This window comes from Oceaniradius stylonematis, from assembly GCF_003149475.2.
Taxonomy (GTDB): Bacteria; Pseudomonadota; Alphaproteobacteria; order Rhizobiales; family Rhizobiaceae; genus Roseitalea; species Roseitalea stylonematis.
Map to the genome: position 1 here is coordinate 169338 of NZ_QFWV02000004.1, position 56559 is coordinate 225896.

The window sequence follows — 56559 nt, forward strand, 5'->3', positions numbered from 1 at the left end:
TCCGTGCTCCGTCACCCGATATCGTCTTCTACAATGCCGGCGTCGACGTGCATGGCGAGGACCGGCTGGGCCGGCTGGCGCTGACGAACCATGGCATCGAGCGGCGCGAACGGATGGTGATCAGCCATTTCCGCATGCGCGGCATTCCCGTATGTGGCGTGATCGGCGGCGGCTATTCGCGCGATGTCGACGCGCTGGCACGCCGGCATGCGCTGCTGCACCATGTCGCCGACGAGTTTTCGTTCAGCGTTCCGACCGGTAGCTCAAAAGCCGCGCGAGGATAAAGAGCGGAATGACGATGCTGGCGCCGAGGATCAGCCAGTCGCCGAAACGGCCGAGCGCCGCCCAGCCGCTTTGCCACAGATTGACGGCGAAGTCGCGCAGGCCCCACCAGATGTCGAGCGGCGCGAGGCCGAAGACATTCATCACCGCGCCGACCAGAAACGACACCACCACCAGCTTGATGACCGTTCGACCGACCGTGTCGCCAAGGACCTGACGTGTGTTCATGCGCCCGTGCTCCGTTGTTCGAGAGCGGACCTAAGCGGCAAATGCGGCAACCGCAAGGGCGTCAGTCGAGCATCGCTTCAAGCGTTTCGAGCCGGTCGGCCTCGAAGGGCGGCTTGTCCCATCTGAGGCGCGAGATGCGCGGAAAACGCATGGCGACGCCGGATTTGTGGCGTGTCGAGCGGTTCAACCCCTCGAATGCGACTTCCAGCACCAGCCCGTGATCGGGCTCGGCGCGCACCGACCGCACCGGGCCGAAACGCTCAACCGTGTTGTCGCGCACGAACTTGTCGATCTGTTTGAGTTCCTCGTCGGTGAAGCCGAAATAGGCCTTGCCGACCGGCACGAGCGCGGGGTCGTCGGCTTCGCCGGTCCAGACGCCGAACGTATAGTCGGAATAAAAGCTCGACCGCTTGCCGTGGCCGCGCTGCGCATACATCAGCACCGCATCGATCAGGAAAGGATCGCGCTTGAACTTGAACCATGGCCCCTTGGGCCGGCCAGGGACGTAGATGCTGTCCCGGCGCTTGAGCATCAATCCCTCGATGATCGGGGCCGGCGGCGCGTTGCGCTTTGCCGCGACCTCCTCCCAGATCTTGAACGGCACGAGCGGCGACAGGTCGAACCGGTCGGCCGGCAACGTCGCGACAAAGGCTTCAAGCCGGGCGCGGCGGGTCTCGAACGGCAGCGGCCGCAAATCGTCCCCGCCCTCCTGCAGGAGATCGTAAGCGCGCACGAAGGCCGGGAATTTCGCCTGCTGTTTGGCCGAGACGGTCTTTCGGTTGAGGCGCTGCTGGAGATCGCCGAACGTGCCGGGGCGGATCGCGCCATCCTCGAAATGGCCGACCAGCAGTTCGCCGTCGATCGAGCCTTCGAAATCCATCGCGGCAAGAAGATCGGGAAAAGAGCGGGAAATGTCGTCGCCGGTGCGCGAATAGATGCGCGCGACGCCCTTTTCGGCGGTCGCCTGCACGCGGATGCCGTCCCATTTCCATTCGGCGCAATAGTCGGCCGGATCGTAGCGGGCGAGGTCTTCGGTATCGGCCGGGTTGGCCAACATGACGGGCCGGAACGGCGCGGCGGCGGCGCTTTCGGGCTTGGGTCCGGTGCCGTCGAGCCATGCGAACAGGTTCGTATAGGGGATGGCGAGCCCGTGCCAGAGTTCCTCGATCTCGGTGACGTCCTTACCGCCGAAATCGGCCAGCGCCTGCTTGACCAGCCTCGACGAAACGCCGATGCGCATGCCGCCGGTGATCAGCTTCAACAGCGCGTAACGGCCGGGCGGATCGAGCGCGTCGAGCCAGCGCTCGACCAGCCGCGGCCCGTCCGAGCGGGAGGAGATTTGGAGGGTTTCGACGATGGTGGCGAGGGGGAGGTCCGCATTCTTCACCTCCCCCTTGAGGGGAGGTCGGTGAGGATCGCGCAAGTGAGCCGAACCGGGTGGGGGTTCTTCACCATCGCTTACCCCCACCCCGACGCTGCGCATCGACCCTCCCCTCAAGGGGGAGGGTGACGGGCGCTCTTCCTCAGCCGGCCAGATCAGGGACACCGTCTCGGCCAGGTCGCCGACGAAATCGTAGGAATAGCCGAACAGGACCGGATCGACCCGCGCCTCGACCAGCGCGCGGATCATCGCCGGCTTGACCGAGGGAATGTCGAGATCGCGGGTGATGGCGGCGATCGCATAGCCGCGATCGGGATCGGGGGTCGCGGCTATGTAATCGACGATCAGCCGGAGCTTGGCGTTGCGCGATGGCGTGAGAACAAGGGCGTCGAGGAGGGCGGCGAAGGGTTTCATGGCAATAACCCCCACCCTTCATCCCTCCCCACAAGGGGGAGGGAAGACTTCGACATACCGCCACATTGGCTCACAATTCGAGCCTGGACCGAATATCGGTCCGACCGATGCGGTGCTCCTGTCTTCCCTCCCCCTTGTGGGGAGGGATGAAGGGTGGGGCAAAGCCGAACCATCACTCCGCCTCGTCCTCATAGCCGACCAGATTGAGCGGTTTGGCCCTGATCTGAGAAAGCTCGCACCAGCGTACCAGCGCCTCCTCGCGGCCATGGGTCACCCAGACCTCGGAGGCGCCGGTATCCCGGATGGTCTGGGTCAGTTCGTCCCAGTCCGAATGATCCGACAGGATCAGCGGCAGTTCGACGCCGCGCTGCTTGGCCCGCTGGCGCACGCGCATCCAGCCCGAGGCGAAACAGGCCACCGGATCGGGAAAGCGCCGCGCCCATTTGTCGGCGAAGGCCGAGGGCGGCCCGACAATGATCTTGCCGGCAAACTGGTCCCTGGCGCCCTTGTCGATGGTCGCCGGCGCCAACGGACCGAGATCGATGCCCTGCCTCCGATAGTAGGTGCAGAGCTTTTCCATCGCGCCGTGAATGAAGATGGTCTCGGCGTATCCGGCCTTGCGGATCAGCGCGATGACCCGCTGCGCCTTGCCGAGCGCGTAGGCGCCGACCAGATGCGCCCGCTCAGGGAAGCGCGCGACGCTGTCGAGCAGCCGCGCGATCTCGCCGCCATCGTCGGGATGGATGAAGACCGGCAGCCCGAAGGTCGCTTCGGTGATGAAGACATCGCAGGGCACCACTTCGAAGCCCGCGCAAGTGGGATCGGCGCGGCGCTTGTAGTCGCCCGAGGCGACGATGCGGGTGCCACCGGCCTCGACGGCGATCTGCGCCGAACCGAGCACATGACCGGCCGGGTGGAACGAGACGGTGACGCCGTTGATGGTGACCGCTTTGCCGAGCGTCGCCTCCTGCGTGGCGCCGGCGAAATTCTCCCCGTAGCGGATGCCCATAATGTCGAGTGTTTCACGTGTGGCCATCACGTGGGCGTGGCCGGCGCGGGCATGGTCGGCATGGCCATGGGTGATCAGCGCACGATCGACCGGCTTGACCGGGTCGATGAAAAAGTCGCCCGGCGGGCAATAGAGCCCCTTGTCGGTCGGGTGCAGCAGCTTGTCGGGTTTCATGCTCCGCAAGATAGATGCCGACCTTTTTCACGCAAGGCGCATTGCAGAACTTTTCGGGAACGCTAATCTCCCCGCCAATGAGCGTCATCGACACATCGCGGCCGGCGCAGGCCGACATGTTTGCCCTGCCCAGACCTTTCGTCGACTGGTTCGCGACCAAGGGCTGGCAGCCGCGCGCGCATCAATTGGAGCTTCTGGCCAAGGCCGAGGCGGGGCTGTCGACGCTTTTGATCGCGCCGACCGGCGCCGGCAAGACGCTGGCCGGGTTCCTGCCCGCGCTGACCGATCTGGCGCGGCGCGGCAAGCCGAAGCCGGGCTCGATCAGGCCGGGCGTCCACACGCTCTATATCTCGCCGCTGAAGGCGCTCGCCGTCGATATCGAACGCAATCTCGGCGTGCCCGTGGGCGAGATGGACCTGCCGGTCACCATCGAAACCCGCACCGGCGACACGCCCGCCTCCAAGCGCCAGCGCCAGAAGCTGGCGCCGCCCGACATCTTGCTGACAACGCCCGAACAGGTGGCGCTGCTGTTGTCGCACAAGGATGCCGACCGGTTCTTTGCCGATCTGCGCTATGTGATCTTCGACGAGTTGCATTCGCTGGTTACCTCCAAGCGCGGGCAGTTGCTTTCGCTCGGTCTGGCGCGATTGCGGATGCTGCAACCGGAACTCCAGACGATCGGCCTTTCGGCGACCGTGGCCGAACCGGACGAGTTGCGGCGGTGGCTGGTGCGGCGGGCCTCCGGCGCGGACGCCCTGTCCGAACTGATCACCGTCGATGGCGGGGCGACGCCCGAGATCACCATTTTGAAGTCCGACGACCGCATTCCCTGGTCCGGCCATTCGGCGCGCTATGCGCTGCCGGACGTCTATGAGGCGATCAAGGCGCACGGCACGACGCTGATCTTCGTCAATACGCGCAGCCAGGCCGAGCTGATCTTCCAGGCGTTGTGGACGCTGAACGAGGACAGCCTGCCGATCGCCTTGCATCACGGTTCCCTCGATGTCGGGCAAAGGCGGCGCGTCGAAGCGGCGATGGGCCAGAGCGCGCTGCGCGCGGTCGTCGCCACCTCGACGCTCGATCTGGGCATCGACTGGGGCGATGTCGATCTGGTCGTCCATGTCGGTTCGCCCAAGGGCGCCAGCCGGCTGGCGCAGCGGATCGGCCGCGCCAACCACCGGATGGACGAACCGTCCAAGGCAATCCTCGTGCCGGCCAACCGGTTCGAGGTGATGGAATGCCAGGCCGCGCTCGATGCCAACTATCTGGGCGCGCAGGACACGCCGCCGATCGAGCCGGGCGCGCTCGACGTTCTGTGCCAGCATATTCTGGGCATGGCATGTTCGGCGCCGTTCGATGCCGACGCTCTTTATGCCGAAGTGACGGGCGCTGCGCCTTATGCGGACCTCGACCGTCGGACCTTCGACCGTTGCGTCCATTTCGTCGCCCATGGCGGCTATGCGCTGCAATCCTATGAGCGCTATGCCAAGATCAAGCAGACGAAAGACGGCACTTGGCGCATCGCGCACCCGGCCGTCGCCCAGCAATACCGGCTGAACGCCGGCACCATCGTCGCCGCGCCGGAGCTGATCGTGCGGCTGGTGCGGCCGGGTGCCGGCGGCAAGGGGCGCGGCGGGCGCGTGCTCGGTAAGATCGAGGAGATCTTTCTCGAACAGCTTGTCTATGGCGACACGTTCCTGTTTGCCGGCAAAGTACTGCGCTTCGAGGGCATCCGCCAGAGCGAGGCGTTTGCCTCCAACGCGCCGACCCTTGAAGCAAAAGTGCCCGCCTATATGGGCGGCAAATTCCCGACCACGACCTATCTGTCGGCCCAGGTGCGCAAGATGCTGGCCGACCCGGCGCAATGGCATCGGCTGCCCCCGCAGGTCTCCGAATGGCTCGGCTACCAGAAGCAGAATTCGGTGGTGCCCGGCGCCGACGACATGCTGGTCGAGACCTTTCCCCGCGGCGAGCGCTTCTACATGGTCGCCTACCCGTTCGAGGGGCGGCTTGCGCACCAGACGCTGTGCATGCTGCTGACGCGGCGGCTGGAACGCGCCAAGGCGCGGCCGATCGGCTTCGTCGCCTCCGACTATGCCGTGGCGATCTGGGGCCTGAAAGACATGGGTGCGATGATAGGACGGGGCGACCTGTCGCTGACCGAATTGTTCGCGCAGGACATGCTGGGCGACGATCTGGAGGCCTGGCTCGACGAGAGTTTCGTCTTCAAGCGCTCGTTCCGCTATTGCGCGCTGATCGCCGGGCTGATCGACAAGCGCCATCCGGGCAAGGAGAAGACCGGCCGGCAGGTCACCGTCTCGACCGACCTGATCTACGACGTGCTGCGCACGCACGAGCCGGACCACATCCTGCTGCAGGCAACCCGCAACGATGCGCGGGCCGGCTATCTCGATGTCGGCCGGGTGAACGCGCTGCTGGCTCGCATCAAGGGGCGAATCGTGCATAAGGGGCTGGACCGGATTTCGCCGCTGGCGGTGCCGGTGATGCTGGAGATCGGCAAGGAGCCGGTGATCAGTTCGGAAACCGGCGACGCGCTGATGGCCGAAAAGGCGTTGGCAACCGAGGCGCTGGTGCGCGAGGCGATGGGCGAGGACATGCTGGACTGATGCGACCGGCCCTGAAAACACCGCAGATGATGCAGGCCGGCGAGGCGCTGACGATCGATTTCGGCGGCGAGCGCGTGCTGCTCGATCCGGCGGGCATCGCCTTTTTTCCGGACACGCGGATGCTTGTCGTGTCCGATCTGCATCTTGAAAAAGGAGCGTCGTTCGCGCGGCGGCGCATCTTCCTGCCGCCCTATGACACGCCGGCGACGCTGGCCCGGCTTGCCGCGCTGGTCGCCAAATACGAGCCGGCCATCATCGTCAGCCTGGGCGACAGCTTTCACGATGATGAGGCCAGCGAACGCCTGTCTGCCGACACGGCGAACGCGATCGAAGCGCTTTGCGCCGGGCGCACCATGATCTGGGTGACCGGCAATCACGACCCGTCGCCGCCGGCGAACATGCCGGGCGACAGCGTCGACAGTCTGGCCGCCGGCGCGGTCACCTTCCGCCACATCGCGCAACACGGCCATCCCGGCTGCGAAGTCTCGGGCCATTACCATCCGGCGGCGATCCTGCGCGGGCGCGGCAAGACGGTGCGCCGGTCCTGTTTCGCGTCGGACGGCGCGCGGCTGATCATGCCGGCCTTCGGCGTCTATACGGGCGGGCTGAACGTGCGCGACAGGGCGCTCAGCGGGCTGTTCGATCTCGGCGCCTTCCGCGCCTACATGCAGGGCACAGACCGCATCTATCCGATCGGATGGCGCGACCTGATCGGCTGATCGGCTTCAGATGATCCGCGACAGCGCCGCCAGCAGCATCGTCGGCGCGACGAGCAGCGTCAGCGTCGCCCGCAACAGGCCGAACCAGGCCGGCGCTTCGCCGCGCGCGACCAGCGCACGATCCCACCAGCCCATGGCCGCAAAGCCGATCGCATACATGACGAAGCCCCATGGGCCGGGCGCGAAAAACGCCGCCCAGGCCCAGAGCGATGGAACGACTGACAGAAGGAAGACGGGAATGACGGCCTGCTGATCGGGCGCATTGACCACCATGCCCCAGCGAATGCCGCCCAGAAACGACAATATGATCGCCGCATAGACGTTGAGCGCGGTCAGGCCGAGCGTCTGGGCCAGGGTCGCGCCTGGCACGAACTGCGCGCCGGTCAGGACGGCGAACGGCACAAAACCCAGAAGCGCCAGCATGAACGGGGCGCGGCTGGCGATCTGTTCGGCATCCTCGTCCTCGACCATGGTCAGTCCTTCCTGAAGACGATGCGGCCCAGCCAGCCGACGAACAGGGCCAGCAGCACCGAGGTCAGACCATAATAGAGCGATTGGGTTCGGGCAAAGTCGGACACGGCATACTCGAAACCGGCCTTGGCGATGCGCAGCGGCGCCTCGGTCTGGCCCACCAGCTCGCCGTTGCGGAACAGATAGGCGCGGGCGCGGTGCTGGCCGAGCGGAACGTTGGCCGGCAGGGCCAACTCGGCGCGAAACAGCGATTGCGAGATGAACCGCACGCCGCCGGGAAACTCTTGATAAAGACCGTCACCGCGTTTGAGGCGCCTCAAGGCAGAGGTGAACTGCTCGACTTCGCGGGCCTGTTTCTTGTCGGGGTGCGGCTGGACGCGGATCTGTCCGACGCCGAGCGAAAGACGTGCCAGCGTGTCCAGGCTCGTGATGTCGCGCGCCAGCCGGGTCGACGCGATCAGATAGGATTGCGGCGTGTTGTCGAAGGACTGGCTTTCGACATTCATCCAGATGCCGAACACGCGGTCCTTGCGGCGCGCGACCAGCTCCGATCGCGGTCCTTCCAGGATAACGAAGATGTCGTAGCGGCCCTGCCGGTGGACGAGCGGATCGACATTGTCGATCGCGCCGAAGATCGTCAGGGCCTGACCGGTGAAATCGGAGGTGATGGCGACGGTTTCGGTCGACAGGCCGATCTCGATGCGCTCGGGCACCCGCGCCTGCTCGGCGGCGTTGGCCGCGGCCGCCGCATCGGTGTCGCCGACCGGCGCCGCTTCCTGCGCCGCTGCCGGAGTGCCGGTCAGCCCTGCTGCGAGGGCGACGAGGATGACGGCGCGGCGCAGGCCCATCTCAAAGCACCCCGCCGACGGTCAGCGTGAACAGTTCGTCGGGGACGATGAAGAGCGTATAGGCCAGACGCAGCGCCACCAAGAGAACCAGAATGGCGAGCATGGCGCGCAGCTGCTCGCCGCGCAGGCGCTGGCCGGCACGGGCGCCATATTGCGCGCCGGCGACGCCGCCGATCATCAGCAGCAGCGCCAGCATCACGTCGACGGTCTGGTTGGTCACCGCCTGGACGACGGTCGTATAGGCGGCCACGAAGATGATCTGGAACAGCGAGGTGCCGATGACGACATTGGTCGGCACCTTGAGCAGGTAGATCATGGCCGGCACCATGATGAAGCCGCCGCCGACTCCCATGATGGCCGCCAGCATGCCGATCACCGCGCCAAGACCGAGTACCGGGATGACACTGACATAGAGCCGCGATGTCTTGAACCGCATCTTGAATGGCAGTTTGTGCACCCAGGTGTGCTGGCCCGGCCGGCGCAGCGACACCACCTCGCCCGAGCGCGCGCGGCGCAGCGCCCTGACGCTCTCGAACAGCATCAGGCCACCGACCGTGCCCAGGAAGACGACGTAGAGGATGGAGACGATCAGATCGAGCTGGCCAATGCCGCGCAGCAAGGAGTAGACGTAGACGCCCATCGTCGATCCGATCAGGCCGCCGGCGAGAAGCACCGCGCCCAGCTTGAAGTCGACGCCGCCGCGCTTGAGATGCGACAGGACGCCGGAGACCGAGGAGGCGACGATCTGGTTGGCGCCGGTGGCGACCGCCACGGCAGGAGGGATATTGTAGAAGATGAGGAGCGGCGTGATCAGAAAGCCGCCGCCGACGCCGAACATGCCCGACAGGAAGCCGACCGCCGCACCCATGCCCAAAAGAACAAGAATGTTCACGGACATTTCGGCGATCGGCAGATACAGCGCCACGGTTCACTCCAGAGCGGACGGGTTGGCCGCACCGCGCGACAAGGCGGGGGCTCGCTCCGTCATGCGCCGGGCATGGTGGCGAGTCAATCGGAAGGCCGGGTCATGGTAAGCGCCGGCGCGCTGACGGGCGGTCAGCTTTCGGTCTGCGCCAGCGCCAGGAGGTTCTCGACCAGGCTCTGGTCGACATTTCCGGTGGCCGGAAGGCCGTTGTCGCGCTGGAAGGCGATGATCGCATCACGCGTCTTCCGGCCCATCAGCCCGTCAACCGGGCCCGCATCATAGCCATTGTCGTTGAGGATCGCCTGGATGTTGGCCACGGCGCGGCGCATGTCCTCGTCGGAGATGGGGGCGGCGGCGGCCGTCACGGTGTCGCCGGTCTGCCAGGCCTCCGGCACATCGACCCTGTTGGCCCTTTCGTCGATGGGCTTTGCGCGCCAAAGGGCGGTTGCGCCGCGTGCGGTTTCAAGCTGGTCGGGACGCAGCACGTTGGCGATGTCGTCGCGTTTGGCCGCGGCGTCCTCGTCGCCGCTCTGCGCGGCCAGCGCGAACCATTTGTAGGATTCGCCGAGATCCTGCGGCATGCCCTGGCCCTTGGCCGCCAGGATGCCGAGATTGAACTGGCTGTCGCGGACGCCCAGTTCGGCGGCACGCAGGAACCAGCGCGCGGCGGAATCGAAGTCCGGCGGGCCGTCGGCGCCGCTGGCGAACAGGACGGCCAGATTGTGCATGGCGCTTGCGTTGCCCTGTTCGGCGGCAAGCTGGTACCAGGTCTTGGCCGTGGAGAAATCGCGCTCGGCGCCAAAGCCCTTCTCGTAGAAATTGCCGGTCCGGTATTGGGCGGGCGCAAAACCGAGTTCGGCGGCGCGTTCATACCATTTGAGCGCCTCCGAAAGGTCGCCGTCGCCGCCGCGCGCGGCATCGGCCAGCCGCTCGCCGACGACATAGAGCGCCATCGCATCGCCCTCGGCTACGGCTTCGCGCAGCGCCACGGACCCCACATTGCCCGGCAGATCGTCGAACGACGTGACCGTAGCCGTCTCGACATCTTCGACATCGGGGGTTTCGACCGGATCGGGCGCGGCGGCCGCAAGTTCGGGCGCCGCCATGCCGGCCGCGTCCGGTTCGGCGGCGGCATCGGCCTCGGCGAGCACGTCGCGCGAGGGCGTCGTTTCCGATGCGGCGATTTCGGACGCTTCGGCGGAGCCGTCTTCGTCCGGAAGGGTCTCGACGATGGCGGGCGGTTCAGGCGCCTGCGCGACGACCGCCTCGTTTCCCGGTGCGATGAAGCCGCGCACAAGCGGCACGGCCAGAATGGCCAACAGGATCGCGCCGGCCGCCATCAGGATCGGCTTGCGCCGCCGGGAAATCGCGCCGACGATCGATCCCGATCCGTCTTCGCCCGGCGCGGGAGACCCGCTCGTCATCGCGCCGGCATCGGCCGCGGCGGCTTGCGCGGCGCGGCGGGCGGCGGCGATGAAATCCGATTTGCCCGTGTCGGCGCCCGGCCCAGACACCTCGCCGGGCAATGCAGGCGCCGATCCGGCGCCCTTCCGCTCGGCCCTGACGCGGGCCATGATGTCGGCCAGCGCCAACTGATCCCCGCCCGGCTCGATCGGCTGGTCATCGACAACCGGCGGAAGCGCGTCGCCCTCGTCGGAAAAGGATTCGGCCATGTTCGCCGGTGTCTGCTCCTTGCGTCCGCGACCAAGCGGCAGGCGACCGGCAACGGATTTGAGGAAGGATGGGCGGTCGGCCGCCGGCGCCGGCTCCGGACGTTCGCCGAGCGCAAACAGGGCCGCATCGGCGGCGGCGCGGGCCGGAGACATTGGCGCGTCCTCGGCGTGGTCGCCGGGCTCGACGCTGTCGAAGACGGTTTCCAGCGGAGGCGCATCGTCGATGTGCATGGGTGCCGCCGCAGGCATGGGCGCAGCCTCCGGCATCGGCGCGGAAGGCGCTCCGGAGCCTGGCGTTGCCCTGATCTTGTCCTCCAGACTGGCGAGATGATCGACCACCTGAAGCAGCGTGTCATGGATGGCTTCGAACGTTTCGGCGTTGCGCGAATCGGTATCGCGCGCCAGCGACTCCAGCGTCCGCAGATCGCCGGTCAGCTTTTCAAGCGTCTCGGGCATGGCGTTTTCGCCGCCGGCCGCCACCATGCGGCTCGCTACCTCCTCGGCCGCCGTGCGGGCCGCGGTCCAGATGCGCTCCTCGTCGACGGAGGTCGATCCGCCCCGTGCAAGAGCGGCGGACAGATCGGCGATCTGGCTTTCAAGATGGGTGGTGTCGACCGGGGCGGCCGAGGCGCTGCCGCTGGCGAGCATGGCGGCGATCTGGTCGAGACGCTGATCGAGCTGGGCGATGGACGGAACCGACTGCTGGGCCTGCTCGTTCTGGTCGATCCGCCGGGCGATCTCGGTCATGCGGTCGTCGACGGACCGGACGACGTCCTCCGCAGACCGCTCGGCAAGCGCGTTGGCCGACCTGATCTGCGCGTCGATGGCCGCCAGGCGTTCATCGAGTTCGGAAACCGCGAACCGTGCCTGACCGTCGCCCAGTGTTTCAGCGCGAGCCAGGGCATCCAGGCTATCGGCGATCGAATCGATGCGCGCATTGAGCATGTCCATCGCTTCGCCGGACACGGTGCCGGGGGCGACACCGAGCCGCAAGCCGTCGATGCGTGCCGCCAGTTCCTCGAAGCGCTCGCCATAATCGACCGGCGGATGATCATGTGCATAGGCATCGATCTGGTTGGCGAGCGCGGCGATGCGCGCCTCGACCCGCTCGATCGCGCCGGTGTCGAGGCCGGCCGGTGCCACCGGCGCCATGGCGCCGATCGCACGGCTGATCTCGTCGAGCCGCGCGTCGAGATCGTCCAGTCCGGCGGGGACCGCGACCGCGCTGCGCAAGGCGACCTGCTCGACGGCTTCGGCCAGCGCGCGCAGATGTTCTTCCAGCATGTCGAGATGAAGGGTGCGCGGCAGGTCACCGATCCTGTCGTGCATGTCCTCGAGCCGGGCGGATACGGCGCTCAGATCGTCGCGCGAGGCAAGCGAATCGGGAAGCGCGGCAATCTCACGCTCGATGACCGTCCAGCGCTCGGTCAGATCGCGCAGCGTGTCCTCGCGGGCGAGCGCGGCGACGCCGTTTTTGAGCTGCTCGATCTCGGCGCGCAGATCGCCGGCCTCGACGGAAACGGCCGTGCCGGCACGGAGCGCCGTCGCGCGTGAGGCCGATCCTTGCGCGGCGCGCTTGCCGCGCATCTCGTCGCGCAGCGCCTCGAACCCACCGGCGGATGCGGTCATTTCACGGCTGACGTCTTTCCGCAAGCGGCCGATTTCGTTGCGCAACGCGTCCGCGCGCCTGTCGCGCGCCGGCCGTTCGGGCCGCCTGCCAAGCCCCGCTTCGACTTCGCTCCGTCGCGCCCTGATGGCGGCAATGTCGCGTTCGACGGCGGGGCGCGACGACCGGGCTGGCGCCTTGGGAGCAGGTCCGACGCGCTGTTCGAGCGCGATCAGCGCATCCTGCAGGCGCTCAAGCGTGCCAGTTGAATCAAATCGGCTTTCGGCCTGATCGTAGCGGTCGCGCATGGAGTGCCTGCTTCCTCAAAGAACGGGCCGCCGCCGAACGGCACCATAAAGAACACCGCCGGAAGACGCGCATAGACACGGAAAGGCGAACCGGCGTCACCGACTCTTTAACCAACGTGGTAAACAACGCGTTAACCCGGCCCGATTGGGCCCGATGCAACCTGTGGTCGATATCGCCGGACCGTGATGTAACCCTGACGTAACAGCGCGAAACCTTCACTGCGCGGTACCGCTTCTTCAAACAGGGGCTCAACCGGATGCCGCGAGCCTCACCCGCTGCGTCCGGCGTCGAAGAATCCGGGGTGCACATATGAACAATGCTGGGCACATATCCACGGCGGATGGCGTCGAAACGGTCTATCGCATCGGCGAACTGGCGGCCGAGTTCGATGTCACGCTGCGCGCATTGCGCTTTTATGAAGACAAGAACCTTCTGCAACCGCGCCGCATCGGCAATACGCGGTTGTACTCACGCCGCGACAGGGCGCGGCTGGCGCTGATCCTGAAGGGCAAGCGTCTGGGCTTTTCGCTGCAGGACATTGCGGAAATGTTGGCGCTCTACAACCCGTCGGACGGCAACCGCCGACAGTTGCGGTTCGCGGCCGAAAAGGGGCGAGAGCAGCTGGAGCGCCTGCACCGTGAGCGCGCAGGCATCGATACGGCGATCGGCGAACTCCAATCGGCCATGAGCGATATCGCGCAGCGATTGTCGGCCGCTGACACGCGCTGACGTTCGGCACGGATCAAGCCTCACAAAGACCGAGTCCCGACCGCTCTTGCGCCCGGCGCGGGCTTGTTGCGCGTGGCAGAACGGGCGATCGTCAATCGGCACAATCGGACATCAATTTTGACGTTTACGGAAACGTCAAAATTTGCTAGGCGTGACCGAACGCTGGCCGTGCCCTGCCGGTCGGCCGATCATATTTGCGATGCGGAGGAAATCCATGCCGAGCTACCGCGCCCCGGTCGAAGACACGCTGTTCGTTCTCAACGACGTTCTGAAATATGAGCGCTACAACAATCTGCCCGGCTTCGCCGACGCATCGCCCGACATCGTCGAGGCGGTTCTGCGCGAAGGGGCCCGGTTCGCCGAGGAAGTGTTCTTCCCGCTCAACCAGGTCGGCGACAGCCAAGGCTGCGTGCGTCACGAGGATGGCTCGGTCACCACGCCGGAAGGCTTCAAGGCCGCCTACGAGCAGTTCAAGGAAGGCGGCTGGATGGGCCTTGCCTTCGACGAGGAGTATGGCGGCCAGGGCCTGCCCTACACGCTGCACACCGCGGTCGGCGAATATTTCTCCTCGGCCAACATGGCGCTGATGATGTATCCCGGCCTGACCCAGGGTGCGATGGCCGCAATTCTGGTGCACGGATCGGACGAGCAGAAGCAGACCTATCTGCCCAAGATGGTCGAGGGCGTCTGGACAGGCACGATGAACCTGACCGAGCCCCATTGCGGCACCGATCTGGGTCTCCTGCGCACCAAGGCCGTGCCCCAGGACGATGGCAGCTACAAGATCTCGGGCCAGAAGATCTTCATCTCGGCCGGCGATCACGACATGAGCGAGAACATCATCCACCTGGTGCTCGCCCGCATCGAGGGCGCGCCGGAGGGCGTCAAAGGCATCTCGCTGTTCATCGTTCCCAAATACAAGGTCGGTGAAGACGGCTCGGTGGGCGATGCCAACGGCGTCACCTGCGGCTCGATCGAGGAAAAGATGGGCATTCACGGCAATGCCACCTGCGTGATGAACTATGACGATGCCACGGGCTATCTGGTCGGCGAGGCGCACAAGGGCCTCAAGGCGATGTTCGTGATGATGAACGAAGCGCGGCTCGGCGTCGGCCTGCAGGGTCTGGCCATCTCCGAGATCGCCTACCAGAACGCGGTCGACTACGCCAAGGAGCGCGTGCAGGGCCGGGCGCTGTCGGGCGCCAAATATCCCGACAAGAAGGCCGATCCGATCATCGTGCACCCGGACGTGCGGCGCAACCTGATGACGATCCGCGCCTTCAACGAGGCCGGTCGCGCGTTCATCTTGTGGGCGGCGCTCAAGTCCGATGTGGCGCACCGGTCCGAGGACGATGCGGACCGCGAACTGAACGAGGAGATGATGGGGCTGCTGACGCCGGTCATCAAGGGCGTTCTGACCGACAAGGGGTTCGATCACGCCGTGATGGCTCAGCAAATGTATGGCGGCCACGGCTATGTCGAGGAATGGGGCATGAGCCAGTATGTGCGCGATGCGCGCATCGCCATGATCTATGAGGGCGCCAACGGCATCCAGGCGCTCGATCTTGTCGGCCGCAAGCTGCCGCAAAATGGCGGCCGCGCCGTGCAGGCCTTCTTCAAGGAAGTCGGCGATTTCTGCGAGGAAAATCGCGACGACGAGCAGATGGCCTTCTTCACCAAGCATTTGAAGAAGGGCCTGAACGATCTGCAGCAGGCGACCATGTGGTTCGTCCAGAACGCGATGGCCAAACCGGACAATGCCGGTGCCGGGTCGCACGACTACATGCACCTGTTCGGGCTGGTGGCGCTGGGCTACATTTGGGGCCTGCAGGCCAAGGCGGCGCAGGAGAAGATCGCCGCCGGCGCCAATGGCGATGCGCGCTACCTCGAAAACAAGCTTGTCACGGCACGCTATTTCTTCGAGCGCATCATGCCGGAATCGTCGGCTCACCTGGCCCGCATCTCGGCCGGTGCCGACTCGATGATGGCGATCCCGGAAGAAGCGTTTTGATCGAAATCCGTACGGTGGCGCTTCAATAGAGGCGCCGCCGACACCACATGGATTGCAGACGGTCTGGGGAGGTGCGCGGTGGCTGACTTCACATTGTACGGCTTCTGGGAAAGCGGCAACGCCTACAAGGTGGCGCTGATGCTGGAACTCAACGATGCCGACTGGCGCTGCCAGCACGTCGCCTTCATGACCGGAGAAACGCGCCGCCCGGAATTCCGCGCCATGAACGTGATGGGCGAGGTACCGGTGCTGGTCCATCACCGCGACGGGGGCGATTTCAAGGTGACTCAATCGGGCGCCTGCCTGACCTATCTGGCAAGGCATTTCGGCACCTACGGGCCGCAAACCGAAGCCGAAGACTATGACGTTTTGCGCTGGCTTCTGTTCGACAGCCAGAAACTGTCGGGTCAGGCCGGTCCGCTGCGATTCCTGCGCTACATGGCGGGGCGCGAGGAAGGCCCCGAGACACAGTTCATGCATGGCAGGGCGATGAGCGCGCTCAAGGTGCTCAACGCCGCGCTTGAAGGCAGGGACTGGCTGGTCGGCGACCGGCCGACCATCGCCGACATTGCCTGCCAGGGCTATCTGCACTGGCCCGGCCAGATCGGCGTGACCTATGACGAACTGACCAACATCGAACCGTGGCTGGCACGCATCCGCGCGCTGCCCGGCTTCAAACATTCCGAGGACCTGATGCCCTCGGGCCGCGAGCCCGAAACGGCAACGGCCTGACACAAGACAAGACGGGAGAAACCTGATGGCAGACGCCTATGTTTACGATGCGGTGCGCACGCCGCGCGGCCGCGGCAAGAAGGACGGCTCGCTGCACGAAGTGCCGACGCCGCGCCTTGGCGCCAAGGTGCTCGAAGCGCTGCGCGACCGCAACGAACTGGACACGACGAAGGTCGACGATGTGATCTTCGGCTGCGTCGATCCGGTCTATGAGGCCGGCGGCGACATCGCGCGCGCGTCCGTTTTCGAGGCAGGCTATGCGACCGAGGCGCCGGGCATGCAGATCAACCGCTTCTGCGCCTCGGGCCTGGACGCCATCAATTTCGGCGCGGCGAAGATCGCGCAGGGCGCCGACGACATCGTCATCGCCGGCGGCGTCGAATCGATGAGCCGCGTCGGCATGGGCGCGTCGGGCGGCGCCTGGTACATGGACCCGTCCGTGAACATCCCGGCCTACTTCATGCCGCAGGGCGTGTCGGCCGACCTGATCGCGACCAAATACGGCTTCTCCCGCGACGATGTGGATGCCTATGCCGTCGAGAGCCAGAAGCGTTCCGGCGAAAGCTGGGAGAAGGGCCATTTCAAGAAGTCGGTGATCCCGGTGAAAGACCAGAACGGGCTGACCATTCTCGATCATGACGAGCACATGCGTCCGGGCACGGACATGCAGTCGCTCGGCCAGCTCAACCCGTCCTTCGTCATGCCCGGCCAGATGGGCGGCTTCGAGGCGGTCGGCATTGCCGGCCATCCGGAGGTCGAAGCCATCAACTATGTTCACCATGCCGGCAATTCGTCCGGCATTGTCGACGGCGCGGCGGGTATTTTGCTCGGCTCGAAGAAGGGCGGCAAGATGATGGGCCTTGAGCCGCGCGCCAGGATCAAGGCGTTCGCCAATATCGGCTCTGACCCGACGCTGATGCTGACCGGCCCGGTCGACGTTACCGAAAAGCTTCTCAAAAAGGCCAGGATGACGCTCGACGACATCGACCTGTTCGAGCTGAACGAAGCCTTCGCCGCCGTCGTGTTGCGCTACATGCAGGCCTTCGACATCGACCACGGCAAGATGAATGTCGCCGGCGGCGCGATTGCCATGGGCCATCCGCTCGGGGCCACGGGCGCGATGATCTTCGGCACCGTGCTCGACGAACTGGAACGCCGCGATCTGAACACCGCGCTCGTGACGCTGTGCATCGGCGCCGGCATGGGCACGGCGACGATCATCGAGCGGGTTTGATGACGACGACCCCCGCCTCCCCCTTGAGGGGGGGGCACGAGAAGCAACCTTCGGACAGCGTCCGAAGGGAAGCTGATCGGGTGGGGGTCACAAGACAAACCGGAACACAAATGACCCCCACCCGGCTCTGACTTGCTGCGCAAGCCAGTCGCCGACCTCCCCTCAAAGGGGAGGTAGGACAGCGGAGGACCAGACATGACCTACACCAATTTCACCATCGAAACCGACGCAGACGGCATAGCCCTTGTCACCTGGGACATGCCGGACAAGTCGATGAACGTCTTCACCGTCGAGGTGCTGCAGGAGCTCGACGCCATTTGCGATGCCACAACCGCCGACGAAGCGGTCAAGGGCGTGGTGTTCACCTCAGGCAAGAAGGACGCGTTTTCGGGCGGTGCGGACATCACCATGCTCAAGGCGATGTTCGACGCCTACGAGGCCGAGAAAGCCAGCAACCCGGAAGCGGCAACACAGCTTTTGTTCGACAATGCCGGCAAGATGAGCCAGATCTTCCGCAAGATCGAGACCTGCGGCAAGCCGTGGGTGTCGGCCATCAATGGCGTTTGCATGGGCGGTGCGTTCGAACTGTCGCTCGCCTGCCATGGCCGTGTCGCCGCCGACAGCGAGGCGGTGAAGATCGNAGCAGGACGCGCTGCAGATGATGACGACGGGCCAGAATTTGAAGCCCGCGCGCGCCAAGGCGATGGGCCTGATCGATGAGATCGCGCCGCCCAAAAAGCTGGTCGATGCGGCCAAAAAGATGATCAAGGACGGTCTCAAGCCGGTCCAGCCCTGGGACGAGAAGGGCTTCAAGCTGCCCGGCGGCAAGGTCTATTCGCCCGCCGGCGCCAATGTCTGGCCGGCGGCGTCAGCCATCCTGCGGCGCGAGACGCACATGAACTATCCGGGCGCCGCGGCGATCCTCAAATGCGTCTATGAAGGGCTTCTGGTGCCGTTCGACGTGGGCCTGACGATCGAGCAGCGCTATTTCACCCAGGTGCTGCAGTCGCGGGAAGCGGGCGCGATGCTGCGCTCGATCTTCGTGTCGCTGCAGGAACTCAACAAGGGCGCGCGGCGTCCCGATGACGTCAAGCCGACGAAGTTCAAGAAGATCGGCGTTCTGGGCGCCGGTTTCATGGGCGCGGGCATCGCCTATGTCACGGCCAGGGCCGGCATTCCGGTCGTGCTGCTCGACCGCGACATGGAAGCGGCCGCAAAGGGCAAGGCCCATTCGGAAGGGCTGCTCAAGAAGGCCATGCAAAAGGGCCGGACGACGCAGGCCGATGCGGACAAGCTGCTGTCGCTGATCACGCCGACGGCCGATTATGCGGACTTCGACGGCTGCGACCTGATCATCGAGGCGGTGTTCGAGGATTCCGGCGTCAAGAAGGCCGCGACCGAGCAGGCGGAGGCGGTGATCAAGCGCACGACCGTGTTCGCCTCCAATACCTCGACCATTCCGATCACCGATCTGGCGAAGAATTCGGTGCGGCCGAAGAACTTCATCGGCATCCACTTCTTCTCGCCGGTCGACAAGATGATGCTGGTCGAGATCATCATGGGCAAGCGGACATCCGGCAAGGCGCTGGCGGTGGCCATGGACTATGTCCGGGCCATCAAGAAGACGCCGATCGTCGTCAACGACACGCGCGGCTTCTATGTGAACCGCTGCGTGCTGCGCTACATGTCCGAAGCCTACAACATGCTGATCGAGGGCGTGCCGCCGGCGATGATCGAGAATGCGGCGAAGATGGCCGGCATGCCGGTCGGCCCGCTGTCGCTCAATGACGAGACGGCGATCGACCTTTCGCAGAAGATCCTCAAGCAGACCGTGCGCGATCTGGGCGACAAGGCGGTCGATCCGCGCCATATCGAACTGGTCGACACGATGATCGAAACCCATGGCCGGCTCGGACGCAAGAACGGCAAGGGCTTTTACGACTACCCCGAAAAGCCCGCCAAAAAGCATCTGTGGCCCGAGCTCAAGGACATGTATCCGCAACAGGACGCCGATGCGATCGATTTCGAGGAGCTGAAAGAGCGGTTCCTCTACACGATCGCGCTCGAGGCGGCCCGCGTGATGGGCGAAGGCATCGTCACCGACCCGCGCGAGGCCGATGTCGGTTCGATCCTGGCGATCGGCTTTGCGCCCTATACGGGCGGCACGCTGAGCTACATTGACGGGATCGGGGCCGAGGCTTTCGTCGCCCGCGCCAAGCAGCTTCAGAAGAAGTACGGGGCCCAGTTCAAGCCGCCGCGCGTTCTGACCGACATGGCCAAGACCGGCGAGACCTTCTACCAGCGGTTCAATCCCTATCCGGAACTGGACAAGGCCGACGCCGCCTGACGCAGGCGTCCCTGATCAATCAACAAAGCCCGGCGCTAGCGCCGGGCTTTTCGTTTGGCGACGGGCCCGGTTCACATTGCCGTGGCGGCGCGGCGTGTCCTCTTGCCACCGCGGAACGGTTTGCCGGGCTTGCCGCGCATCGGGCCGCGGCCAGCGGGCTTGCCGCCATCGCCCTGTCCGCGCGCATGGGCCCCGGGCTTGCCCCGGGCGCCGTTGCGGCGCGGGCCGCGCTGTCCCTGACGCGCGCCGGCATCCTTCTTGGCTTGTCGCGCTTCGCTGGCGTTGGCCCGCTCGCCACTGACAACCGGGATCGGACGGCCGATCAGCCGTTCAATATCGGCGAACAGATGGGTTTCGTGCGGTCCGCAAAAGGCGACCGCCTCACCCTCGGCGCCGGCGCGGGCCGTGCGGCCGATGCGGTGCACATAGTTCTCGGCCACCTCGGGCAGATCGAAATTGAAGACGTGGGTGACGCCGGAGATGTCGATACCGCGCGCCGCCACATCGGTCGCGACCAGGACGCGGATCTCGCCGTTGCGGAACGCCTTGATGGCGCGCTCGCGCTGGCCCTGGCTCTTGTTGCCGTGGATGGATCCAGCCTCGAACCCGGCGGCGACAAGCTGCTTCTTGAGCTTTTCGGCACCGTGCTTGGTGCGGGCGAAGACCAGCGACAGCGAACCCGGTTCGGCAGCCAAAAGATCGCTCAGAAGCGCGACCTTGCCGGCCTGGGCGACATGGTGGACGCTCTGGCGCACCTTGTCGGCGGGCTTGCCGGGCGGCGACACCTCGACGCGCACCGGATCGCTCAGGTAGGTCGCGGCGAGCGTATTCATCTGCTTGGGCATGGTCGCCGAAAACAGAAGCGTCTGCCGCTTGGGCGAGACCAGCTTGGCGATCTGCTGAAGCGGCTTGATGAAGCCCAGATCGAGCATCTGGTCGGCTTCGTCGAGGACCAGATACTGGACCTGATCGAGTCGGACGGCCTTGCGCGCGACCAGATCGAGAAGACGGCCGGGCGTGGCGATCAGAATGTCGGTGCCGCGCGAGAGCTTGTGGGCCTGGGCGCGGATGGACGCGCCGCCGACCACCGTCTCGACACGCAGGTGCGTGTCGCGCAGGAAGCCGCGCACATTGGTGCCGATCTGGTTGGCCAGTTCGCGCGTCGGCGCCAGCACCAGGGCGCGCGCGGTGCGCGGCTCGGGGCGCGAGCCGACCGGGATCAGACGGTGGATGAGCGGCAGGCTGAACGCCGCCGTCTTGCCGGTGCCGGTCTGGGCGAGGCCCATCAGGTCGCGGCCTTCCAGAAGATGCGGAATGGCCTGCGCCTGGATCGGCGTCGGTATCGTCAGCTCGAGCTTTTCGAGCGTCTTGCAGATGACGGGCGCAAGGCCCAGCTTAGAAAATTGCGTCAAGAATTTTGCCTTTCGTGGCAGCGGCCCGCACGGGGCCGCCATGAAGATATGCATGAAGGGTCGGCCAGCCGGAATGGCAGGCGTCGCCGCGGATCGGTTGCAGCCAAGGCTCGCTTCCGGCCGAATGCCGTCAAAGCCGCCTGACCGGCAGTACCCCCGCGTGAATTGGGAAACCTGGTGGACAATGCGCCGCCTTGTTCAACGTGCCATCATGGCGCGCGGCGTATCACGGAAGTTGCGGCTGAAAGCCCCGGAGGCGATCCATGTCGCCTGCGGCTGCTCACGCGGCAGCCAACTCCGATACCGCGCATATCGGCGTGCGGCGCAACAAAGTCAAGCGCGATCGACCGCTCAGCGATGCGGGCAGGACGCGATTCGTCTTGAAACCGCAACAAAGCTGTGTTCATGATTTGGTTCTATCGAGAGTTTCGGCCGATCGGAAACAGCCTAACCGCCGCGCAAAAAGAAGCGACACGCCTAGTCCTTTCCCCAGACATCGATGACCAACGGCGGGCTTGCCCGCCACCCCTATGCAGACCGTCTTGAAAGGACATGACGATGGCGAGCGGAACGGTAAAATGGTTCAACACCACCAAGGGCTATGGCTTCATCGCGCCCGATGAGGGCGGCAACGATGTGTTCGTGCACATCTCCGCCGTGCAGCGTTCGGGCATGGAGACGCTGTCGGAGGGCCAGAAGGTCTCCTACGAACTGGTCACCGACCAGCGGACCGGCAAGACGGCCGCCGGCAACCTCGTCGCGCAGTAGGCGCAACCCTTCACGTGAAACACTGGCCGACCTGCCCCAAAGGGCGGGCGGCTTCGTTCAAAGATGCCTCAGCGGCGGCGGCGTCCCTGTTCGCGCCGGTCGGCGTCGTCGCGGAAGGCCGGCAGTGCGCTGAAGTCCGGCTTTTCCCGACTCGATCGCACGCGCACCGGCCGGTGCATTGCGCGATTGTGCAGGTGACGCGTGATCAGCGCCAGAAAGGTTGCAACGCTGAACGCTACCATCCAGTGCGCGCCACCGATATACCCCAGAACGTTGAACAAGGTGAAGTCGACAAAGAAGTTCGTGCTGCTCATGGCTTTCTCCATCTGATGCGAGCAACCCTCGGCTCGTTGCGCCCGTCCCGATGATCTGCCGAACCGTGTCTCCGGCCCTTATACCAAAGTAGTATGCCATAGATGGGGCGCCTTGCGGATCGCCCAGGCCTGCAGAAATGCTGAAATTTTCATCAAATCCGCATATTTGAGCTGCGTCATGCCTACTTTCTCGGCGTAATCACACGCCAGACAGGCCATATGTGCGTCGTCCGACAGGGATCGCACCGATCGGTCCCTTGAGGGATTCGCTGACAGGGGCCTTTTGCTCTTCGGTCATCCGGCCCGATCGGACGATGCGAGTCACGGCTTGCGGGACCGCCTCGATGAAGGTATTTATTCCTTTGAACCCACCGGCCGAAGCATCATGTCGCCACTTTCCCACGAGCAGGTCTGGGCCGCCATCGACCGGCTGGCGGAGCGCCACGACCTGTCACCGTCGGGCCTTGCCAAACGCGCGGGGCTCGATTCGACGACGTTCAACAAGTCCAAGCGCTTTGCCGCCGACGGCCGGGCACGCTGGCCGTCGACCGAATCACTGGCCAAGGTGATGGAAGCCACCGGCGCGTCGATGGACGAACTGGTCGCGCTGATGGTGCCCGGCCGCTACGAAACCGGCTTTTCCGAGCCCGGCGCGGCGGATTATGCCCCGCCGTCCCGCCGGATACCGCTGCTGGGCATGGCGCAGGCCGGCGCCGGCGGTTTTTTCGACGCGGACGGGTTTCCCGCCGGCGAAGGGTGGGACGATGCCGCGTTCCCCGATGCGGGGCTGGGCGCCGACGTCTATGCGCTGGAGATCGCCGGCGATTCCATGCTGCCGCTTTATCGCGACGGCGACACGATCATCGTCTCGCCGGCAGCTTCGATGCGGCGCGGCGACCGTGTCGTCGTCAAGACGCATGGCGGCGAAGTGATGGCCAAGATCCTCAAGCGGCAGAGCGCCGGCACGGTGGAACTGGCGTCGGCCAATCCCGACCATGCGGACCGGACGCTCGACCGCAGCGAGATCGCATGGATCGCGCGCATCCTGTGGGCCAGTCAGTAGCGGTCAGGCCGCGGCGTCGCCGGCGAGTTCGCCGCCGAGCGCCCTGTCGATCAGCGCGCGCGTCTCGTCGATCCCGTAGAGCGCGATGAACGAGCCCAGCCGCGGCCCGCGTTCCTGGCCCAGCAGCACGCGGTAGAGCGCATTGAACCAGTCACCCGTCACGGCGGGCTTGCCTTCCGGGCTTTTCTTGGCCGGGTCCTGATAGCGCTCGAACGCCCGGCCGACATCGAGAAGCGCATCCTGGATCGCCGCTCCGTCCGACGCCTTGTCGGCCGACAGGGCAGCCAGCGCGTCCGACAGATCGGCGAGCGCCTGTCTTTCGATATCGTCGGGCGCATGAAAGCGCTTGGACGGGCGCACGAAATCCTCGAAATAGCGGATGGCGTGGCCGGCCAGCGCGTCGAGCTGCGGATGCGTCTGGGCGGTGACGCCCGGCGCATAACGCGAGATGAAGCCCCAGAGCACGTCGCGGTTCTCGGCATTCGAAGCGCTGACCAGATTGAGCAGCATCGCGAACGGAACCGGCATGTCCGCTTCGGGCGGATTGCCGGCATGGATGTGCCAGACCGGATTGGACAGGCGCGCGGCGGCATCCTGGCCGCCATAGGCAGACAGAAAGCTGAAATATTCGTCGACCGCCTTGGGGATCACATCGAAATAAAGCCGCTTGGCCGTGCGCGGCTTCTGGAACATGAAGAGTGCCAGGCTTTCGGCGGGCGCATAGGTCAGCCACTCGTCGATGGTCAGTCCGTTGCCTTTGGACTTGGAGATCTTCTCGCCCTTGTCATCGAGAAACAACTCGTAGACGAAATGCTCCGGCGGGCGTCCGCCCAGGATCGCGCAGATGCGGTCATAGATGACCGCATTGGTCTGGTGATCCTTGCCGAACATCTCGAAATCGACGCCGAGCGCGGCCCAGCGCATGCCAAAATCGGGCTTCCACTGCATCTTCACGCCGCCGCCGGTGACCGGCAGCGTCGTCTCGGTGCCGTCCTCGTCGTCGAAGGTGATCGTGCCGGCCCTGGCATCGACATGCTTCATCGGGACATAGAGGACGCGGCCTGTCTTGGGCGAGATCGGCAGGAAGGGGCTGTAGGTTGCCTGCCGCTCCTCCCCGAGCGTCGGCAGCATCACCGCCATGATCTCGTCGAACCGCTCACAGGCGGTCAGCAGAACCGGGTCGAACCGGCCGGAGGTATAATAGTCGGTCGCGCTGGCGAACTCATAGTCGAAGCCGAACGTGTCGAGGAACCGTCGCAGCATGGCATTGTTGTGGTGGCCGAAGCTCTCATAATCGCCGCCGAACGGGTTTGGCACGGCGGTCAGCGGCTTATGCAGATGCGGCTCGAGCGCCGCGCGGTCGGGCACGTTGTCTGGGATCTTGCGCATGCCGTCCATGTCGTCGGAAAAGCACAGGAGCCGCGTCGGCACGGTGTCGCCGGTCAGGACCCGAAACGCGTGGCGCACCATGGTGGTGCGCGCCACTTCGCCGAACGTGCCGATATGCGGCAGGCCGGACGGACCGTAGCCGGTCTCGAACAGGACCGTCTCCGGATAACCGGTCTTCTCATAGCGCTTGATGATCTTGCGTGCTTCCTCGAAGGGCCACGCCCTGGACTTGGCGGCGGCTTCAGCGATGGCCGGATCGAGATCGGAGGGCGGCAGCGGGGCGGCGCTCATGGCGGTTCCTCGGCAGACAATGGCGGCGGAAAGCCGGTTCAATAGGTCATGAAGACGGCAATGGGAAGTGGGCCGCCGGCGCTCAATGCGACAAAGGGCGGGCCTCTTGCCGCTTGCGCTGCCGGAGCGGCAAACATACAGACGGAGCGACACGAAACAGGAAATCGAACGATGGCGAAGATCGATGAGGCCCGGGCGCTGATCTACATCATGGTCACGGTGGCGGCGGCGGATGCGCGGCTGTCGGATCGCGAACTGAACCGGATCGGCGTGATCACCGACACGCTGCCGATCTTCGAAGGCATCGACCGCGATGTCCTGGTCGAACAGGCCAACAATTGCACCGCCATACTCGAGGAGGAAACCGGCCTCGAGACGATCCTGACCATGGTTCACGACACGATCCCGCAAAGACTGTACGAGACCGCCTATGCGGTGGCCGTCGAGATCGCCGCCGCCGACCTGCATGTGGAGCAGGAAGAACTACGGTTCCTGCAGATGCTGCGCGATGCGCTCGATCTCGATGCGCTGGTCATCGCCGCCATCGAACATTCGGCGCGGGTGCGCTTCCGGCTGCCCTCACAATCGTAAGCGGTGGAGCGAAACGCTCACGCCATTGTGCCCGATGGCCGCGTTGACCGGCGCGCGGCGACGCGCCATCTGTTGGCTGGTGATGGAAAACGAACCGCAAATACGTCTGGCCGCCTTCATCGCGATCTTCGCCGCCATGGCCGCGTTCGAATTGTGGGCGCCGCGGCTGGAACGGCCGGAAATGGCCGGCGCGCTGAAATCGCGCCGCTGGTTCGTCAACCTGTCGATGGTCGTCATCTCGTCGGTCTGTCTGCGGATCATCTTTCCGGCAGCGGCCGTCGGCACAGCGCTTTTTGCAGAACAACAGGGGTGGGGCCTGTTCAACGCCACCGGCGTTCCGGTCGTCCTCGCCGGGCTGATCGCCTTCATCGTGCTCGATTTCGCGGTGTGGCTCGAACATCTGGTCAGCCACAAATGGCCGCTGCTCTGGCGCATCCACCGAATGCACCATTCCGACCAGGGGTTCGACCTGACGACGGCGCTGCGCTTTCATCCGCTGGAGATCGTCATCTCGATGCTCTGGAAGGCGGCTGTCATCATCGCGCTTGGGGCGCCCGCGGTCGCGGTGCTGGTTTTCGAGATCGTGCTCAACGGCATGGCGATGTTCAACCACGCCAATGCGCGCCTGCCGCTGAAGCTTGACCGGGTCGTCCGGGCCTTGTTCGTGACGCCCGACATGCACCGGGTCCATCATTCGGTCGTACCGCGCGAAACCGACAGCAATTACGGCTTCAACCTGTCGGTCTGGGACCGGCTGCTCGGCACCTACACCGATCAGCCGGCCGCCGGCCATGACGGCATGCGGATCGGCCTGACCGATTTCGACGGGCCGCAAACCTCCAATCTGGGTTGGGCGCTGCTTCTGCCGTTTCGGTACGGCGGCACGCGGTCCGGTCAGGACCCGAACGGGTCGATCGGGAAGTAGCGGGCGAAAATCTCGGCATAGACGCCGTTCTGCTCGACCGCCCTGAGCGCCGCGTTGACCGCGTCGAGCAGCGGCTGGTCCTGGGCACGGGTGACCGCCACCATGCCCTGGCCGAGATGGACATCGGACATATAAGGCCCGGAGACGAACCGGCAGCACTGTTCGGAGGCCGGCGCGGCCAGCCAGAAGGACAAGGTGACGCCATCGCCGAAAACCAGATCGGCCTCGCCGCTCCCGAGCGCCGCATAGGCGGCCGGCATGTCGGCAACGGGCACCGGTTCGGTCGCCGGGAAATGCGTTTCGAGCATGGCGGCGTGGGCGGATCGCGCCACGACGGCCACCTTGCGGCCCTCCAGCGCCCGGGCAAAATCGCCGCCGGGCTGAAAAGCGCGGTTGGCGACGAACCGCGCCGGAAACCTGAAATAGGGTTCGGACAGGCCGAACCGAAGCCGCTTTTCGGCGCTCGGGGCAGTTCCGGCGAGAATGACCTCGCCACGGCGGCCATCGAGCGCGGGTTCGAGCTCGTCCCAGGGTATCGCCTGGATTTCACACCGGTCCGTCAGCCCCAGTTCGGCACAGATGGCGCGCGCCAGATCCACATTGAAACCGGTCGGCTTGCGGTTGGCGTCGGCGAAATTGAACGGCGGAAAATCGAGACTGGTCAGAAAGCGCAGGCGCGGAATGCCGGCCAAGTCGGGACTGACGATCCGGTAGCCGGGGTCCCAGATGCGCGGCGGTTCGGCGTGAACGGGTGCGCCCGCGAGCATGGCGAGCCCTGCGGCGGCCAAAGCGGTTCGCGACATCGAAGCAACCCGTTCAGGCGCCCACGACACCCCTGGGGTTCCGGCGCGTAAATTGAAAATATCCCGAAGCATTGCTCTCAAACACATCGTCGATATAGTGCCGTTTATTCTTTTTGCTTGTGTATTAAAGGCGGCGTGCGATGGAAGGTGTTCTGGTTCAATCCGTCGAACGCCGTGGAGACCCGCGCAGCCACGGCCCTGCTCCCGCGGCACAGCCCCCTCCCCCGGATCAAACGGCCGAAACCGACGGCGATGTCTTGTGCCCGTCCTGCGCGTTTCTTGCGCCGATCGGGTTTCCAGTCAAGCGGATGCGCCAGGCGATGATGCTGGCGGCCAAGAACGGAACGGTCGCGGGCACCGAGCTTCTGGCGCATGGCGCCATCACACAGGAGGCCTACTACCGGACGCTGGCAAATCATCTGCAGGTGAGCTTCGTCGAGCCCGGCGATATCGCGATGATCATGAACGGGCGAGACGGCTCGCTCGAGGGCGTCAATGTCCGGGCCAATCTCATCTGGTGCCAGTTGCGCGACGGCCGCACGCTGCCGGTGACCGCGCCCGATCCGCGTTCCGTCGAAACCCTCAGCGTGAGCCTGGCATCAAACGGTCTCCGGCGGTCGTTTGCTCTGACGAAGCCCGAGACGTTGCGTACTCTTCTGACGCGGAAATACTGGCCGCTGCTGCTGGAAACGGCGACCCGCAAGCTGGCCTATGACGAACCTGCCATGTCGGCCCATGCCGGCGCCCGCTTCTGGCAGGGCGTCGTCTCCGCGCTGCTCGTTTTGGGCGTTGCAGCCGCCTTCGCCACACGGCCGGGCATTGCCAGCACCGCACTGCATGTGGCGATGTCGACGTTCTTCTTCAGTTGCGTGCTGCTGCGGCTTCTGGCCGTCCTGACCTTCCGGGCGCCGGCGACAGCACCTCTCAAACGCATGGACCCGCGTACCCGGCCCGACTATTCGGTCCTGGTCTGCCTCTACAAAGAGAGTGCGGTCGTTCCCGATCTCATCGCCAGCCTCAAAACGATCGAATGGCCACGCTCCCGGCTGCAAATCCTGCTGGTGTGCGAAGACGACGATGTCGACACGATCGATGCGCTGGCGCGGCAGGAGCTGCCACCGTGCTTCGAGATCGTTCGCGTTCCGCCGGCACAGCCGCGCACCAAGCCCAAGGCGCTCAACTACGCGATGATGTTCGCACGCGGCCAGTTCATCACCCTATACGATGCGGAGGACCGCCCGCATCCCCGGCAGCTTGAGGAAGCCTGGCAGACCTTCCTTCAAAGCGACGAGTCGGTCGGCTGCCTGCAGGCACCGCTGGTCAAGGCAAACACAAGCCGCAATGCGCTGACCGCGCTTTTTCATCTCGAGTATGCGGGCCTGTTCGGCGGGCTGATGCCGTGGCTCGCGCGCGTCGGCAGTCCGATCATGCTGGGCGGCACGTCAAACCATTTCCGCCGGCATGCGCTGGATCAGGTGGGCCGCTGGGACCCGTTCAACGTCACCGAAGACGCCGACCTGGGCATGCGGCTGTGGCGCGGCGGCTACCGCACGGCGATGATCAGCCGACCGACGCTGGAAGATGCGCCGCACACATTGGGCGCCTGGCTGCCGCAGCGTACGCGCTGGTTCAAGGGCTGGATGCAGACATGGATCGTGCACACACGAGAGCCGGCGCGGCTCTACCGCAACATGCATCTGCGCGCGTTCGTGATCACACAGCTGCTTCTGACGGGCACCTTCGTCTCGGCCCTGCTGCACCCGCTGGTGCTGGTCAATGCGGTGGGGCTGAGCATCTGGCTGACCGTCCAGTCGCCCGATCCGGCCTATATGAGCCTGATCGCCTGGATCGACTGGCTGATGATCGCCGCAAGCTATCTGGCGTTCGGAGCGCTGTGCTGGCTGGCGACCGCGCCGGAGGAGCGAAGCAAGATCGGTTGGCGCATTGTGCTGATCCCGGTTTACTGGATGGCGCAGTCCGTCGCCGCATGGCGCGCGCTCGTCCATCTGTTCAGCCGACCGTTCGAATGGGAAAAGACACCGCATACGGCACACCAGAGACAGGATTGACGCCGGTAGCGCCCGGACCCGTTTCAAACCGCCGCGTGCAACCGTATATAGGCGTCACCTTCATTCCGATTCCGGCCGGTGTCTTCCATGCAGTCCCTGAAATCGTTCGTTGAAAGCCAGCGCTTTGAGCGCGCGATCATCATCCTGATCATCATCAATGCGATCACGCTGGGCATGGAAACATCGCCCGCCCTGATGGATGCGATCGGGCCGGTTCTTCTGACGATCGACCGGCTCATCCTGGCGGTGTTCGTCGTCGAACTGATGATCAAGTTCGCCGTCTACCGGCTCGACTTCTTCAAAAGCCCGTGGCGCATCTTCGACCTGATCATCGTCTCGATCGCGCTGATCCCCGCCGCCGGTCCGTTCTCGGTGCTGCGGGCGCTGCGCATCCTGCGCGTGCTGCGCCTGATCAGCGCCGTGCCGTCCATGCGCCGCGTCGTCGGCGGGCTCCTGACCGCATTGCCGGGGCTCGGCTCGATCGTGCTGCTGCTGATGCTGGTCTTCTATGTCTTCTCGGTGATGGCGACCAAGCTGTTCGGCGGCGAGTTTCCGCAATGGTTCGGCTCGATCGCCGCTTCCGCCTATTCGCTTTTCCAGATCATGACGCTGGAGAGCTGGTCGATGGGCATCGTGCGGCCGGTGATGGACGCGTTCCCTTGGGCGTGGGCGTTCTTCATTCCGTTCATCGCCGCGACGACCTTTACGGTTCTGAACCTGTTCATCGGCGTGGTCGTCTCCGCCATGCAGGCCGAACACGACGCACAGGCGGCCGACGAGCGGTCGTCGCTGCATGACGAGCAGACGCTGATCCTGGAAGAGGTGCGGGCCTTGCGTGCCGAGGTGCGCGCCATGCGCGCGGCTGACGCTACGGCGCCCGGAAATGCTTCGAAAGCTTGAGGCCCTGCGCCTGGTAGTTTGACTTCAGATCGGCGCCGTAGAGCGCCGACGGCCGGCCGATCATGTGTTCATAGACGAGCCGGCCGACGATCTGGCCGTGTTCGAGAACGAACGGCACCTCATGGCTGCGCACTTCCAGAACGGCGCGGCTGCCTGTGCCGCCCGCCGCCGAATGGCCGAAACCGGGATCGAAAAAGCCGGCATAGTGGACGCGAAATTCGCCGACCAGCGGATCGAACGGCGTCATCTCGGCGGCATGAAGCGGCGGCACATGCACCGCCTCGCGGCTGACGAGAATGTAGAACTGGTCCGGATCGAGGATCAGTTCCTTGCGGTCGCGCACATGCACCGGTTCCCAGAAATCGAGCACGTCATGGGCGGCGGGCTTGTCGACATCGACAAGGCCGGTGTGCCGCTTGCCGCGATAGCCGGCGAGGCCCGATGCGTCGCCTGAAAGGTCGACGGACAGGGCGATGCCGGTCTGCGAAATGTTGGGCGTGTCGCCGGCAACCAGCGTTTCGGCATCGTGCAGGTCGGCGAGCTCTGCAGCGCCAAGCACGGCGTGGCCGGTGCGGAAGCGGATCTGCGTCAGGCGCGAGCCGGTGCGTGCGATGATCGGAAATGTGCGCGGGCTGACCTCCAGAAACAGAGGGCCCTCATAGCCGGCGGGGACCTTGTCGAACTCCACCGCATTGTCGGTGATCACGCGGGTGAAGATGTCGAGCCGGCCGGTCGAGCTTTTCGGGTTGGCGGCGGCGGCGATGTCCGCCGGCAATGCCAGGCTTTCCAGCAGCGGCACGATGTAGACGCAGCCGGTCTCCAGAACCGCGCCTTCGGTCAGGTCGATCCGGTGGAGCTCGTATTGGGCGAGCTTGCCGGCAACGGCGTGCGCCGCACCCGGCATGAAGCTGGCGCGCACCCGGTAGGCGGTGGTGCCCAGGCGCAGGTCAAGGCTGGCGGGCTGGATCTGGTTGTCGTCGAGCGGCCGCGGCACGATGATCGCCCCGGTCTCCACCAAGCCTTCAATGTCGTGATCGGCGAGGATGCCGCTGTCGCGCCGCGTCATGAAACTGCCTGCCCTGCCCCAGTGCGGCGGCACGATGGCCAGCGCCGCCAATTGACGCAAGGCACGCGGCCCTTTATGGACAGCTTATTGACGTGGTGATTTGGCCGGCCGGCTTGCAGCCACGGGAGTGCGCTCCCAAAACTCGCTAAAAGGCCGAGGATTTGCCGGATATTTGGACGGCAACGACCCGGCTCATGGCGGCATGAGGCCGGGATTTTTGTGTGGGGTGGCTGCCATGGCCGACGAGAGGCAAGATCTGAAGCCGGCGACACGCATGGTGCATGCCGGGACAACACGTTCGGCCTTCGGCGAGACATCCGAGGCGATGTTCCTGACGCAGGGCTTTGTCTATGACAGCGCCGAGGCGGCCGAGGCGCGCTTCAAGGGCGACGATCCGGGCTTTGTCTATTCGCGCTATGCCAACCCGACCGTCGAGATGTTCGAACAGCGCATGTGTGCGCTCGAGGGCGCCGAAGCGGCGCGCGCGACGGCCTCGGGCATGGCCGCGGTCGCGGCCTCCATCCTCTGCCAGGTTTCGGCCGGCGATCATGTGATTGCGGCACGGGCGCTGTTTGGCTCGTGCCGGTGGATCGTCGAGCAGTTGCTGCCGCGCTATGGTGTCGAGACGACGCTGGTCGACGGCACCGATCCCAAGGCCTGGGAACGCGCGGTCAAGCCGAACACCAAGCTGTTCTTCTTCGAAAGCCCGACCAATCCGACGCTGGAGATCGTCGATATCGCCCATGTGGTTGCGGTGGCGCGTGCCTGCGGCGCCAAAACGGTGATCGACAATGTGTTCGCCACGCCGCTCCTGCAGAACCCGATGGTGCTGGGCGTCGACATCGTCGTTTATTCGACCACCAAGCACATTGACGGGCAGGGGCGGTGCCTTGGTGGCGTCGTGCTCGGCCCACAGGACTGGGTCGACGAGCATCTGCACGACTTTTTCCGCCATACCGGCCCGTCGATGAGCCCGTTCAACGCCTGGGTGATGCTCAAGGGGCTGGAGACGCTGCCGCTGCGGGTCGCGCAACAGACGAAGAGCGCCGGCGCGGTGGCGGACTTTCTCGCCGACCACTCGGCGATCAGCCGCGTCGTCTATCCGGGGCGGCCGGACCATCCGCAGGCCAATATCGTGCCCAAGCAAATGAGCGGCGGATCGACGCTGGTGGCGTTCGACGTCAAGGGCGGCAAGCGATCGGCGTTCGCATTCGCCAACGCGCTCGAAATCGTCGGCATCTCCAACAATCTGGGCGATGCCAAGAGCCTGATCACCCATCCGGCGACGACGACGCACAAGAACCTGTCGGACCAGGACCGCGCCGAACTGTCGATCGGCGGCGGCACGATGCGCCTGTCGGTCGGTCTCGAAGACGCCCAGGACCTGATCGCCGATCTGGACCGGGCACTGGCGGCGGCGGGGTAGCGTACGTTCAGCGCAGGGTCCGCGAGGCCAGAGCAATGCGCGAGACGGCCGTGTAAAGGCAGATCGCGGCGAAGACCCAGGCGATTGCCGCGAACCAGTGCGGCACGAGACACATCAGAACGAACACGGCGATGGTCTCGGTGGCTTCGGCAAGGCCGGTGGTGAAGAAGATCGACTTCTCGCCATGGCTTTCGCTCGAAAGCCCGTGCCGCTCGGCCATGATCGCATAGGCGAGGAAGCTGGCGCCGTTGACATAGAACGAAAAGACCAGAACGGCACCGGCCACCGCATTGGCGCCGGGATCGGCAAGGACGAATCCGATCGGGATCACGCCGTAAAAGGCAAAATCCAGTACGATGTCGAGATAGCCGCCGAAATCGGTCTTGCCGGTGATGCGCGCGACGGCGCCGTCGAGACCGTCGCAAAGGCGGCTGATCAATATCAGCGCGAGGCCAAGCCAGAACCAGTGCAGCGCGATCGCACCGGCGGCGGCCACGCCGAGCACCAGCCCGGCGATCGTCACCTGGTCGGCGGTCGCGCCGGCGCGCGCCAAACGCGCGGCAAGCCGCTCAAGGGCGGGGTCGAGCTTGGACCGGAGCGTGCTGTCGAACATGGCGCATGGATCGGTTGAAGCGAACGGTCCCGCCCATACGACACTTGTCCTCCAAGGTCACCATCATCACCGGGCAGCGATCATCACGCCGACTCACTTTCGCGTGCCCGCGCCCTTTTCCGGCCGAACGTGTTTGGCTAGAGTCGGCGCATGTATCGCGAGACGACAGACGGGATCGAAGTGACCGTGCGGCCCGACTTTTTGGACGAGGAGTCGGAGCCGGACGACGGTCGCTGGTTCTGGGCCTATACGGTGGTGATCGCCAACCATTCCGAAGAGACGGTCCAGCTCGAAAGCCGCTACTGGCGCATCACCAATGCGCTGGGCGCGGTGGAGGAGGTGAGCGGTCCCGGCGTCATCGGCGAGCAGCCCGTCCTGTCTCCCGGCGACAGCTTCCAATATACCTCGGGATGCCCGCTGAACACGCCGTCGGGCACGATGGTCGGTCACTATGTGATGCGGCGGCAAAGCGGCGAGCGGATGCGGGCGCGCGTTCCGGCCTTTTCTCTGGACGTGCCGAACGTCGTGCGGACGATCAACTGACGATCATTGACCGGCCACGGGCCGCGGCAGGCGCCGCCGGTCGCCGTAGAGCGCGACGAGCAGGTTGCGGATGTCCTCGCCGATACCGATGAAGACCGGCACGAGGAACAGGACGAGCACCGTCGCCGTGGCCAGCCCGAACACCATGGTGATCGCCATCGGCATCAGGAACTGGGCCTGAAGCGAGGTCTCGAACAGGAGCGGGATCAGGCCGCCAATGGTGGTCAGCGACGTCAGAAGGACGGCGCGAAACCGGTCGCAACTCGCATTGATGCAGGCTTCGCGGATCGCTTCGCCGGTCTTCAGCCGCTCCTCGAGCCGCGAAACCAGAATGATGGAATCGTTGACCAGAATGCCCGACAGCCCGAGCAGGCCTATCATCGACAGCATGGTGAGCTGATAGCCCATCAGCCAGTGGCCGACCACGGCGCCGACGACGCCGAACGGGATGATCAGCATGACCGCGAACGGGCGGAAATAGCTGCCGAACACCCAGGCCAGGATGATGTAGATGACACTCAGCGCGATCAGCGTGCCGAAGCCCAGATCGGCGAAGGCGTCGCGCTGCTCCTGGCTGCGGCCGCCGAAATCATAGTCGATGCCATAGGTGCGGGCGATGGCGTCCAGAGCGCCTGACGAGACAAGCTGGTCGACGACACCGTCGGTGGTGTTGACCGCCGCATCGATTTCACCGGTCACCGAGATCGTCGTCTGTCCGTCCTGACGCTGGATCGCCGAGAAGCCCTGCTGCTCGCTCAGCGTGACGATTTCGGTCAGCGGTACCAGATCGCCCGATGGCGCGGTCAGCATCATGGCGCGCAGGGCCGCCGTCCCCTGGCCGTCCATGTCCTGGCTGACGCGGATTGCCACTTCGTCGTTGCCGCGCGCAAAGCGCCGCGGCACCATGCCCTCGACGGAATTGCGCACCTGCGTGCCCACCTCGTCGAGGGTGAAGCCCAAGGCCGCCGCGCGCGGCGTCAGCGTCATGATCAGTTCGGGCTTGCCATAGGGCAGATCGTCCTCGACGCCCGTGACGCCGGGGATGGCCGCAACGATTGCCGTCACCTCGACGGCGGCTTCCTTGAGGACGGCAATGGAGGAGCCTCTGAGCTCGACATCGATGTCGGCTCCGGGCGGACCGCCGCGCGACTGGCGCACCGCGAAGCGGCGGACGGACGGAAGCTCGGGCGCCTCGGCCCGCCAGGCGCGCACGATCTCCGGCGTACGAATGGTGCGCCGTTCCGAGATGGTGAGCTGCACCTTGATGCGGGCGAGATTGTCGCCCTGCGAACGGCCGGACGAGCCAAGCGTGACAAACACCGCCTCGATCAGTTCTTCGCCATTGTCGCCGGTCAGGTTCGCTTCGGCGCGGCGCAGCGCATTCTCGAACTCCCGCACGGCCATGATCGCCTCGCGTTCCGGCGTGCCCGGATGCAGGATGATCGAGCCGGATATGTTCTCGGACTCCGGCGAGGGGAAGAAGACGAAGCCGACATGTTCCCCGGCGCGCAGGCCCCAGGCAAAGACCATGACGAGACCGACCGCGATCGCCATGGACACATAGCGCCAATTGTAGGCCAGCCGCACCAGCCAGGCGAACGGGCCCTGCCGGATCCAGTTGAAGCCGGCGTCGAAATTGCGCCGGAACCAGCCATCTTCGGGCATTTCGTCGGCGTCGAAGGTGCGCCGGTTGCGGCCGAAGCCGACGCGCACCGCGTAAAGGACAAACTCGACGAGAACGGCTGCGATGAGTGCGACCGCTGCGGCGACCGTTCCGAACATGAAAGGGGAAACGGTCTGCCGCCATGCGTCGAACGCGGCGATGAAGGGCAGCGATTGGGCGACGCCGCCCTCGCCGCCGGCACGCGTGAAGAAGGCCGCCATGAACAGGACGATGACGAGGCCGACGAAGAAGACCCGCCAATGCGACCAGCGCGGCGCCGTGCGGCCCTGCAGCGAATGGCTCAGATGGCCGGGCAGGATGAAGAAACACTCGACGATGGAGGCGATGGCGACGGCGATCACGACGACCGGCAGCACGCCAACGATCTGGCCGATCGTATCGCCGATCAAGAGCAGAGGCGCGAAGGTCGCGACGGTCGTCGTCAGCGCGGCGGTGACCGGCGTGAACATGGCACCGACGCCGTTTTCGGCGGCCGTCACCGGATCGTCTCCCATCGCAAGGCGCGTGTCGGTGTGTTCGCCGACGACGATCGCGTCGTCGACGATGACGCCGAGCATCATGATCAGCCCGAACAGGGACAGCATGTTGATGGTTTCGCCGAAGACATACATCAGCCCGACGGTGGCCAGCAGCGCGACGGGAATGCCGGCGGCGACCCAGACCGCGATGCGCACATGCAGGAAGGCGAACAGGACGATCAGAACCAGCAACAGCCCGGTCGCGCCGTTCTTGACCAGCAGCATGATCCGCTCGTTGAGCGAGTCCGCGCGCACCTCGTAGACCTGCAGTTCGAGACTGGCCGGCAGTTGCGGCCGGATCTCCGCGACATAATCCTGCAGGATCGCGTTGGTCGTCAGCGTGTCCGCGGTGGCGGTCGACTGGACGTCGATCTCGATCGCCGGAAACGTGTTGGAAAAGCCCTGGATCGCGCCATCCTCGAACCCCTCGCGGACCTCGGCAATGTCGCCCAGACGAACCTTCTCGCCGGTCGGGAACGATTTGACCTCGATCTGGCCGAGCGCGCGCGCATCCTCGGCATCGGACAGGGTGCGCAATTGCCGTTTCACCGCGCCGTCCAGATTGCCGGACGGCAGGTCGCGCGAGTTCGCGCCGATCGCCCTTGATATGTCGGAGATCGTCAGATCGAGCCGGCGCAGCTCCCGCTCGGGCACGGTCACCTGCAATTCGGGGTCGCGCATGCCGGTGAAGGTCACCTTGTCGATGCCGCGCTCGACCAGATCGTCGCGGATGCGCTGGGCCCAGTCGCGAACCACCGCTTCGGACACGTCGCCTCCGATGGAGATCGACGCGACGCGGTCGAACCATTGGCTGGTGGTCACCTTGGGGTCCTCGGACCCCTCGGGCAGGTTGGTCAGCGCCTTTGCGGCGGTGTCGACGTCGGCCACCGCCTTTTGCATGTCCGTGCCTTCCTCGAATTCGAGGCGGATCGATGCGGAGCCCTCGCGGGCGTAGGAGACGACCTGCTTGACGTTCTCGATGAAGCGCAGTTCGGGCTCGGCGACCGCAAGGATGTTCTGCTCGACATCCTCGGCGCTGGCACCCGACCAGGCGATGGAAACCGAGACCGTCGAGGTCTCGATGGTCGGAAAGAACTGGGTGTTGATCCGCGCCAGCGCGAAGACGCCGAACAGGATCATCAGCACCATCAGCAGATTGGCCGCATTGGGATGGCGCAGGAACGCGCCAACGAGGCGATGCTGCGATATGCCGGACGGGGCCATGTCAGCCGTCGCCGGCCGTGTCGGGCCGGTCGCGCAATTGCCGGAAATAGGCGCGGCGCTCGTCGCCCGACAGCGCGTCCCACTGCGCGTCCGTCAATCCGCTCAGGCGCTTGGCCGCGGTGATCATCTCTTCGCTCGGACGCGCCCCGGCAACCGGCGTCGACCCATCGTCGATGGCCGGCGTTTCGGCGCTGGGAACCGAGACCTTCAGCCCGTCCTCGACATTGGACAGGCGCGTCGTCATCACCTGTTCGCCGGCCGTCAGCCCGCCGGTGACGATCACGTCGGCGCCATCGAAGGCGGCAACCTCGACGGTCCGATGCTCGAGCCGGCCGTCGGCGATCACATACATGGTTCCTGCGTCATAGAGCGCGGTCTCCGGCAGCCGCACGGCGTCTTCATAGAGCCGGTCGGGCACTGTCACCGCAACGAAGGCGCCGGGGCGGAGTTGCACCGGCGCGTCGGTCACATCGATGCGCGCGAAAACGTCCACGCCGCCGCGCGCCGAGGCGATGTCGGCGCCGATGCCGTTGACGGTGGCGGTGTAGGTGTAGTCGAGATTGCCGACGGTCCAGACCAGCGTCACGTCGCGGCCGATCAGAGGATCGGCGTCGGTGGCAATGCGGCCATATTGCGCGTCGGTCAGGGTGAAGCGGACATCGAGCGCGCTGTCATCGTACATGGCGACGGCCACGTCATTGGCCGCAACGATGCGCCCCGTTTCGACGGTGGACGAACGGACCACGCCGGAAAACGGTGCCCGCACCGCCGTGTCGCCGAGATTGCGCTCGGCGCGCCGCACGCCCAGTTCCAGCCGGGTGCGGATGGCACGCTGCTGATCGAGCCGCGCTTCCTCTATGGCGATGTTGTTGACCCTTTGGGAAACGGCCTGTTCACGCTGGGAAACGATCAGTTCGCGATCCTCGACCTGCTTGGCGGTCAGCGTGCCATTGCCGCGCAACTGCTCGGCGCGCGCCAGATCGCTTCGGGCGAGGTCCAGCTGATCGCGGGCGCCTTCGAGCTGTGCGCGCTCCGAGACGAGCCGCGCCTCGTTCTCGGCGATGGTCGCCTCGGTCTGGGCGAGATTGGCCCGCGCCTCGGCCAGCGCCACTTCGAGATCGAACGGATCGATCTCGAACAGGGTTGCGCCCGCCTCGATGCGCCGGCCCGCCGACAGGTCCGGGTGGATGGCGATGACTTCGCCCGACACGGGCGGGCGGATATCGACGGCACGCGCGGCGGCCACCTCGCCGTAAAGGCTGACATTGGGCCGCTCGTCACCGGCGGCGACAACCACCGCCTCGACCGGCACGGACACATCCGGCTGGGGCCGCGCGGTCCGTTCGGGCGCGGCGGCGATCAGCCGTTCCATCGCCAGATAGGAGCCGACAAGCACGGCCACCATCAGCGCTGCCTGGACGGTGGCGCGCAGGGCCGTCGCCACGCCGCCGCCCGGGCGGCGGGCAGGCGCAGTGTCGTCTCCGGCGATCTGCGGGTCTTCGACGGATTTCAGCATCGATGCGTCCTTTGGGCGGAAAATAAGGCACCAATGACGCCGAACAAGTTAAATCTTGGTCATGGGCCGCGCCGGATGCGTGGGGCGACCGGCGGCAGCGCATTCCGCCGCCGGCGGCAACTCACGTTTTCGCTTCACCGGGCGCGAACTCATAGACGGTCGAACAGAATTCGCAGGTGATCGTGATCTTGCCGTCACGGGTCGCCTCGGCAACGTCCTCGTCGGACAGCGACGCAAGAACGCCGGCCACCTTGTCGCGGGTGCAGGTGCATTTCTCGCGGATGTCCTGCGCATCGAAGACGCGGACGCCGCGCTCGTGGAAAAGCCGGAACAGCAGCGCGTGCACGCCGACGCCCTCGTCGATCAGTTCGTCATCGTCGACCGTGCCGACCAGCGCCTTGACCTCGGCCCAGGCATCGTCGTCATCGGGCATGTCGATCTCGACACCGTCGGGCGCCTCGCCCGGATGCAGGTCGGTCGCGCCCATGCGCTCGGGCGCATCGGGCAGGAACTGGGCGACGATTCCGCCGGCACGCCAGAACTGGCGCATGGACCCGTCATCGCCGCGCACGGAGAGCCGGCCCACGGCGAGGCGAAGCTCGGTGGGGATCTGTTCGGACTGGCGGAAGTAGTTGCGCGCGATCTCCTCGAGCGAAGCCCCGTCGAGTTGAACGATGCCCTGATAGCGGTTCATGTAGGCGCCCTGGTCGACGGTCAGCGCCAGCGTGCCCGTGCCCAGAAGGTCTTCGGGCCGGGCGTGGCCGGCCGCAACCGCGGCATCGACCGCACCCTCGTCGAACCTGGCATAGGCGCGCACCGTGCCCGGCGTGACGAAATCGACGACGAGCAGCGAGACCGGGCCGTCGGTCTGCGCCTGGACGATGAACTTGCCCTCGAACTTGAGCGAGGTCCCCAGAAGCACCGTCAGCACCGTCATCTCACCCAGAAGGCGGGCGACCGGTTCGGGATAGTCATGGCGGGCAAGGATACCGTCGAGCGCATCGCCCAGCAGCACGGCGCGGCCGCGCGCGTCCAGCGCGTCGATCTGGAATGGAACGACGGCATCAAGGCCCACGGGAGCAGGGTTCACCGGCGGTATCGATCCCGCCGGCGTCGATCGGATGTCGGTCATCTTCGTGTCTTTCCGCTTTGCGCCCGGTCAGGCGAGGCTCTCGCCCAGACACCATGCGATAATGGCCTTCTGGACATGCATCCGGTTTTCGGCCTCGTCCAGCACCACCGATTGCGGACCGTCGATGACCGCGTCGGTGACCTCCTCGCCCCGATGGGCGGGCAGGCAATGCATGAACAGGGCGTCCGGCTTGGCATGGGCCATGAGCGCCTGGTTGACCTGATAGGGCATGAACACATTGTGGCCGCGGGCACGTTCCTCCTGGCCCATGGAGACCCAGGTATCGGTGACGACGGCGTCGGCGTCTTGCACCGCGGTTTCGGGGTCATGGGTCACGGAGACCTTCGCCCCTTGCCCGCGCGCCCAGTCCATATAGGCACGATCGGGCTCATTGCCACTGGGCACGGCGACGGCCAGCTCGAAGGCGAAGCGGGCGCTGGCCTCGATCATCGAATGCAGCACATTGTTGCCGTCACCCGACCAGGCGATCTTCCTGCCGGCGACCGGACCGCGATGCTCCTCGAAGGTCATCACATCGGCCATGATCTGGCAGGGATGGGTTGCGTCGGTCAGCCCGTTGATGACCGGGACGGTGGCGGCGTCGGCCAGTTCGGCGAGCCGGTCATGCTCATGGGTGCGGATCATGATGATGTCGACATAGCGCGACAGGACGCGCGCGGTGTCGGCGATCGTCTCGTCGCGGCCGAGCTGCATTTCGCCGCCGGTCAGCATGATCGTCTCGCCGCCAAGTTGACGCATGCCGACATCGAAAGAGACGCGCGTTCGCGTCGACGGCTTTTCGAAGATCATGGCCAGTGCCTTGCCTTCGAGCGGGCGCGCGGCGGTGCCGGCCTTGTGCGCGGCCTTGCCGGCCAGGGCGGAGTCGATGATGGTGCGCAGATCGGCCGCGGTCACGGCGGACAGATCGAGAAAATGGCGAGCACTCATGAATAAAACCCGTAACTGGACAGGGATCGGGCGCTTCAGGCGCCGGCGTGGGTCGAAAGGGCGCGAGCGGCGGCCTCGAGACGGGCAAGCCCTTCGCTGATTTCCTCGTCGGAGACGATCAGCGGCGGCAGGATGCGGATCACATTGTCGCCGGCCGGCACAACGAGCATGTGACCGTCGAAAAGCGCGCGGACGACATCGGTGTTCGGCACGACGCATTTGAGGCCGGTCATCAGCCCCTTGCCGCGCACCTCGCCGAAGATGTCCGGGAAACGGTCGACCAGCGAGACGAGACCCTGCTTCAGGCGCAGGGCCTTTTGCTCGACCGCCTCGAGAAAGCCGTCTTCGAGCATCACGTCAAGCACGGCATTGCCGACCGCCATGGCCAGCGGATTGCCGCCATAGGTGGTGCCATGGACGCCCGGAACCATGCCGCTGGCGGCCTCCTCGGTGGCAAGGCACGCGCCGACCGGGAAGCCGCCGCCGAGCGCCTTGGCGGTGGCCATGATGTCGGGCGCGATGCCGGCATGCTCATGGGCGAAGAGCCGTCCGGTGCGGCCCATGCCGCACTGGATCTCGTCGAAGATCAGCAACAGGCCGTGCGCGTCGCACAAGTCGCGCATTGCGCGGAGCGTTTCGTCGGGCACCGGCCGGAGGCCGCCCTCGCCCTGCACCGGCTCGATCAGGACCGCGGCGGTCTCGCCGGTGATCGCCGCCTCCAGCGCATCCATGTCGCCGAAGGGGACCTGGTCGAAACCGGGGGCCTTGGGACCGAAGCCTTCGAGATATTTGGCCTGGCCGCCGGCGGCGATGGTCGCCAGCGTACGGCCGTGGAAGGCACCTTGGAAGGTGATGATGCCGACCCGATCGGGCTCGCCTTTCGCATAAAAGTAACGGCGCGCCGTCTTGATCGCGCATTCGACCGCTTCGACACCCGAATTGGTGAAGAAGACGCGATCGGCAAATGTTGCCGCGCACAGGCGTTCGGCCAGCCGCTCCTGATCGGGAATGCGGTAGAGGTTGGATGTGTGCCAAAGCTTGCCGGCCTGCTCGGTGAGCGCGGAAATCAGATGCGGATGGGCATGGCCGAGCCCGTTGACCGCGATGCCGCTGCCGAAATCGAGAAAGGTGCGGCCGTCCGTGTCATGCAGCCAGCAGCCTTCGCCGCGCTCGACAGTGAGCGGCACACGGGCATAAGTGTCGAACAGGGCCGATTGGCTGGTCATCGAACGGCGTCCGGCGGCTTGCCCGGAGCGGTCGGCGCCGGGCTGAAAACACAAAAACCGCCCTTGCGAGCGGCCGTTATCTCCTTAGAGCCGCCGGCGGGTTTCGTCAATCGTGCCGCCTTCGCGCGGCGGACCCGGCATACTCGCCGTCGGGCCAAGTTGGGGAAAAAGCACAAAACGATTCCCATGCGACGAGCCGACTCTTGAACAGGAGTCAACCGATATTGTAGCTTGTCAGCCGGAGCAAACGCCCAAGCAGAATGACGTTCCCCGGTTTTGCGTATCGTCGCCGGCCCTTGTCCTCAAGGCCGAGCAACGGGTCCGGATTCTGCCTGTCGAAACGGAGATGATCGTGAGCTGGACCGACGAACGCGTTGAAATGCTGAAGAAGCTTTGGGCCGACGGGCTGAGCGCCAGCCAGATCGCGGCCAAGCTCGGCGGCGTGAGCCGCAACGCTGTGATCGGCAAGGTGCACCGGCTCAAGCTTTCGGGCCGCGCCAAAAGCACCAAGAGCGCGGCGCCGAAGATCAAGCGGCCGTCCGCGCCGCGCACCAATCTCGGCGGCGGCAACGGCGGCGGCGCGCGAACCAATGCCTATGGTTCGGCTATGCAGCGTGGCGGCGTCAGGCAAGGCATGGCGGCAACCGCGCTCAAGCAGGATGCCGACCCGCAAGCCCTGGTCGTGCCCGACACGCGCCCGATCGAGGATGTCGTCGTGCCGATCGCCAAGCGGCTGATGCTGACCGAACTGAACGAAAACACCTGCAAATGGCCCTATGGCGACCCGCTGACGGACGAGTTCTACTTTTGCGGCCACGGGACCGACGACGGTTCGCCTTATTGCAAATATCACGGCAAGCTGGCCTTCCAGCAAAACGACCGTAAGCGCGCCCGCTAGAACGGTTCCAAGGCTTCTCCCCAAAAACATGGCGTAACAAATTGGCCGCGGCCCGGTGCTGCGGTCTTCTGTGTCGGGCGTTGTCGCGCTTGAACGTGTCTGCGCGGCTCAGGAGCCTTCGAGCGCGTAGCCGGCGCCGCGCACGGTGCGGATCGGATCGCGCAGGCGGCCGAAATTGATCGACTTGCGCAGGCGGCCGATATGCACGTCGACGGTCCGGTCGTCGACATAGATGTTCTCGCCCCAGACCCCGTCGAGAAGCTGACCACGCGAAAAGACGCGGCCCGGCGCCTGAAGGAAGAATTCCAGAAGCCGGAACTCGGTCGGCCCGAGCTTGATCTCGCGCCCGTTGCGGTAGACCCGATGGGTCTCGCGATCGAGCTCGATGTCACCGACCTTGAGCAGCGATGCCATGATCTCGGGCCGGGCACGGCGCAGCATCGCCTTGACCCGGGCCATCAGTTCGGGGGTCGAAAAAGGCTTGACCACATAGTCATCGGCGCCGGTCGACAGGCCGCGAATGCGCTCGGATTCCTCGCCGCGCGCGGTCAGCATGATGATCGGCAGGCGCTGCGTCTGGGTTCTGGCACGCAGGCGGCGGCACAGTTCGATACCGCTGAGGCCCGGCAGCATCCAGTCGAGAATGAGCAGATCGGGCGGCGTCTCACGCAGCGCGATCTCCGCCTCGTCGCCGCGCAGCACGGTTTCGACCGTGTAGCCTTCCGATTCCAGATTGTAGCGAAGAAGGACGCTCAGGGCTTCCTCGTCTTCAGCGACCATGATCCTTGGTGTCGCACCCATGTCCGTCGTCTTCCGTCAGTCGTGCAGCGTGTTGGCCTACTGCCCCTCTCCGGCCTCGACGCTGATCTTGTGGCTCTTGTCGTCCTTGGGCCGGTACGGCGGCATCCGGTCGCCCTCGACCATGTAATAGACGGCCTCGGCGATGTTGGTGGCGTGGTCGCCGATGCGCTCGATGTTCTTGGCGCAGAACAGGAGATGGGTGCAGGTGGTGATGTTGCGCGGGTCTTCCATCATATAGGTGAGAAGTTCGCGAAACAGCGATGTGTACATCGCGTCGATCTCGTCGTCGCGGTCGCGGATCATGGACAGCTTGTCGGTCGACAGCGTGCCGTAGGCGTCAAGCACTTCCTTGAGCTGCGCCAGCGTGAGCTCGCACAGATGCTCGATGCCACGCACCAGGCGCACGCCATGCTTGCCTTCGTTGATCGCCTCGACGCGCTTGGCGATGTTCTTGGCCAGATCGCCGATCCGTTCGAGGTCAGTGGAGATGCGGATGGCGGCGAAGACCTCGCGCAGATCGCTCGCCACGGGCTGGCGCTGGGCGATCACCAGCACCGACTTGTCGTCGATCAGCCGCAGCGCTTCGTCCAGCACCAGATCGTCGGTGACCACCCGGCGCGCCAGCTGCAGGTCGTTTTCGACCAGCGCGCGCACCGACTGTTCCATCATGCGCTCGGCGTGACCGCCCATCTCGGCAATCTTGTGAGCCAGGAAGCTCATGTCTTCTTCGAACGCGGTGACCGTGTGCTGGGACATGTTCTTGGTTCCGTTTCTGTTCGGAAGGCGGGTCGTGGCGATCAGCCGAAGCGGCCGGTGATATAGTCCTGGGTGCGCTTTTCGGACGGGTTGGTGAACATCGTCTCGGTGTCGTCCACTTCCACCAGCTCGCCCAGATGGAACATCGCCGTGCGCTGCGACACGCGCGCGGCCTGCTGCATGGAATGGGTGACGATCGCGATCGTGTAGTTCTGGCGCAGTTCGTCGATCAGTTCCTCGACGATGGCCGTGGCGATCGGATCGAGCGCCGAGCAGGGCTCGTCCATCAGGATGACCTCGGGCGAGACCGCAATGGCGCGGGCAATGCACAGGCGCTGCTGCTGGCCGCCGGACAGGCCGGTGCCGGGCTCCTGCAGCCTGTCCTTGACCTCATCCCAAAGGCCGGCGCCGCGCAGGCTCTGCTCGACGAGCGCCTCAAGGTCCGCCTTGGACCTGGCCAGACCATGGATGCGCGGTCCGTAGGAGACGTTCTCGAAGATCGACTTGGGGAACGGGTTGGGCTTCTGGAACACCATGCCGACGCGGGCGCGCAGTTCGACCACATCGATGGAGGGATCGTAGATGTCCTCGCCATCCATGGTGATCAGGCCGGTAACGCGGCAGCTCTCGATCGTGTCGTTCATGCGGTTCAGACAGCGCAGATAGGTGGACTTGCCGCAGCCGGACGGGCCGATCAGGGCGGTCACCTGGCGCTCGCGGATCTCCAGATTGACATCGAAGATGGCCTGCTTGTCGCCGTAGAAGACGTTGACGTTCTTGCCGTCCATCTTGACGGGAAACTCGTTGGAACCGGCCACCGCTGTCGCCGTGCCGTCGGCGAAGCCCTGCTGGGTATCGACTTTCATGTCCGTGGTCCTCATGTTCACTACCACCGCCGTTCGAACCTGCGGCGCAGGATGATCGCGGTGATGTTCATGACCGCGAGGAAAAGAAGAAGGATGATGATCGCGCCCGACGTGCGTTCGACGAATGCGCGCTCGGCCTGTCCCGACCACATATAAATCTGAACCGGCAGAGCCGTCGAGGGGTCGAAAGGCGTCGCCGGATAGTCGGCGACGAAGGCGACCATGCCGATCAGAAGCAGCGGCGCGGTTTCCCCGAGCGCCGTGGCCAATCCGATGATCGTGCCGGTCAGGATGCCGGGCGCGGCAAGCGGCAGGACGTGGTGGAACACCATCTGCATTTTCGAGGCGCCAACGCCGAGCGCGGCGGCGCGGATCGAGGGCGGGACGGCCTTGAGCGCCGCGCGGGTGGCGATGATGATCGTCGGCAGCGTCATCAGCGTCAGTACCAGCCCGCCGACGACGGCGGCCGAGCGGGGCAGACCCGCAAAGTTGATAAAGACGGCAAGACCGAGCAGGCCGTAGACGATCGAGGGCACGGCGGCGAGATTGTTGATGTTGACCTCGATGATGTCGGTCAGGCGGTTCTTGGGGGCGAATTCTTCCAGATAGATCGAGGCGGCGACACCGATCGGCAGCGCCAGCACGAGGACGATCGCCATCATGTAGAAAGAGCCGATGATGGCGACGCCCATGCCGGCGGTCTCGGGGCGGCTGGACGCGCCGAACGTGAACAGGCCCGTATTGAACCGGCCTTCCATGACGCCGGCCTCTTCCAGCGTCTGCATGTAGCCGAGCTGCCGGTCGTTGACGCGGCGCCGCGACTCCTCGACCGTCAGGTCGAACTGGCCCTTGGCGGCGCTGTCGATGTCGCCATGGGCCAGCACCCAGACCGTGCGCGTCGTGCCGATGATCGACGGGTCGGAGACGACGATGTCGCGCAATTGCGTGCGCACGCCCTGGGAAAGGAGCGAATTGGCATCGCGCCGCGCAGCGCGGTCGTCGGGATCGACGCCGAGCTTTTCGTGAAGCGCGCGCTGGGCGAGGAGCGGATAGTTGGCCGTCAGCAGCACCATCCGGTCGCTGTCGCGGTTTCCATCAGGGTCGATCACCTCTTCATCGAATTCGATATCGAGCTGGATCGAGGTCTGCCAGAAGGCGGTGTAGCCCTGGGCGATCACCGAGCCGAGCAGCAGGAACAGGAAGAACAGGCCCAGCGCAACCGCCGCCAGACCATAGGCGCGGAACCGGCGCTCGGCGGCGTAGCGTGCCTTCAGCCCGATGTCACGCGTGTGGCTGCGCGTGCCGGTGGCGGTCGTTGCCGGCGTCAGCGAGGCATCGGTCATTCGTACTGCTCCCGGTATTTGCGCACGATGTAGAGCGCATAGACGTTCAGCGCGAGCGTGATGAAAAAGAGCGTAAGCCCCAGCGCGAAGGCGACCAGCGTTTGCGGCGAGGTGAATTCAAGGTCGCCCGTCAGCTGGCTGACGATCTTGACGGTCACGGTGGTCATCGGCTCGAACGGGTTGATCGACAGGCGCGCGGCAACGCCTGCGGCCATGACGACGATCATGGTCTCGCCGATGGCGCGCGAGGCGGTCATCAAAAGCGCGCCGACGACGCCGGGCAGCGCGGCGGGGAGGATCACCCGCTTGACCGTCTCCGAGCGCGTCGCGCCAAGACCCAGCGAGCCATCGCGCATCGATCGCGGCACGGCGCTGATGATGTCGTCGGACAGGGAGGAGACGAAAGGCACCAGCATGATGCCCATCACAAGACCCGCGGTGAGCACCGAGGTCGCGCTGATGAAACTGCTGACCTCGCCGGTGGCGATGCCGGCGATCTGCCCGGACAGGTCGCGCAGGAACGGCCCGACCGTCACAAGCGCGAAAAAGCCGTAGACAATGGTCGGGATGCCGGCCAGCACTTCGAGCAGCGGCTTGGCGATCGACCGGAACCGGGAACTGGCATATTCGGCCATGTAGATGGCAGCGAACAGCCCGATCGGCACGGCAACCAGCATGGCGACGAAGGCGATGTAAAGCGTCCCGGCGAGCAGCGGGATCAGACCGAACTGGCCGGCCGCATCGGGGTCCTCGGCATTGGCAAAGCGCGGATCCCAAACCGTTCCGAAGAAGAATTCCTGCGGGGGAACCGACGAGAAGAAGCGGCCGGTTTCCGAGATCATGGACAAGACGATGCCCACCGTCGTCAGGATGGCGACCGTGGACGCCAGGACCAGACCGGCGTGAATGACGCCCTCGACGCGGTTGCGGGCCCGCAACTGGGCGCGGATCTGCAAAAGGCCGGCGGTGAAGCCGACAATCGAAAGGCCGATCACGGCGATCGATTTCCAGATGATGTTGGTGTCGCGCAGCGCATTGAGCTGTTGCGCCGACGCGATCATCCAGTCTTCGCCATTGCCGGCCAGCGCCACGCCCTTGTCGGCAAGCAGCGGTCGGAGCAGCACGAAGCCGGCGGTCGCCTGCTGCAGTTCACGCTCATCGAGAAGCCTCAAGCCTTCGGCAATCGCTTCGACGATGTTGATCGACAGGTCTTGCTGGGTCGCGCTTTGCTCGGCGCGGACGCTCTCGGGAATGGTGTCGCGGACCTGGTTGTCGATCAGGACGGGTGCGAAGCTCGACCAGGCAACCAGAAGCAGCAGCGCCGGTAGCGTCGCCCAGATCAGAATGAAAGAGCCGTAATAGCCGGGGCGTGAATGGAGTTTTGCGGTCTCGCCGCCGACGACCATGCGGGCACGCGCCGCGCCGGCCAGATAGCCGACCGCACCGATCACCAGCACGATGGCAATGATGGTTGTGGCGCTCATTGTGCCTTTCCCCCGGGGTCGGCTTCCGCTTTTCCGTCACCTGCGGGGACGCAAAACGGCTCTTCTGGATCGACAAGGCGCACGGCGACCGCCAATCGGCCGGATCATGCGAACGGAGCGCGGCCGAAGCCGGCCGCGCCCCTCGATGGCAAAGCCGGTCGCGGCTTAAAGGGTTTCGCCGGCGGCGAAGCTGGCGCGGGTGGCTTCGCGCTCCTCGTCCGGGGCGGCAACCAGGCCGTATTCGGCCAGCGGGCTGTCGGGGCCGGTCATCGCGTCGGAGATGAAGAACTCGACATATTCCTTCAGGCCGGGGATGACGCCGAGGTGCGCCTTCTTGACGTAGAAGAACAGCGGGCGCGACACCGGATATTCACCGGCGGCGATGCTCTCGGTCGTCGGGGTGACACCCGACATGGTGGCGACCTTCAGCTTGTCGGTGTTGTTCTCGTAGAACGCCAGACCGAACACGCCCATGCCTTCCTTGTTGGCATCGATGCGGGCCAGCGTCTCGGTGTAGTCGCCGTCAATGTCGACCGACTTGCCGTCCTTGCGAACCGCGTAGCAGTTCTCCTCGGCGGTGTCCTCGTCCATGCCGGCATCCATACGGGCCTGCAGGTCGCCAGCGGCCTCACAGCCAACCAGAAGAACCTTTTCCTCGAAGACTTCGCGGGTGCCGTGCTTTTCGCCCGGAATGTAGGCGGCGATTTCCCAGTCCGGGAAGTCGGGGTTCACGTCGGCCCAGGTCTCATTGGGGTTGTCGACCAGTTCGCCGTCGACGACGATCTGGGCGGCCAGCGCCTGGTACATGTGGATCGGCTCGAGCGCGAAGTCCGGGCCGTTGATGTCCGAAGCGAAGACGATGCCGTCATAGCCGATGCGGATTTCCTGGATCTCGGTCACGCCGGCTTCGGCGCAGCTCGCCACTTCGCTGTCGCGAATGGCGCGCGAGGCATTGGCGATGTCGATGAACTCGGTGCCGACGCCGCGGCAGAATTCCTTCAGACCGCCCGAGGAACCGCCGGACTCAACGATCGGCGTGGGGAAGTCGGGGAAGGTCTCGCCGAAGTTCTCGGCGACGATCGTCGCGTAGGGCAGGACGGTGGACGATCCGGCGACAGACACTTGGTCGCGCGCGTGGGCGGCCGTGGTCAGCGCGGTCGCGCAGAGGGCTGCAGCAAGTGCAACTTTCAAGGATTTCATGGGGTAACTCCCGGTAGGGCTCGTGTCCGATTAGCCGCAGGGCGGCCGTGGGCGCCAGCAATGGCTGGCAGGACCGTTTCTAGCGGCCTGCCCTTGCCGCTTTTATGACAGGATGGAAACAGTTTTATGACAGTTCAAGTTTCTGTTTTTTCGTCTTTTTCCGGATTCTGGTCTACGTTGTCCGCGACCATTGCAGGGAAGATGACATACACCCTCGTCCCCTCGCCGGGCCGCGACATTATCGTCAGCCGCCCCTCGTGCCGGGTGACGATGTGCTTGACGATGGCAAGGCCCAGTCCGGTGCCCTGCTTGCCCCGGCTGGTTTCCACATCGACGCGGTAGAACCGTTCCGTGAGCCGCGGAATATGCTCGCTCTCAATGCCCGGGCCATGGTCGCGCACCTCGATGGATGTCGCCGGCATTCCGCCCAGTTCGGCGGGCGTGGCGATGATCTCCACCCTGCCGCCGTCACCGCCATATTTGATGGCGTTCTCCACCAGGTTCTCGAAAAGCTGGATCAGCTCGTCGCGGCTGCCATGGATGAACACGCGGTCGTCGGGCAGGGCGGCGCGGTCGAGCGCGATGGCGATGTCGTTGCGGCCGGCCATGGGCTGGAAGGCGCCGACGACATGGACGAGGATGTCGATCAGGTCGACCCGCGCGAAGTCGGAGCGGCCGAGCGCCGTCTCGAAGCGGCTGAGCGACAACAGATCGTCGATCAGGCGCGACATGCGTTCGGCCTGTTCATGCATGATGGCCAGAAACCGGTCACGGGCGCCCTCATCGTCGCGGGCCGGGCCGGCCAGGGTCTCGATGAAGCCCGCCAGCGAGGCGAGCGGCGTGCGCAGTTCATGGCTGGCATTGGCGATGAAGTCGGTGCGCATGCGCTCGGCGCGGCGCAACTCGCTCAGATCCCTGAAATGAAGCAGGAATCCCCCTCGCCGGTCGGCGCCCGAGGCCAGCGCGGAGATCGACAGGAGAAACCAGTGCTCGCGCGGCGATCGTTCGAGAAACTCGACCGGGCCGGGGGCGCCGCCGGCCAGCGCCGACTGGATCATCTCCAGCACTTCGGGCGACCGGAAGCGGATCTGCACCGAGGCGCCGGGCCGCATCGCGCCCAGCATGCGCTGATATTGCAGGTTGGCGTGGCGCACCGCACCGCGCCGGTCGATCAACAGGACAGGATCGGGAATGCCGTCGAGGGCGGCAGCGAACGGTGCCGTCTCAAGCGCGCGAACGCCATCCGTTCCCGAGGCGGCGCGGCGACGTTCGGAGACCGTGCGGACAGGCGCGAGCAGGCATACGGCAAGCATCGCTGCCGAAAGCGCCAGGAACAGCGGCAGCGAGACATTGCCCCGGGCGACCAACATGCCGAACAGCACCAGGGCGGCCGCCAGCGGAAACCGGTGGGAGACAAGACGGCGACGCATTGCCGACAGGCGCATGGGCCACAGCCCCGTGTCTGCGCCCGGCAGGTCCTGGTCGGCCATGTCGCGTTCCGGCATTGTCATTGTCCCGCTCCGGCGCCCGCAGCGCCGCCTTCATGCTTATGGCGCCGCGCGGGCAAACGAAAGGCCGCGCGGCAAATCAGTTGTTTTCAATGCGCCCCGGGACGCGTTAGCTTCGCCCTAGCGGCACGATGACAACGCGGAGCAGGGCGGCCTTGGGGGAGACACAGATGGCATCTTTTGCGGCGGAGTACGGACGGGTTCTCGAACTGCCCGTCGACGGCGAAATGCGGCGTTTCGACATTGACGACCCGGACCTGCCCGACTGGGTCGACGACAATGTGCTTACATCCGGCGATTATCCCTATGACGAGCGCATGGATCGCGATGCCTATAACGACCAGTTGCGCGCTCTGCAGGAACAGCTGGTGCTGCTGCAAAGCCACATCGGGCAGTCGGGCGAGCGGATCATCGCTGTCTTCGAGGGGCGCGATGCGGCGGGCAAAGGGGGCACGATCAGCCGGTTCCGGCAGTATCTGAACCCGCGCAACGCGCGCGCGGTCGCCCTGCCAAAACCGTCGGACCGCGAGCGCGGTCAATGGTATTTCCAGCGCTATGTCGACCATTTTCCGACTGAAAGCGAGATCATCGCCTTCGACCGGTCATGGTATAATCGCGGCGGCGTGGAACCGGTGATGGGGTTCTGCACGCCCGAACAGCACACGGCCTTTCTGGGGGATGCGCCCAATTTCGAGCGCATCATCGTCGATGAGGGCATCCACTTTTTCAAGTTCTGGCTCAACATCGGCCGCGAGACGCAGCTCAAGCGGTTTCATGACCGTCGCCATTCCACGCTCAAGCACTGGAAGCTGTCGGATATCGACATTGTCGGCATGCACAAATGGGACGACTACACGCGGGCCCGCAACCGGATGATCGCCGCCACCCATACCCGGCATGCGCCGTGGACCGTGGTCCGATTCAACGACAAGCGGCGCGGCCGGATCGAGGTTCTGCGCCACATTCTGACGGCGATCCCGTTCGAGGGCCGCGACATGGCGCTGATCGGCGAGCCCGACCCCAGGATCGTCGGCGAGGGACTGGAAATGCTCGACGACTGAACGGCCGCGGTCAGCCCGGGTCGGCGCGGATGCGCGCCGACAAGAGGTTGATCGCCCGGCCGTCAGCCTCGATGTCGGACTGAAGGATCAGGAAACCGGGCTCTGACGGGGCGGCGCCCGCCGGCAGGTCCACATGGAACAGAAACTCTGCTTCCGACTGGCCGACATCGAAGCGGCGCCGGCCGCAATCGCCCAGCGGGCCGAAATCGCAGGTCACCGACATCTGCGTCGGCTCGCCATCGTCGGAGCGGGCGTTCAGGCTGATCTGGGCGCGGCTTCCGGCCAGCATCTGCAGCGTGCCGACGGGTACGTCGATATACACGCGGCCCTCGCCGGCGGGCGTGACCAAACGGGCGTAATCGCCGAACGGATCGGTCTCGATCGATGCCGTCGCGCCGCCTTCGAGACTCAGCGCGGCGGGATCGGCAGGCGTGAACAGGGTCACCCAATCGCCATCATCGAGTTGCGCGGCGGTGCGTGGCGCCGATCCCTCCCGTGCGCCGTCGCCGGCAAAATCCTCGTCGCGCAACTGGGCCGGCGGATTGGGTACGGAGGTGTCGCGCGCCTCCTCGCTGACGAACGCGCCCGAGGTAATGACCCACCACAGACCGCCAAACACCAGGGCGGCCGCGACAATGACGGCAAATCCGGTGGCGAACGGCCCGCGATCGATGCGCAGCGGCGAGCGGGGTACCGGCGGCTCGGTTTCGGCCCGCACCGCTTCGGCCTCGGCACGGGCGGCGTCGGCACGCGGCTCGACGTAAAGGCCGGCGTCCGGCCCCGCAGGCGATGACGGCGCATCGACGGCGGGAATGTCGGCGGTTGGCGAGACGTCCGGATCGGCGGCCACGGGCGGCACGTCCGGTGCCTCGGGCGCCGCTACATCGGGCGTCACAGGCGGGGCGGAAGGCGGCGGGGCAGCGGCGGATTGCGGTGCCCGCGTCTCGCGTTCAATCGCCTCGATCGCCTCGCTCAACCGGCTGGTCTGCGCGGCAAGGGCATCTGGCGTGACTTCCCCGCGCGCGGTCAGCGAGCGCTGCATCGCCGAGGCCGCGGCCTCATAGACGCGGCGCCGGAAGGCCGGATCATTGGCATCGCCCTTGGCGAGGGCCTTGCGCAATGCTGTCTCCAGAGAAGTCACCGCCCCGTTCCCCATCCGGTCCGGCGGCCCATGTTGATATGGCCGCCCTTGGCACGGGCATGGCACAATTGCACAAATGTGAAAAGCCCATGACCCTTTCCCGCGCCGGATGCCCTCCTTTGTCGACAGCAAAGTCGGTCTGCCGGCTCGGCCAGGAGGCGTTCCTCGCACCCAAGAGGCCCGCTTGCCGCTTGCGCCGGTGTGGAAACCTGCTAAATCTTACTTTTACGCAAACGTCAAAATTTTGAGCGACCGATGGCCCTTCCCGACATTTTGAAGACCGATCTGCGGCTGCCCGTCGTGGCCGCGCCCATGTTCATCCTGTCCCACCCGCCGCTGGTGCTGGCCCAGTGCAAGGCGGGCATCGTCGGCTCGTTTCCGGCGCTCAATGCACGGCCCGAAAGCCAGCTCGACGAGTGGCTGGCCCAGATCACCGAAGAGCTTGCGGCCCACAACGCATCCCATCCAGAGCGGCCGGCGGCGCCGTTCGCCGTCAACCAGATCGTGCACACCTCCAACAAGCGGCTCGAACACGATCTGACGATGTGCGTCAAATACAAGGTGCCGATCGTGATCTCGTCGCTGGGCGCCGTTCCGGAGGTCAACCAGGCGATCCATTCCTATGGCGGCATCGTGCTGCACGATGTGATCAACAACCGGCACGCCAATTCGGCAATCCGCAAGGGGGCCGACGGGCTGATCGCGGTAGCGGCCGGCGCCGGAGGCCATGCCGGCCCGCTTTCGCCGTTCGCGCTGATCCAGGAAATCCGCGAATGGTTCGACGGCCCGCTGCTGCTGTCGGGCTCGATCGCCACGGGGCAGGCGGTGCTCGCCGCCCAGGCGATGGGCGCCGACATGGCCTATATCGGCTCGCCCTTCATCGCGACCGAGGAGGCGCGCGCCGTCGACGACTACAAGCAGATGGTCGTCGACAGCGAAGCCAAGGACATCGTCTATTCGAACTATTTCACCGGCATTTCCGGCAACTATCTCAAGCCGTCCATCGCAAAGGCCGGCATGGACCCGGACGACCTGCCCGAAGCCGACCCCTCCAAGATGGATTTCTCCCAAGCCACCGGCGCCAAGGCGTGGAAGGACATTTGGGGTTGCGGTCAGGGGATTGGCGCGGTCAAGGCTGTGCGGCCGGTCGCCGACTATGTCGACCAGCTTGATGCCGAGTATGCGGCTGCACGCGCGGAAATCTGTGGCTGACGCGTTTGAGACCGGCACCGGCGGCTGTTGCGGCGCCGCAACACTCACGACCTCGTGAATGGGCGTTCATGGTGCATTCACCATGACTTGGCTAACAGTTGACCGATGCGTTTCGTGACCGCCCTATTGCTGCTCGTCTCAGTCCTGGCCACCCATGCGGCGGCGCTGGACCGTGCGGCGGGCAATACGCTGAGCTGTACCGGGACGACCATTGAGGCGACCGCGGCGCCGGCCCTGCCCGACATGTCCCAGATCGTAAAGACCGGCGATCGGATCGATGACACAGCGCAGGCGGCGTCGGAGGTGCAGGCGGGTCCCTGTCACGGGCATGGCGACTGTGTGTTCCTGATGCCGCAGCACCGGCTTGCGGCCAGCACGCTGATCCCCGCCGAAGCGGACGCTCCGCCCTGTCATGCAAGGGCCCATCATGGACGGTTGCCGAACAAGCCGCCGATCGCCTGACGCATCCGCCGCGACCGGGCGCGCGACCGTGCCCGACCGACCCATGCCGATCAGGAGTTTCCCATGATTACCAGACGTCTGTTTGCCGCCGGCGCCGCCGCGGGTCTGATGCTGACCACCGCGCCCGCGCTTGCCCACCATTCCAAACGTTATCGCGAGTTCAAGCTCGATCCGAAATTCGAGCCGCAACCGGTGCGCTTTACCGGCTATCCGGCCGGCACGATCGTCGTCGATCCGCGCAACCACTTCCTCTATCTTGTCGAGCGGCCGGGACGCGCGCGCCGCTATGGCGTCGGCGTCGGCCGGGCCGGCCTTGCCTTCCGGGGCGACGCGGTCATCCGCCGCAAGGCCGAATGGCCGAGCTGGCGGCCGACCGACAACATGATCCGCCGCAATCCTGCCCGATATGCCAAATATGCGAACGGCGTGCCCGGAGGGCCGGGCAACCCGCTCGGCTCGCGGGCTCTTTATCTATACAAAGGCAATCGCGACACCATGTACCGCATTCACGGCACCACCGAACCCTGGAGCATCGGGCAGTCCGTTTCCAACGGCTGCATCCGGATGATCAACGCCCATGTCGAGGACCTTTACGAACGGGTCCCGCTGGGAACGCGCGTGGTGGTGCTGGGATGACACGGACATCGTTGACACGACGCCGGTTTGCCGCAGGTGCGGCGAGCCTGGCCGGGCTCGGCCTTGCGGGCTGCACGACGGCAGGCCCGTCGCGCCGCGCCGCCGACATCGCCACCCAACCGCCGGCGCCCTCGCGGCCGTCCCCGACGGTCGTCGCCGCCTACGGCCCGATGCCAGGCGAGCGTTTTCCTCTGCCGGCGATCGACATCTCCAAGGTGCCGCCGCAATTCTGGCGCCAGCAGGTCGCCTATCCGACACCCGAGCCGCCGGGCACGCTGGTCGTCGACACGGCCAACTTCTTTTTGTACCTGGTGCAGGAAGCCGGCCAGGCGATGCGTTACGGCGTCGGGCTCGGGCGCGCCGGGTTTGAATGGTCGGGCCGCGGACGCGTCGCCTACAAGCGTCAATGGCCCACCTGGACGCCGCCGGACGAGATGATCGCGCGCCAGCCGGAACTCGAGCGCTGGAGCGTCCGCAATGGCGGCATGCCGCCGGGCCTCGACAACCCGCTGGGCGCCCGCGCGCTCTACATCTTCGACGATGGCGTCGATACGCTCTACCGGGTGCACGGATCGCCGGAATACTGGACGATCGGCAAGGCGGTGTCGTCGGGCTGCGTCCGGATGATGCAGCAGGATGTGATCGACCTGTACAACCGGGTGCCGACACCTGCGCCGATCGTGGTCGTCTGATCGCCGCGAAGGCAGAGACCTTGCACCGGCAGCCGCGGCCGGGTCGTCACACCGAACGCGGCTTGCCGCCCGGGGAACGGCGCGGCGGGCCAAGACCCACTTGATCTTGGTCCGGCGCGCCGCTAAAGCGCTCGTCGGCGGACGGAACCGGTGATGCGCCGCGTCCCGTCCGCCCCGGCGCCGCTGTAGCTCAGTTGGTAGAGCACGTCATTCGTAATTAGCGGGTCCGCTAGAGAATGACGTTCGAAGCCAGCGGGTTGGCGGGGACATGAGGAATATAGTAGGGCGATAGTAGGTCGCCCTGCGTTTGGCAGGCCGCTTTAGCTCAGCTGGTAGAGCACATCATTCGTAATGATGGG

Annotated in this window: 47 protein-coding genes, 1 tRNA gene, 1 pseudogene and 1 riboswitch (2 of these 50 running past the window's edge); of the genes and pseudogenes, 23 read left to right on the plus strand and 26 right to left on the minus strand. The window is 65.5% G+C overall.

Going from position 1 to position 56559, the window contains the following annotated elements; genetic code table 11:
- Window positions 1–284, plus strand: partial view of a histone deacetylase family protein gene (locus tag DEM25_RS04460; RefSeq protein ID WP_109766882.1) — the 3' end only. Its footprint begins 661 nt before the window's first position; 284 of the gene's 945 nt are visible here — the last part of the coding sequence; its start codon lies beyond the left edge, outside the window; its stop codon occupies window positions 282–284.
- Here the strand turns inward: DEM25_RS04460 and DEM25_RS04465 are convergent.
- From DEM25_RS04465 to DEM25_RS04475, 3 genes are all read right to left on the minus strand, one after another.
- Window positions 244–510, minus strand: coding sequence for a DUF6460 domain-containing protein (locus tag DEM25_RS04465; protein WP_109766883.1), 267 nt, complete (start codon window positions 508–510; stop codon window positions 244–246). The genes DEM25_RS04460 and DEM25_RS04465 overlap by 41 nt on opposite strands.
- A 61-nt stretch (window positions 511–571) precedes the next feature.
- Window positions 572–2305 carry a cisplatin damage response ATP-dependent DNA ligase gene (locus DEM25_RS04470; protein WP_109766884.1) on the minus strand — a complete coding sequence of 578 codons (1734 nt, stop codon included), beginning with the start codon at window positions 2303–2305 and terminating at the stop codon, window positions 572–574.
- A 172-nt stretch (window positions 2306–2477) separates the two neighbouring features.
- Window positions 2478–3488 (minus strand): ligase-associated DNA damage response exonuclease, encoded by a 1011-nt coding sequence (locus DEM25_RS04475; protein ID WP_109766885.1) that lies wholly within the window; start codon window positions 3486–3488, stop codon window positions 2478–2480.
- 77 nt (window positions 3489–3565) lie between these two features.
- Between DEM25_RS04475 and DEM25_RS04480 the strand changes: the two genes are divergently transcribed.
- Together DEM25_RS04480 and pdeM are read left to right on the plus strand one after the other, a co-directional pair.
- Window positions 3566–6115 (plus strand): ligase-associated DNA damage response DEXH box helicase, encoded by a 2550-nt coding sequence (locus tag DEM25_RS04480; RefSeq protein ID WP_109766886.1) that lies wholly within the window; start codon window positions 3566–3568, stop codon window positions 6113–6115.
- Window positions 6116–6126: 11 nt separating this feature from the next.
- On the plus strand, window positions 6127–6834 hold the full coding sequence (pdeM, locus tag DEM25_RS04485; RefSeq protein ID WP_439650663.1) for a ligase-associated DNA damage response endonuclease PdeM: 708 nt from the start codon (window positions 6127–6129) through the stop codon (window positions 6832–6834).
- A gap of 6 nt (window positions 6835–6840) precedes the next feature.
- Here pdeM and DEM25_RS04490 read toward each other — a convergent pair whose 3' ends face one another.
- The 4 genes from DEM25_RS04490 to DEM25_RS04505 form a co-directional block, all read right to left on the minus strand.
- The gene (locus DEM25_RS04490) at window positions 6841–7305 is read right to left on the minus strand and encodes a DUF3429 domain-containing protein (protein WP_109766888.1); all 465 of its coding nucleotides are present in this window, start codon (window positions 7303–7305) and stop codon (window positions 6841–6843) included.
- Between the two features lie 2 nt (window positions 7306–7307).
- Window positions 7308–8153, minus strand: coding sequence for a TIGR02186 family protein (locus tag DEM25_RS04495; protein ID WP_109766889.1), 846 nt, complete (start codon window positions 8151–8153; stop codon window positions 7308–7310).
- A gap of 1 nt (window position 8154) precedes the next feature.
- Complete coding sequence (locus tag DEM25_RS04500) at window positions 8155–9078, minus strand: sulfite exporter TauE/SafE family protein (RefSeq protein ID WP_109766890.1); 924 nt, start codon at window positions 9076–9078, stop codon at window positions 8155–8157.
- A gap of 131 nt (window positions 9079–9209) precedes the next feature.
- A complete protein-coding gene (locus DEM25_RS04505) occupies window positions 9210–12665 on the minus strand; it encodes a peptidoglycan-binding protein (RefSeq protein WP_109766891.1) in 3456 nt (1151 codons plus the stop codon).
- 310 nt (window positions 12666–12975) lie between these two features.
- Here DEM25_RS04505 and DEM25_RS04510 point away from each other — a divergent pair, with 310 nt between their 5' ends.
- The 5 genes and pseudogenes from DEM25_RS04510 (at window position 12976) to DEM25_RS04530 (ending at window position 19719) form a co-directional block, all read left to right on the plus strand.
- Entirely contained in the window at window positions 12976–13395 is a 420-nt protein-coding gene (locus DEM25_RS04510; RefSeq protein WP_109766892.1) for a MerR family transcriptional regulator, read from the plus strand.
- 214 nt (window positions 13396–13609) lie between these two features.
- Window positions 13610–15406: an acyl-CoA dehydrogenase C-terminal domain-containing protein gene (locus DEM25_RS04515; protein ID WP_109766893.1), complete on the plus strand. Its 1797-nt coding sequence runs from the start codon at window positions 13610–13612 to the stop codon at window positions 15404–15406.
- A gap of 78 nt (window positions 15407–15484) precedes the next feature.
- On the plus strand, window positions 15485–16138 hold the full coding sequence (locus tag DEM25_RS04520) for a glutathione S-transferase family protein (RefSeq protein WP_109766894.1): 654 nt from the start codon (window positions 15485–15487) through the stop codon (window positions 16136–16138).
- Window positions 16139–16163: 25 nt separating this feature from the next.
- On the plus strand, window positions 16164–17372 hold the full coding sequence (locus DEM25_RS04525) for an acetyl-CoA C-acetyltransferase (RefSeq protein WP_109766895.1): 1209 nt from the start codon (window positions 16164–16166) through the stop codon (window positions 17370–17372).
- A 195-nt stretch (window positions 17373–17567) separates the two neighbouring features.
- Window positions 17568–19719: pseudogene (locus DEM25_RS04530) on the plus strand (3-hydroxyacyl-CoA dehydrogenase NAD-binding domain-containing protein).
- 71 nt (window positions 19720–19790) lie between these two features.
- On the opposite strand, the gene DEM25_RS04535 reads toward DEM25_RS04530, so the two are convergent.
- Window positions 19791–21131 carry a DEAD/DEAH box helicase gene (locus DEM25_RS04535; protein WP_420578715.1) on the minus strand — a complete coding sequence of 447 codons (1341 nt, stop codon included), beginning with the start codon at window positions 21129–21131 and terminating at the stop codon, window positions 19791–19793.
- Window positions 21132–21689: 558 nt separating this feature from the next.
- Here DEM25_RS04535 and DEM25_RS04540 point away from each other — a divergent pair.
- Window positions 21690–21899 (plus strand): cold-shock protein, encoded by a 210-nt coding sequence (locus DEM25_RS04540; RefSeq protein WP_109767026.1) that lies wholly within the window; start codon window positions 21690–21692, stop codon window positions 21897–21899.
- A 68-nt stretch (window positions 21900–21967) separates the two neighbouring features.
- On the opposite strand, the gene DEM25_RS04545 is transcribed toward DEM25_RS04540, so the two are convergent.
- Window positions 21968–22213, minus strand: coding sequence for a hypothetical protein (locus DEM25_RS04545; RefSeq protein WP_147393271.1), 246 nt, complete (start codon window positions 22211–22213; stop codon window positions 21968–21970).
- A 385-nt stretch (window positions 22214–22598) separates the two neighbouring features.
- Here DEM25_RS04545 and DEM25_RS04550 point away from each other — a divergent pair, with 385 nt between their 5' ends.
- Complete coding sequence (locus DEM25_RS04550) at window positions 22599–23276, plus strand: S24 family peptidase (RefSeq protein ID WP_109767027.1); 678 nt, start codon at window positions 22599–22601, stop codon at window positions 23274–23276.
- A 3-nt stretch (window positions 23277–23279) separates the two neighbouring features.
- On the opposite strand, the gene DEM25_RS04555 is transcribed toward DEM25_RS04550, so the two are convergent.
- Window positions 23280–24956: a lysine--tRNA ligase gene (locus DEM25_RS04555; protein WP_109767028.1), complete on the minus strand. Its 1677-nt coding sequence runs from the start codon at window positions 24954–24956 to the stop codon at window positions 23280–23282.
- Between the two features lie 171 nt (window positions 24957–25127).
- On the opposite strand from DEM25_RS04555, the gene DEM25_RS04560 reads away from it, so the two are divergent.
- Together DEM25_RS04560 and DEM25_RS04565 are read left to right on the plus strand one after the other, a co-directional pair.
- Window positions 25128–25547 carry a tellurite resistance TerB family protein gene (locus DEM25_RS04560; RefSeq protein ID WP_245412758.1) on the plus strand — a complete coding sequence of 140 codons (420 nt, stop codon included), beginning with the start codon at window positions 25128–25130 and terminating at the stop codon, window positions 25545–25547.
- A gap of 34 nt (window positions 25548–25581) precedes the next feature.
- Window positions 25582–26472, plus strand: a complete 891-nt coding sequence (locus DEM25_RS04565) for a sterol desaturase family protein (protein WP_245412759.1) — start codon at window positions 25582–25584, stop codon at window positions 26470–26472.
- On the opposite strand, the gene DEM25_RS04570 is transcribed toward DEM25_RS04565, so the two are convergent.
- Entirely contained in the window at window positions 26442–27275 is an 834-nt protein-coding gene (locus tag DEM25_RS04570; RefSeq protein WP_158585162.1) for a transporter substrate-binding domain-containing protein, read from the minus strand. The genes DEM25_RS04565 and DEM25_RS04570 overlap by 31 nt on opposite strands.
- A gap of 320 nt (window positions 27276–27595) precedes the next feature.
- Here DEM25_RS04570 and DEM25_RS04575 point away from each other — a divergent pair, with 320 nt between their 5' ends.
- Window positions 27596–29344: a glycosyltransferase gene (locus DEM25_RS04575; RefSeq protein ID WP_158585163.1), complete on the plus strand. Its 1749-nt coding sequence runs from the start codon at window positions 27596–27598 to the stop codon at window positions 29342–29344.
- An 87-nt stretch (window positions 29345–29431) separates the two neighbouring features.
- The gene (locus tag DEM25_RS04580) at window positions 29432–30244 is read left to right on the plus strand and encodes an ion transporter (RefSeq protein WP_109766901.1); all 813 of its coding nucleotides are present in this window, start codon (window positions 29432–29434) and stop codon (window positions 30242–30244) included.
- Here the strand turns inward: DEM25_RS04580 and DEM25_RS04585 are convergent.
- Complete coding sequence (locus DEM25_RS04585) at window positions 30213–31310, minus strand: 2'-deoxycytidine 5'-triphosphate deaminase (RefSeq protein ID WP_109767030.1); 1098 nt, start codon at window positions 31308–31310, stop codon at window positions 30213–30215. The genes DEM25_RS04580 and DEM25_RS04585 overlap by 32 nt on opposite strands.
- Window positions 31311–31392: 82 nt before the next feature.
- Window positions 31393–31479, plus strand: a riboswitch (SAM riboswitch).
- Window positions 31480–31545: 66 nt separating this feature from the next.
- On the opposite strand from DEM25_RS04585, the gene DEM25_RS04590 reads away from it, so the two are divergent.
- A complete protein-coding gene (locus tag DEM25_RS04590) occupies window positions 31546–32736 on the plus strand; it encodes an O-succinylhomoserine sulfhydrylase (RefSeq protein WP_109766902.1) in 1191 nt (396 codons plus the stop codon).
- A 7-nt stretch (window positions 32737–32743) separates the two neighbouring features.
- On the opposite strand, the gene DEM25_RS04595 is transcribed toward DEM25_RS04590, so the two are convergent.
- Window positions 32744–33349 carry a CDP-alcohol phosphatidyltransferase family protein gene (locus tag DEM25_RS04595; protein WP_109766903.1) on the minus strand — a complete coding sequence of 202 codons (606 nt, stop codon included), beginning with the start codon at window positions 33347–33349 and terminating at the stop codon, window positions 32744–32746.
- 150 nt (window positions 33350–33499) lie between these two features.
- Between DEM25_RS04595 and apaG the strand changes: the two genes are divergently transcribed.
- Entirely contained in the window at window positions 33500–33892 is a 393-nt protein-coding gene (apaG, locus tag DEM25_RS04600; protein ID WP_109766904.1) for a Co2+/Mg2+ efflux facilitator ApaG/CorD, read from the plus strand.
- Between the two features lie 3 nt (window positions 33893–33895).
- Here apaG and DEM25_RS04605 read toward each other — a convergent pair whose 3' ends face one another.
- The 5 genes from DEM25_RS04605 to DEM25_RS04625 form a co-directional block, all read right to left on the minus strand.
- A complete protein-coding gene (locus DEM25_RS04605) occupies window positions 33896–37318 on the minus strand; it encodes an efflux RND transporter permease subunit (RefSeq protein WP_109766905.1) in 3423 nt (1140 codons plus the stop codon).
- Window position 37319: 1 nt separating this feature from the next.
- Complete coding sequence (locus tag DEM25_RS04610) at window positions 37320–38834, minus strand: efflux RND transporter periplasmic adaptor subunit (RefSeq protein ID WP_109766906.1); 1515 nt, start codon at window positions 38832–38834, stop codon at window positions 37320–37322.
- A 121-nt stretch (window positions 38835–38955) separates the two neighbouring features.
- Window positions 38956–39966, minus strand: a complete 1011-nt coding sequence (locus DEM25_RS04615; RefSeq protein ID WP_109766907.1) for an Hsp33 family molecular chaperone — start codon at window positions 39964–39966, stop codon at window positions 38956–38958.
- A 27-nt stretch (window positions 39967–39993) separates the two neighbouring features.
- Window positions 39994–40914: an ornithine carbamoyltransferase gene (argF, locus tag DEM25_RS04620; RefSeq protein WP_109766908.1), complete on the minus strand. Its 921-nt coding sequence runs from the start codon at window positions 40912–40914 to the stop codon at window positions 39994–39996.
- A 35-nt stretch (window positions 40915–40949) separates the two neighbouring features.
- Entirely contained in the window at window positions 40950–42140 is a 1191-nt protein-coding gene (locus tag DEM25_RS04625) for an aspartate aminotransferase family protein (protein WP_109767031.1), read from the minus strand.
- Window positions 42141–42492: 352 nt separating this feature from the next.
- Between DEM25_RS04625 and DEM25_RS04630 the strand changes: the two genes are divergently transcribed.
- Complete coding sequence (locus DEM25_RS04630; protein WP_109767032.1) at window positions 42493–43038, plus strand: GcrA family cell cycle regulator; 546 nt, start codon at window positions 42493–42495, stop codon at window positions 43036–43038.
- A gap of 108 nt (window positions 43039–43146) precedes the next feature.
- On the opposite strand, the gene phoB is transcribed toward DEM25_RS04630, so the two are convergent.
- The 7 genes from phoB to DEM25_RS04665 all read right to left on the minus strand — a co-directional run bounded on the left by phoB (window position 43147) and on the right by DEM25_RS04665 (window position 50999).
- Window positions 43147–43839 (minus strand): phosphate regulon transcriptional regulator PhoB, encoded by a 693-nt coding sequence (gene phoB, locus DEM25_RS04635; RefSeq protein ID WP_109766909.1) that lies wholly within the window; start codon window positions 43837–43839, stop codon window positions 43147–43149.
- A gap of 36 nt (window positions 43840–43875) precedes the next feature.
- Window positions 43876–44595: a phosphate signaling complex protein PhoU gene (gene phoU, locus DEM25_RS04640; RefSeq protein WP_109766910.1), complete on the minus strand. Its 720-nt coding sequence runs from the start codon at window positions 44593–44595 to the stop codon at window positions 43876–43878.
- 41 nt (window positions 44596–44636) lie between these two features.
- Window positions 44637–45383, minus strand: a complete 747-nt coding sequence (gene pstB / locus DEM25_RS04645; RefSeq protein WP_245412821.1) for a phosphate ABC transporter ATP-binding protein PstB — start codon at window positions 45381–45383, stop codon at window positions 44637–44639.
- A 98-nt stretch (window positions 45384–45481) separates the two neighbouring features.
- Entirely contained in the window at window positions 45482–46804 is a 1323-nt protein-coding gene (gene pstA, locus DEM25_RS04650; protein WP_109766911.1) for a phosphate ABC transporter permease PstA, read from the minus strand.
- On the minus strand, window positions 46801–48288 hold the full coding sequence (gene pstC, locus DEM25_RS04655; protein ID WP_109766912.1) for a phosphate ABC transporter permease subunit PstC: 1488 nt from the start codon (window positions 48286–48288) through the stop codon (window positions 46801–46803). The genes pstA and pstC overlap by 4 nt, the downstream gene beginning before the upstream one ends.
- A gap of 165 nt (window positions 48289–48453) precedes the next feature.
- Entirely contained in the window at window positions 48454–49488 is a 1035-nt protein-coding gene (locus tag DEM25_RS04660; protein WP_109766914.1) for a substrate-binding domain-containing protein, read from the minus strand.
- A gap of 134 nt (window positions 49489–49622) precedes the next feature.
- Window positions 49623–50999 (minus strand): ATP-binding protein, encoded by a 1377-nt coding sequence (locus DEM25_RS04665; protein WP_245412760.1) that lies wholly within the window; start codon window positions 50997–50999, stop codon window positions 49623–49625.
- Between the two features lie 167 nt (window positions 51000–51166).
- Here DEM25_RS04665 and ppk2 point away from each other — a divergent pair, with 167 nt between their 5' ends.
- Complete coding sequence (ppk2, locus tag DEM25_RS04670; RefSeq protein WP_109766915.1) at window positions 51167–52057, plus strand: polyphosphate kinase 2; 891 nt, start codon at window positions 51167–51169, stop codon at window positions 52055–52057.
- Window positions 52058–52067: 10 nt separating this feature from the next.
- Here ppk2 and DEM25_RS04675 read toward each other — a convergent pair whose 3' ends face one another.
- On the minus strand, window positions 52068–53198 hold the full coding sequence (locus DEM25_RS04675; protein ID WP_147393272.1) for a hypothetical protein: 1131 nt from the start codon (window positions 53196–53198) through the stop codon (window positions 52068–52070).
- 255 nt (window positions 53199–53453) lie between these two features.
- Between DEM25_RS04675 and DEM25_RS04680 the strand changes: the two genes are divergently transcribed.
- The 5 genes from DEM25_RS04680 to DEM25_RS04700 all read left to right on the plus strand — a co-directional run.
- The gene (locus DEM25_RS04680; RefSeq protein WP_109766917.1) at window positions 53454–54410 is read left to right on the plus strand and encodes an NAD(P)H-dependent flavin oxidoreductase; all 957 of its coding nucleotides are present in this window, start codon (window positions 53454–53456) and stop codon (window positions 54408–54410) included.
- A gap of 114 nt (window positions 54411–54524) precedes the next feature.
- A complete protein-coding gene (locus tag DEM25_RS04685) occupies window positions 54525–54872 on the plus strand; it encodes a hypothetical protein (RefSeq protein WP_147393273.1) in 348 nt (115 codons plus the stop codon).
- A 63-nt stretch (window positions 54873–54935) separates the two neighbouring features.
- A complete protein-coding gene (locus tag DEM25_RS04690; protein WP_196780271.1) occupies window positions 54936–55508 on the plus strand; it encodes a L,D-transpeptidase in 573 nt (190 codons plus the stop codon).
- Window positions 55505–56200, plus strand: a complete 696-nt coding sequence (locus DEM25_RS04695; RefSeq protein ID WP_109766919.1) for a L,D-transpeptidase — start codon at window positions 55505–55507, stop codon at window positions 56198–56200. The genes DEM25_RS04690 and DEM25_RS04695 overlap by 4 nt, the downstream gene beginning before the upstream one ends.
- Before the next feature lie 314 nt (window positions 56201–56514).
- Window positions 56515–56559 (plus strand) — tRNA-Thr (locus DEM25_RS04700); it runs 31 nt beyond the window's last position.

What these genes read in the sequence shown, in the direction of transcription:
- DEM25_RS04465 (WP_109766883.1), bottom strand. Translation starts at nt 510, where the DNA reads ATGAACACACGTCAGGTCCTTGGCGACACGGTCGGTCGAACGGTCATC.
- DEM25_RS04470 (WP_109766884.1), bottom strand. Translation starts at nt 2,305, where the DNA reads ATGAAACCCTTCGCCGCCCTCCTCGACGCCCTTGTTCTCACGCCATCG.
- DEM25_RS04475 (WP_109766885.1), bottom strand. Translation starts at nt 3,488, where the DNA reads ATGAAACCCGACAAGCTGCTGCACCCGACCGACAAGGGGCTCTATTGC.
- DEM25_RS04480 (WP_109766886.1), top strand. Translation starts at nt 3,566, where the DNA reads ATGAGCGTCATCGACACATCGCGGCCGGCGCAGGCCGACATGTTTGCC.
- DEM25_RS04490 (WP_109766888.1), bottom strand. Translation starts at nt 7,305, where the DNA reads ATGGTCGAGGACGAGGATGCCGAACAGATCGCCAGCCGCGCCCCGTTC.
- DEM25_RS04495 (WP_109766889.1), bottom strand. Translation starts at nt 8,153, where the DNA reads ATGGGCCTGCGCCGCGCCGTCATCCTCGTCGCCCTCGCAGCAGGGCTG.
- DEM25_RS04505 (WP_109766891.1), bottom strand. Translation starts at nt 12,665, where the DNA reads ATGCGCGACCGCTACGATCAGGCCGAAAGCCGATTTGATTCAACTGGC.
- DEM25_RS04510 (WP_109766892.1), top strand. Translation starts at nt 12,976, where the DNA reads ATGAACAATGCTGGGCACATATCCACGGCGGATGGCGTCGAAACGGTC.
- DEM25_RS04515 (WP_109766893.1), top strand. Translation starts at nt 13,610, where the DNA reads ATGCCGAGCTACCGCGCCCCGGTCGAAGACACGCTGTTCGTTCTCAAC.
- DEM25_RS04525 (WP_109766895.1), top strand. Translation starts at nt 16,164, where the DNA reads ATGGCAGACGCCTATGTTTACGATGCGGTGCGCACGCCGCGCGGCCGC.
- DEM25_RS04540 (WP_109767026.1), top strand. Translation starts at nt 21,690, where the DNA reads ATGGCGAGCGGAACGGTAAAATGGTTCAACACCACCAAGGGCTATGGC.
- DEM25_RS04545 (WP_147393271.1), bottom strand. Translation starts at nt 22,213, where the DNA reads ATGAGCAGCACGAACTTCTTTGTCGACTTCACCTTGTTCAACGTTCTG.
- DEM25_RS04550 (WP_109767027.1), top strand. Translation starts at nt 22,599, where the DNA reads ATGTCGCCACTTTCCCACGAGCAGGTCTGGGCCGCCATCGACCGGCTG.
- DEM25_RS04555 (WP_109767028.1), bottom strand. Translation starts at nt 24,956, where the DNA reads ATGAGCGCCGCCCCGCTGCCGCCCTCCGATCTCGATCCGGCCATCGCT.
- DEM25_RS04560 (WP_245412758.1), top strand. Translation starts at nt 25,128, where the DNA reads ATGGCGAAGATCGATGAGGCCCGGGCGCTGATCTACATCATGGTCACG.
- DEM25_RS04565 (WP_245412759.1), top strand. Translation starts at nt 25,582, where the DNA reads ATGGCCGCGTTGACCGGCGCGCGGCGACGCGCCATCTGTTGGCTGGTG.
- DEM25_RS04570 (WP_158585162.1), bottom strand. Translation starts at nt 27,275, where the DNA reads ATGTCGCGAACCGCTTTGGCCGCCGCAGGGCTCGCCATGCTCGCGGGC.
- DEM25_RS04575 (WP_158585163.1), top strand. Translation starts at nt 27,596, where the DNA reads ATGATGCTGGCGGCCAAGAACGGAACGGTCGCGGGCACCGAGCTTCTG.
- DEM25_RS04580 (WP_109766901.1), top strand. Translation starts at nt 29,432, where the DNA reads ATGCAGTCCCTGAAATCGTTCGTTGAAAGCCAGCGCTTTGAGCGCGCG.
- DEM25_RS04585 (WP_109767030.1), bottom strand. Translation starts at nt 31,310, where the DNA reads ATGACGCGGCGCGACAGCGGCATCCTCGCCGATCACGACATTGAAGGC.
- DEM25_RS04590 (WP_109766902.1), top strand. Translation starts at nt 31,546, where the DNA reads ATGGCCGACGAGAGGCAAGATCTGAAGCCGGCGACACGCATGGTGCAT.
- DEM25_RS04595 (WP_109766903.1), bottom strand. Translation starts at nt 33,349, where the DNA reads ATGTTCGACAGCACGCTCCGGTCCAAGCTCGACCCCGCCCTTGAGCGG.
- apaG (WP_109766904.1), top strand. Translation starts at nt 33,500, where the DNA reads ATGTATCGCGAGACGACAGACGGGATCGAAGTGACCGTGCGGCCCGAC.
- DEM25_RS04605 (WP_109766905.1), bottom strand. Translation starts at nt 37,318, where the DNA reads ATGGCCCCGTCCGGCATATCGCAGCATCGCCTCGTTGGCGCGTTCCTG.
- DEM25_RS04610 (WP_109766906.1), bottom strand. Translation starts at nt 38,834, where the DNA reads ATGCTGAAATCCGTCGAAGACCCGCAGATCGCCGGAGACGACACTGCG.
- DEM25_RS04615 (WP_109766907.1), bottom strand. Translation starts at nt 39,966, where the DNA reads ATGACCGACATCCGATCGACGCCGGCGGGATCGATACCGCCGGTGAAC.
- argF (WP_109766908.1), bottom strand. Translation starts at nt 40,914, where the DNA reads ATGAGTGCTCGCCATTTTCTCGATCTGTCCGCCGTGACCGCGGCCGAT.
- DEM25_RS04625 (WP_109767031.1), bottom strand. Translation starts at nt 42,140, where the DNA reads ATGACCAGCCAATCGGCCCTGTTCGACACTTATGCCCGTGTGCCGCTC.
- phoB (WP_109766909.1), bottom strand. Translation starts at nt 43,839, where the DNA reads ATGGGTGCGACACCAAGGATCATGGTCGCTGAAGACGAGGAAGCCCTG.
- phoU (WP_109766910.1), bottom strand. Translation starts at nt 44,595, where the DNA reads ATGTCCCAGCACACGGTCACCGCGTTCGAAGAAGACATGAGCTTCCTG.
- pstB (WP_245412821.1), bottom strand. Translation starts at nt 45,383, where the DNA reads ATGGACGGCAAGAACGTCAACGTCTTCTACGGCGACAAGCAGGCCATC.
- pstA (WP_109766911.1), bottom strand. Translation starts at nt 46,804, where the DNA reads ATGACCGATGCCTCGCTGACGCCGGCAACGACCGCCACCGGCACGCGC.
- pstC (WP_109766912.1), bottom strand. Translation starts at nt 48,288, where the DNA reads ATGAGCGCCACAACCATCATTGCCATCGTGCTGGTGATCGGTGCGGTC.
- DEM25_RS04660 (WP_109766914.1), bottom strand. Translation starts at nt 49,488, where the DNA reads ATGAAATCCTTGAAAGTTGCACTTGCTGCAGCCCTCTGCGCGACCGCG.
- DEM25_RS04665 (WP_245412760.1), bottom strand. Translation starts at nt 50,999, where the DNA reads ATGACAATGCCGGAACGCGACATGGCCGACCAGGACCTGCCGGGCGCA.
- ppk2 (WP_109766915.1), top strand. Translation starts at nt 51,167, where the DNA reads ATGGCATCTTTTGCGGCGGAGTACGGACGGGTTCTCGAACTGCCCGTC.
- DEM25_RS04680 (WP_109766917.1), top strand. Translation starts at nt 53,454, where the DNA reads ATGGCCCTTCCCGACATTTTGAAGACCGATCTGCGGCTGCCCGTCGTG.
- DEM25_RS04690 (WP_196780271.1), top strand. Translation starts at nt 54,936, where the DNA reads ATGATTACCAGACGTCTGTTTGCCGCCGGCGCCGCCGCGGGTCTGATG.
- DEM25_RS04695 (WP_109766919.1), top strand. Translation starts at nt 55,505, where the DNA reads ATGACACGGACATCGTTGACACGACGCCGGTTTGCCGCAGGTGCGGCG.